Source organism: Streptomyces sp. NPDC001858 (assembly GCF_053594615.1).
The window spans coordinates 56,642-105,081 of the sequence record NZ_JBSFEV010000035.1 but is presented as its reverse complement, the minus strand read 5'-3'; the positions used below and the strand labels follow the sequence as shown (position 1 = coordinate 105,081).

Below are 48,440 nucleotides of genomic sequence, written 5' to 3'. Positions count from 1 at the left end.
GACTGCCTTCGACACCGAGGGGCGAGCGGTCGAGGTCTGCGACACGGTCATGGCGGCGGACGCGTACGTCCTGTCGTACCAGCTCCCGGCCACGTGACCTCATGAACGGCGGCGGCGATACAGCGCTATACGGTCGGTTCGCCCTCCACCTCTCCAGCAGGAGGTGTGAACATGTGGCCGATGTTGTTCCACATGAAGCCTTCTCGCCAGTCAGGCTTGTTGGCGGCCCAACCGAGAAGCGCTTGCAGGACCTTGTCTTGCGAGACAGTCTGCGTCTGGAAGTGCTCGGCCGCGACACCTTCGCGGTATTCCAGCTGGTAGGTGTTGTTGTCGCGGAACAGGACCTGGATGTACCAGTCTCCGACGCGGTCCTCGTCCTGCCGCTCAAGCACCATGTGCTCGTTGCCGCGTCGCAGGTTGGCGAGCATCGTCCCGATGGCCGGCTTCGAGGGGCGCTTCACCACGTGGCCCCGGCCGCTAGTCGCGATCAGCATGGGCAGATTCTGACGGACGGGTCTGACAGTGCGTGTGGACGCTTCTACGAACTCGTACACCCCAACACGCTTACTCGTATAGACGAGTGGGCAAGTTGTGTGGCAGGGTGATCGTCGTGAGCCCGGGAGATCGGGTTCGCAGGTCACATCTTGTATAGACGAGTAGATAGGAACGTCACTGTGCGCACCATCCGTGTTGAGACCTCCGCCGCAACCGTCCTCCTGACGGAAGCTCCCGAGCCGAAGGTCCGCGACCGTCAGACCGGCGAGATCGCCAAGGACGCCGTCAGCGGTGAGGCGCTGATGACCATCGGAGTCGTCTACATCGAGGACGGGGAGTCCTCGCTGATCAAGGTCACCGTTCCGGAAGGCGGTGTCTCCGAGGGGCTGAACCTCGGGGCTCCGGTCTCGCTGCCGGGGCTCATCGCCCGGCCGTGGGAGTCCGTATTCAACGGGCAGCAGCGCCACGGCATCGCCTACCGCGCCGCCGCCGTCACTCCGGCCGCCTTCCCTGCCTCCATGGGGGCCTCGGCCTGATGTCCGACCTGACAACGCTCCTGGAAGTGGGTGGTCCTGTCGCCGCGCTCGGTGGCGGGGCTGCCTACACCCGGGCCAACCACCCGGGCCTCTACTGGTCGGCGGTCGGCGGGCCGATATCCACCGTCCGGCTCCTCAGCTCGTACGCCTCGGTCATGGAAGCCTGCGGCCTGACCGTCGCCCCCTCCCGACTGCGAGTCCTCGCCGTCAAGGCCACCACCCGCCTTGAAGTCCGGCCGGTGCCTCCCCGTCGGGGCATCATCCGGCCCACGTCCACCGGCTTACGGCTCCGGCTCCGCCTCGCTCCGGGGCAGGAACCTGCCGACGTCGCCGCCTCGGCCGAACGGCTGCGGCACGCCTGGGGCGTTCACGCCGTGTACGTCACCACCGTCAAGCCCGGTGTCGTCGAACTACGGCTCGTCGGATTCGACGTCCTGCGCAAGGTGCGAATGCCTCGCAAGGTCGAGTGCGGCTTCCTCAAAGTGCCGGTCGCGCTGCGGGAGGACGCCATGCCCTTCGTACGCGACTACCGGGCTGTTCCCCACCAACTCACCCTCGGCGCGACGCTGTCGGGCAAGTCCATGTACCTCCGGCACCTGGTCGCCGGACTCGCCCGTCAGGACGTCGCTCTCGTCGGCGTCGACTGCAAGCGCGGGGTCGAGCTGGCCCCATTCGCCTCGCGACTCTCCGCGCTCGCCACCGACCCAGACGAAGCCGCCGAACTGCTACCCGTCCTGATCAAGGAGATGGAGGACCGATACGACCTGATCAAGGCCAGGCAAGGCATCGCCCCCGATCTCCCCGACGAAGAGATCACCTCCGACATCTGGGGTCTGCCTGAGAGCGAACGGCCCGTGCCCATCGTCCTGTTCGTCGACGAGGTGGCCGAGCTCTTCCTGACCGCCACCCGCAAGGACGAGGAACGGCGCGACGAGATGGTCACTCAGCTCATCCGGCTCGCCCAGCTCGGCCGAGCGGCCGGTATCTACCTGGAGGTGTGCGGGCAGCGCTTCGGTGCTGAGTTGGGCAAGGGCGCGACCATGCTCCGTGCCCAGTTGACCGGCCGTGTCTGCCATCGCGTCAATGACGAAGCCTCCGCGAAGATGGCCCTCGGCGACATCGCGCCGGAAGCCGTTCTCGCTGCCTGCGCCATCGCCCCTGAGCGTCCCGGCCTCGCCGTCGCGGGGGACACCTCCGGCGGCTGGTCCCGCATCCGCACCCCGTATCTCTCCCTCGGCGACGCCGCCGACGTCTGCCGGGAGACGGCCCACCTGGTACCCGAGCTGCCCGCGCTGAAGCCCTTCCGGCCCGACGTCCCCGTACGGCCCGTCGAGACCTCGGCCCCCGCAGTCCAGCCGCACCCCGTCACGGACTGACACCCCTCACCTCAACGGTCGGCGTGACCGCCTCGCGCCACGTCCCTACCTCTCCCATGCCTGATCCCGGAAGGAGCCACCATGCGCGCCCAACTGGCCCGCGTCGACGCGGTGCTCGTACAGGCGCTCATCGCCGCCGCGCTGTCCTTCGCCCACATTCACGACGTCGCCGTGGCGGCCGGACAGGACGGCTGGAAGGCCTGGGCCTATCCCGTCTCCGTCGACCTGCTGCTCGTCGCCGCCTGGCGTCGATTGCGCTCCGGCTCGGCCAAGGGCGCGGCTTGGTGCTGGTTCATGATCGCGCTCGCCGCGTCCCTCGGCGCGAACGTCGCCACGGCCGGCCTGCTCGACCTCGGCGACGTCCCGGCCTGGCTGCGCATCCTCGTCGCGGGCTGGCCCGCCGTCGCCTTCCTCGGCGGCACCCTCCTCGCCCACTCCGCCCCCAAGTTGACCGACGACGTCGAGCTAATCGAGGACCAGGAGGACGAACTCGAAACGGCCCCCGAGCCGCCTCCCCTGGCACCACCCGCCATCGAGGCCCCGCCGGACCGCCCGGCCGTCCCGGTCCCGGCCGCTCTCATCGACCACGCCCGCAAGGTCGCTGCCGAACACCACACCCGGACCGGCTCCCCCATGGACGTCACCACCCTGCGCGCCCGCCTCGGCGTCCCGGCGCCCATGGCCGAAGCCATCGCCGCACACCTCTGAGGGAGCTCTGATGACCGCCAACCGCCGCTTCCGCAACGTCACCCGTATCGGCCCGGTGCAGGTCGGCACCGCCTACGACCACCGCGGCCGAGAGAAGCACACCGCCGCCTGCACCGCCCCGCGCTGCAACTTCTCCGCCGACTACGACAGCCGCGCCGCCGCCGAGCTGGCCGCCCGCACCCACCGCTGCCCTGTCCGCTGAAAGGACCCTGTACCCCGTGACCGTCAGCCTTCCGCTCGTCGTCGTCCTCGGCTTCTTCGCCTGGGCGGCCGTCAAGTACCTCGGCGTCCGCATCTGGATCGTCGTCCTGATCACTCTCTTCGGCTTCTGGCTCTCGCGCACCTTCCTCGCCCCCGCCATCGAGTCCGGCACGCGCTCCGGCGTGACCGTCATAAACGGCCAACACATCTAGACGAGTAGACAGGAGATCACTGCCGTGTTCCTGCCCAAGTACCCGGACAACCCCACGCCGCCGCCCGCACACACCCACGCCCCGACCCACCCGGCCCCCGCCCCGGTCCGGCGCTCGCTCCCGTCGGTGTCCATCGATCAGAAGACCGTCGCGGCCGTCCTCGTCGGCGGAGTCGTCCTCACCGCGCTCCTGGCCGCCGTCGCCGTCACTGCCATCTCGGTCGCCGTCGCCGCCGTAGTCCTGCGCTCTCTGCTCCGCGACCACCACCGCCGCTGACCCTGCGGCCAGACCTCCGGGGCGGCGTGACACAGCCACGTACCCGCCGCCCCGGCGGCCCACCCCTCCCGAAGTGCCCGTCAGAAGGAGAACCGTCATCTTCGCCCGCGCCACCCCGCCCCCTCTCCCGGAACTCAGCAACCTCGCCGCAGGCGGCACCCTGCCCGGTATCCTCCGCCAGCTCTCCGGCCTCGGCGGCTGCACCCACCCGATCCGCCTCGACGGCCACCGCACCGAATACGACGTCGACACCGCCACCGGTGAAATCGGCCGCGTCCTCCACCACCTCGACTCGGGCGACCTCCCGGCCGGCGCACTCCTCGTCCGCTGCAACAACCGCCGCACGACCCGCTGCCCGGCCTGCTCCGAGGTCTACCGGCGCGACACCTTCCAACTGATCACCGCCGGACTGCGCGGCGGCAAGGGCACCCCCGAACACGTCGCCACCCACCCCCGCGTCTTCGCCACCTTCACCGCCCCCGGCTTCGGCCCGGTCCACAACCGCCGCACCGACGGACGCCCCTGCCGCTGCGGCACCCACCACGACCAGGAGGACGAAGCGCTCGGCACCCCGCTCAACCCGGACACCTACGACTACGAGGCCGCCGTCCTCTGGAACGCGCATGCCGGGCCCCTCTGGCGACGCTTCTCCATCTACCTGCGCCGAGAGGTCAGCAAGCGTGCGGGCCTGTCACAGCGTGAGCTCCGCGACCATGCACGCGTCTCGTTCGCCAAGGTCGCCGAATACCAGAAGCGCGGTGCGGTCCACTTTCACGCCGTCATCCGCATCGACGGCCCGACCGGCGGGGACACCCCGCCCCCGGCCTGGGCAACCGCCGAGCTGCTGACCGACGCCATCGGCGCTGCCGCGTCCAAGGTCCAGGTCGACGGCCCGACCATCGACGACCGCGCCCATGAGTTCGTCTTCGGCCGCCAACTCGACGTCCGCACTATCCGATCCGCCGACTTCAACGACGGCCAGGAGCTCACCGAACGCGCCGTCGCCGCCTACATCGCCAAGTACGCCACCAAGGGCGCGGAAACCGCCACAGGGGCTCTCGACCGGCCGCTGAAGTTCGTCGCCGAACTCGCCCAGCTCGACATCAGCGAGCACGCCCGCCGCCTGATCCGGACCGCCTGGACCCTCGGCGCACGCAAGGACCTCGAACACCTCCGCCTGCGCGCCTGGGCCCACATGCTCGGCTTCCGCGGCCACTTCTCCACCAAGTCCCGCCGCTACTCCACCACCCTCGGCGCACTCCGCGACGCGCGCGCCGAATGGCGACGAGCACAGGCAGCAGCGGTTACCGACGGCATCACCACCTCCGGAAATCCGGAGGTGACCACGACCCTCGTCCTCGCCCACTGGGTCTTTGCCGGAACCGGCCTCTCCGACGCCGAAGCCTGGCTCGCCGCGTCCATCGAACCCGCCCCTGGAACCGAAGGAGAACCCACCCGTGGCTAGCCGACGCCTCGCCCTGGCCGACGTGGCCACCGAACCGCGCACCCTGCCCTCGCGGTACCTGACCCCTGACGACCTGGTGGAGATGTTCGAGTTGCCCAGCGTCGAGACGGTCTACCAGTGGCGACGTAAGCGCACCGGGCCCCGTGGATTCCGCGTCGGCCGGCACCTGCGCTTCGACCCGGCCGACGTGCGGGCCTGGGTGGACTCCCGGCGTGAGGGAGCGGCTGCCTGATGGCCGGACACATCCAAGACCGCTGGTACAAGTCCGAGGTCGGCCCGGACGGCAAGGCCCGCAGAGTGAAGAGCGAACGCTATGGCTCGGGTGCGCGCTACCGCGCGCGGTACGTCGGTCCGGACGGTACGGAGAAGTCCAAGAGCTTCCCCGACAGACAGAAGCGGCTTGCTGATCAGTGGCTCGCGCACACCGAAGCGGACATGGCACGCGGGCAGTACATCGACCCGCGTGCCGCTCGGGTCACGTTCCAGCAGTACGCCGAGACGTGGGTATCCACCCAGGGAGCCGACCCGAACACCCAGGCTTCGATGGAGTCACAGCTTCGGCTGCACGCCTTCCCGTACTTGGGATCGCGCCCGCTCGGCTCCTTCCAGCCTGCGCACGTCCGTGACTGGGTGCGGCAGCTGAGCGAGAACGGCATCCGGGGCTCGTACGCCCGCACCATCTACTCCAACGTGCGTGCCGCCCTCAGTGCGGCCGTGGATGACGGGCACCTTCCCCGGAATCCGTGTGCGGCTCGATCGGTCCGGCCGCCGACCGTCGATGACAGGCGCGTCGCTCCCTGGACACCGGAACGGGTCTTCGCCGTCCGGGCCGGCATGCCCGAGCGGTTCCGGGCCATGGTCGACCTGGGTGGCGGCTGCGGCCTGCGGCAGGGCGAAATCCTCGGTGTGGCCGTCGACGCGATCGACTTCGAGTCGGACACGCTCCACGTGGTCCAGCAGCTCAAGCTGAGCCGAAGCAAGGCCGTCTTTGCCCCGCCCAAGGGTGGCAAGCTCCGGGACGTGCCGCTTCCCGGGCCGGTCGCTGATGCCCTGCGGGCCCACATGAAGCGGTTCCCACCGGTCGACATCACCTTGCCGTGGAAGGTGGCGGACGGGCCTCCGGTGACCAAGCGGCTGATCTTCACCGGGCCGCGCGGTGGTCACGTCTGGCGGACGTCCCTCAACGAGGAGGCGTGGAAGCGGGCGCTGGCCTCGGCTGGAGTGATCCCCGAGCGGAATCAGGGCCAGCCGTACGCCGAGTCCCGCGAGAACGGCATGCACGCGCTCCGCCACTTCTACGCCTCGGTGCTCCTGGACGCCGGAGAGAACATCAAAGCCCTGGCCGAGTACCTCGGCCACTCTGATCCCGGTCTAACGCTCCGGGTGTACGCGCACCTCATGCCGTCCAGCCAGGAACGGACACGGAAGGCAATTGAAAGTACCTACGGGAAGGGCGATCCACTCACGGATCAAAAGGAGAAAGCAGAACGCGTAACCAGGAAAGCGTAACCGAAAACCAAATCCCCTTCCCTTGCAAGGAAGGGGATTTTCTAACTGACGGAAAACAACATTCCGAATAGCAACGCGGCGCAGAGCCGCAGAATGCGGCACAGGACCGCAGGATGCGGCACAGGACCGCAGGATGCGGCACAGGACCGCAGGATGCGGCACAGGAGACTCCTGGAAAGATTGGAGAGACTTGAAAGTCTCCAAGAAATATTGGAGCGCTCTTGCTGTCCACGGCCGTGGACGCTTCGTCCATGCGAACGAACAACGCGGCATTTAGCTGCACGTTTGTCTGCCGCGCGATGACTGTGGGAAAGTTCCAGCGGCATGCGAATACCGCCCGGGCATGGGCGGCATTCGCCTCCTTTGCCACGCCCAAGAAATCACGTTGCGAAGTGAACCGAGCACAGCTGGAGGGCTTCATGGTCCCACGCGTCGGCGTGACCGTCGACATCCACCCCCGTGACTTGCCGCTCGCGCTCATCGGCACGGCCGGCGGTGCACTCGCCCTCTGGGCCGAGGCTCCCGCCGAGGTCGCCGTCCCCGTCGCGCTGCTGATCGTCCTCGACATCCGGGTCCGCCGCTGGCGTCGTCACACCTGACGGCCCAGGGACGGCCCAGCCCCACCAAAAAGCCCCCGGCCTGCCAAGAAACCGCAGGTCGGGGGCTTATCAGCGTCGCGTTACTTCTTCTTGCCCTGGTTCTTGACTGCCTCGATTGCGGCCGCTGCTGCGTCCGGGTCGAGGTAGGTGCCGCCTGGGGTGAGGGGGTTGAAGTCTGCGTCGAGTTCGTAGGACAGGGGGATGCCCGTCGGGATGTTCAGGCCCGCGATGTCGGCGTCGGAGATGCCGTCGAGGTGCTTGACCAGAGCGCGGAGCGAGTTGCCGTGGGCGGCGACCAGGACCGTGCGGCCGGACAGGAGGTCCGGGACGATGCCGTCGTACCAGTACGGGAGCATGCGGACGACGACGTCCTTCAGGCACTCCGTGCGGGGGCGGAGTTCCGGCGGGATGGTCGCGTAGCGGGGGTCGGCGGACTGGGAGAACTCCGAGTCGTCGGCCAGCGGCGGGGGCGGGGTGTCGTAGGAGCGGCGCCAGAGCATGAACTGCTCCTCGCCGAACTCCGCCAGGGTCTGGGCCTTGTCCTTGCCCTGGAGGGCGCCGTAGTGGCGCTCGTTCAGGCGCCAGGAGCGGTGGACCGGGATCCAGTGGCGGTCAGCGGCCTCCAGGGACAGCTGGGCCGTGCGGATCGCTCGCTTCTGGAGCGAGGTGTGGACCACGTCGGGCAGGAGGTCGGCATCCTTCAGGAGTTCGCCACCGCGGACCGCCTCCTTCTCGCCCTTCTCGTTGAGGTTGACGTCCACCCAGCCGGTGAACAGGTTCTTCGCGTTCCATTCGCTCTCGCCGTGGCGGAGGAGGATCAGCTTGTACGGTGCGTCGGCCATGAGTATGAGCGTAATCCACCGCTCCGATCCGTTGTGCGCCCCCTCGTACTGCGGACGCGCCCCCTCCCGATTGACCGGATCTGTTAATTGAGTGGCCCGGCTCTCCTCCCTCCTCGTAAGTTCTGGCTGCCGTCTGCGCCACTTACATTCTCGGGGGATCCGCCATGCCTGCCGCTGTCGCCGTCCTCAGACGTGCCGTCCGTGAGAGCGTCTCCGGGCTGCCCCGGGAGTTCTGGTGGCTGTGGACCAGCACGCTCGTCAACCGGCTCGGCGGGTTCGTCGCCACCTTCATGGCGCTGTACCTGACCCTCGACCGCGGGTACTCCGCCTCCTACGCCGGGCTCGTCGCCTCGCTGCACGGGCTGGGCGGGGTCGTCTCGTCGCTGGGCGGCGGGGTCATGGCGGACCGGCTGGGGCGGCGGCCGACGCTGCTCGTCGCGCAGACCTCCACCGCCGCGGCCGTCGCGCTGCTCGGGTTCGTGGAGCATCCGGTCGCCATCGCCGGCGTCGCCTTCCTGGTCGGGATGGCCTCCAACGCGTCCCGGCCGGCCGTGCAGGCGATGATGGCCGACATCGTGCGGCCCGAGGACCGGGTCCGCGCCTTCTCGCTCAACTACTGGGCCATCAACCTCGGGTTCGCCGTCTCCTCCATGGCCGCCGGGTTCATCGCCGAGGTCAGCTACCGGGCCGGGTTCCTCCTCGAGGCCGGGATGACGTTCGCGTGCGCGGTCGTCGTCTTCCTCAAGCTGCCCGAGTCCCGGCCCGTGCGGGCGGACAAGGCCGTGGCGGAGGACTCCGTGGGGCTCGGGACCGTGCTGCGCGACAGGCGGTTCATGGGCGTCGTCGGACTGTCCTTCCTCGTCGCGCTCGTCTTCCAGCAGGGTTCCGTGGGGCTGCCCGTGGCGATGGGCGCGGCCGGGTTCACGCCGGCCGACTACGGCGTGGCTATCGCCGTCAACGGTGTGCTGATCGTCGCGTTGCAGATCCCCGTCACCCGGTTCATCGAGCATCGGGATCCGCGACGGCTGCTGGTCGTCTCGTCGGTCCTCGCGGGGTACGGGTTCGGGCTCACCGCGTTCGCCGGGTCGGTCGGGGTCTTCGCGCTGACCGTCTGCGTGTGGACGCTCGCCGAGATCGTCAACGCGCCGACCCAGACCGGGCTCGTCGTCCGCCTCTCCCCCGCGCACGGCCGCGGCCGCTACCAGGGCATGTACACGCTCTCCTGGGCGGCCGCCGCTCTCATCGCCCCGGTGATGTCCGGCTTCGTCATCGACCACTTCGGCGCGGAGTGGCTGTGGGCGCTGTGCGCGGTCGTCGGGACGGCGGCGGGGATCGGGTACGGGGTGCTGATGCGGCGCCTGCCGGGCGAGGAGTCCGGCGAGGACGGTGGCTTCCGCGGCGAGGACGATGACTTCCGCGGCGGCGACGGTCGTTCGGCCGGGGTCAAGTCCTCGGTAGGGGCCGGCTGACCCCCTGCCGCTCCCTCACGGGTGCATCCGTGCGCCCTTCAGCACCTTGTCCACCGCGTTCCTCGGGCCGTACACCGCCAGGCCGACCAGGTCCAGTTCCGGCGTGCGCACCGCCCGTACCGCCGCGCGGTTGTCGCGGTCGTTGCCGGTGGCGAAGAGGTCGCCGGTGAACACCGCGCGCGGGAGGGAACGGGAGAGCACGCGCGCGTGGGCCGCGGTCAGCGTCTCCTTGGTGCCCTCGAAGACGAGTACCGGCTGGCGGAACATCGGGAGGTAGCCGACGGCGTCCGCGTCCTCGTAGGGCTCCCCGATCACCTCGGGGACGGTCGTGCCGAGGCCGCTGACCAGGAACGCGGTGACGTTCAGGCGCTGCCAGGTCTCCAGGTCCTCGCGCAGCAGGACGGCGATCTTCGTGTCGAAGCGCAAGGGGTCGGTGCTTGTGCTCGTGCTCGTGCTCGTGCTCATGACGTGAGACTGCCGTTCGTTCCGCGGTCCCGTCTTGTACGTTCTTTGCATGGCAGTCCGGCAGGAAGTCTCCGCCTGGCGTCCGGCCGTCCGGGGCGTCGCCGAGGTCTTCCACGCCTACTTCACCGGGTACGCGTACCCGATGCACGTCCATGAGGCGTGGACGCTGCTCATCGTCGACGACGGCGCCGTACGGTACGACCTCGACCGGCACGAGCACGGGACGCCGCACGACACGGTGACCCTGTTGCCGCCGCATGTACCGCACAACGGCTCGCCGGCCACCGCGCAGGGCTTCCGCAAGCGGGTCCTGTACCTCGACTCCGGGGTGCTCGACGAGGAACTGATCGGGGCCGCCGTCGACGCGCCCGACCTGCGCGATCCCGTGCTGCGGCGGCGGGTCGGGCAGTTGCACTCCGCGCTCGCCCGGCCCGGCGACGAGTTGGAGGCCGGCAGCCGGCTGACGCTGATCGGCGAGCGGCTGCGGGATCACTTGTCCTCCCCTGCGCGCTCCCCTCTGCGGGCCCGGCGGCGCCCCGATCCCGCGCTCGCGCGCCGGCTGCGTGAGCTGCTGGACGAACGCGTCGTCCAGGGCCTCGCGTTGGAGGAGGCGGCCGCACTGGTGCAGGCCCATCCGGCCCATCTCGTACGGGCGTTCAGCGCCGCGTACGGGATCGCGCCGCACCAGTACCTCACCGCCCGCCGCGTCGATCGCGCCCGTCGGCTGCTGCTCGACGGAACGCCGCCGGGCGCCGTCGCGGTGGCGGCCGGGTTCTACGACCAGGCTCATCTCACCCGGCATTTCCGGAAGTTGGTGGGGGTCACGCCGGGACGGTACGGAGATCGACGGAAGGCCTCCGTCCGGTGATCGACGGCCGCTAGCGTCGTTGCCATGGACATGAACCCAGAGATGAAACCGCTTCGCGTCCGGCGGATCTCGGTCGCCGTCGCGGGGGCGGCGACCCTGGTCGCGCTGAGCGTCGGAGTCGCCCTCGCGGCCGACTCGGCGGACGACGATCCCGTCCCCGTGCCGAGCGCGTCCGTGAGCGCGACGGGCACCGAGGTGACGAGCGACCCCGGGGGCACCGACGGCGGGGGCAGCGGAGGCACCGACGGCGGGGGCAGCGTGGGCGTCACCGACGGCTCCACCGGCGGCGAGGACCCGGACGCGTCCGAGAGCCCGTCCACGCCCACCACACCGCCGATCGACCTGGCCGAGATCAACCGGCGCATCACCGAGCTCGACGCGAAGGTGGACGAGCTGCCCACCAAGGAGGATCTGGCCGACGCCCTGCGGGCCTTCGCCGACCAGCTCGACCCGTCCACCCCGCCTTCCACCGCCCCCACGACCCCCACCGATCCGGACGACCCGTCCTGACCGGTCTCGACCGGTCCTGACCGGCCCTGACCGGTCCGCCATGAGGATCAGTCCGTCGGGCGCTGTGTCAGGTGGGCGAACGCGTCCAGGTTGCGGGTCGGCTCGCCCCGGGAGACGCGCCACTCGTACTCCCGGCGGATGGCGCTCGCGAAACCGAGCTCCAGGAGGGTGTTGAACGCGCCGTCGGCGGCCTCCAGTACCTGGCCCATGAGCCGGTCGATCTCGTCGGCGGTGATCGCGGCGAGGGGCAGGCGGGCGGTGACGTAGACGTCGCCGAGCCGGTCGACGGCGTAACTCACGCCGTACAGCTTGAGGTTGCGCTCCAGGAGCCAGCGGTGGACGCCGGACTCGTTCTCGTCCGGATGGCGGACGACGAAGGCGTTCAGGGAGAGGGAGTGGCGGCCGACGATGAGCGAGACGGTCGTCCTGAGCTTGCGGGTGCCGGGCAGCTGGACCACGTAGTTGCCGGGCGCGGGGCTCTCCCACCCCAGCTCCGCGTCCTTCAGGAAACCCTCGACGACCTGCGCGGTCGACCGCTGCGCCTCACCCATGCTCGGAGCGTACGCGACGGCGGTGGGACTGGGTCGCGGCGGCGTAGACGTCGGCGGTGGCGGCGGCCGCGGTGTCCCAGCCGAAGGACTGGGCGTGCGCGGTGGCCGCCGCGCCCATGCGGTCGGGGAGTTCGGGTCCGTCGGCGAAACGCTCGAGCACGCGCGCGTAGCCGGCCGGTTCGTGGCCCTGCACCAGGAAGCCCGTCTCGCCGTCCCGGACGGCCACCGGGAGTCCGCCGACCGCGGCGGCGAGCACCGGGGTGCCGGCCGCCTGCGCCTCTATGGCGACCAGGCCGAAGGACTCGCTGTAGGAGGGGACGACGAGCACGGAGGCGGCCCGGAACCAGTCCGCGAGCTGGTCCTGGCCGACCGGCGGGCGGAACCGTACGACGTCCGCGATGCCGAGCCGCGCGGCGAGCTTCTGCAGCCCTTCGGGCTTGGCGAGGCCGCTGCCGCTGGGTCCGCCGACGATCGGCACGACGAGGCGGGAGCGGAGCTCGGGGCGCTCGTCGAGCAGGACGGCGACCGCGCGCAGCAGGACGTCCGGAGCCTTCAGGGGCTGGATGCGGCCCGCGAAGAGGGGGATCAGGGCGTCCTGGGGGAGGCCGAGCCGGGCGCGGGCGGCGGCCCGGCCGTCCGCGGGGCGGAAGCGTTCGAGGTTGACGCCGGGGTGCACGACGGCGACCTTGCCGGGGTCGGCGTGGTAGTGCCGGACGAGTTCGTCGGCCTCCTCCGCCGTGTTGGCGATGAGCCGGTCGGCGGCGACGACGATCTGGGTCTCGCCGATGACGCGGGCGGCGGGCTCGGGCGTGTCGCCCTCGGCGAGCGCCGCGTTCTTGACCTTGGCCATCGTGTGCATGGCGTGCACCAGGGGGGCGCCCCAGCGCTGGGCGGCCAGCCAGCCGACGTGGCCGGAGAGCCAGTAGTGCGAGTGGACGAGGTCGTAGTAGCCGGGGCGGTGGCCGGCCCACGCCTGCATCACGCCGTGCGTGAAGGCGCACAGCTGGGCGGGGAGGTCCTCCTTGGCGAGGCCCTCGTAGGGGCCCGCGTCGACGTGCCGGACGAGGACTCCGGGGGCCAGCTCGACGGTCGGCGGGAGGCCGCCGGTGGTCGCGCGCGTGAAGATCTCGACCTCGATGTTGATCGCGGCAAGGCGCTGCGCGAGCTCGACGATGTAGACGTTCATGCCGCCGGCGTCGCCGGTGCCGGGCTGGTGGAGCGGAGAGGTGTGCACGGAGAGCATCGCGACGCGGCGCGGGCGGCGGTGGAGCCTCAGCCGCGAGGGTGCCGCCGTAGAGCGACGCCCGAGCCTGCTGACGTACTGGCTCACGTGGCGTTCCTCCTTGCTGCGGGCATGCCGGAGGAGGGGGTGTGGCCCTCCAGGGGGGTGCAACGCCGGAGCAAGGCGTTCCCATTCCGTCCGGTTTCGAAAATGGGCGGTTTTTGCCTAGCCGTTACCCATTTTCGCTCAACCGTTCGATGCTTTTCCGCGTTGCGGTGCGCTTCTGGGTGCTTCTCTAGGGGCGTCTCCGGGTGCTTCTCTGGGCTGCAACGCGTTGCGAGACGGGTTTGAGTCATGGCTGTGGGCACCGCATACCCTCGCAGGTATGACATCCCGCGCCCCCAACCGCCCCGTGGGCACGGTCACGCGCGGGACGACCAACCCCAACCGGCTGCGCCGCATGGACCGCTGGATCGCCGCCGTCCACGGCGGTGAGCTGCGACGGGCCGCCGAGCCCGTCGCCGTCGACCTCGGCTACGGGGCCGCGCCCTGGACGGCCGTCGAGCTGCTGCAGCGGCTGCGGTCCGTCGCGCCACGCGCGTGTGTCGTGGGCGTCGAGATCGAACCGGCCAGGGTCGCCGCCGCCGAGCCGTACGCGCGCGAGGGGCTGGTCTTCCGGCACGGCGGGTTCGAGATCCCGCTCCCCGCCCCGCTCCCCCAGCGGCCGCACCTCGTCCGCGCCGCCAACGTGCTGCGGCAGTACGACGAGGACGAGGTTGCCGCGGTCTGGGAGCGGCTGTGCGCGCGGCTCGCGCCGGCCGATCCGGCGACCGGGTCGCGCGGCGGACTGCTCGTCGAGGGGACCTGCGACGAGATCGGGCGCCGGCACGTGTGGGTCGCGCTCGGGCCGGAGGGCCCGCGCACGGTCACCTTCGCGACCCGGCTGGGCTCCCTGGACCGCCCCTCGGACCTGGCGGAGCGGCTGCCCAAGGCGCTGATCCACCGCAATGTCCCGGGCGAGCCGGTGCACGCCTTCCTGCGCGACTTCGACCGCGCCTGGGCGGCCGCCGCGCCCTACGCGTCGTACGGCGCGCGGCAGCGGTGGATCCGCGCGGTCCGGGACCTGACGGCGGACTGGCCGGTGGCGGACGGCCCGCGGCGCTGGCGGCAGGGGGAAGTGACGGTGCGGTGGGGGGCGTTGGCGCCCAGGAACTGAGTCACGGTTTCGCCGCGGCCGCCGGGAACGATCCCCATGAGTCGTTCGTCACAATGACGGGGAGATCGTCATCTCGGGGCGGGAGAGAGGGAAGAGCAGAACTGTTCCTGTCGTTCTGTTGTCACCTCTATCGGCACCTCTGTCGTTTTCAGCCGTGACATGACACGATCGCCCGTGCACCGTAAGTTACTGACGGTAAATCAGGGTGGGGGGACGGGGTATGGGAACGGGCAAGCGCGGCCTGCTCGTGGTGGCGGTGACCGTGGTCTGCGCGGTCACCGTGCTGGGGATGCCGGGCACGGCGTTCGCCAGTCCGAGCCCCAGCCCCGCACCGTCGTCGGCGGCGGGGGGCACCGGATCGACGCTCCCCTCGACTGCGACCAACAAGGACCTCGAGGCCGTGCGCACCCAGCTCGAAGCGCTCTACCACGACGCCGCGGTCGCCACCGACGCCTACAACGCGGCCGAGGAGGCGGCGAAGACGCAGTCCGCGCAGCTCGTCGAGCTGGCCACGAAGATCGTCGAGGGCCGGGAGAAGCTGGACGACCTCAAGGACCGCGCGGGCGCCGCGGCCCGCTCCCAGTACCGCACCGGGGGCCTGCCGGACGAAGCGCAGCTGATGCTGAGCGACAGCCCGACCGAGTTCCTGAACGGCGCCGGCCGGGTGCTCCAGGGCGAGCGCGCGACCAAGGGCCTGCTCAGCGAACTGACCCGCACCCAGGAGGACTTGGAGCAGTACTCCAAGGACGCCTCGGCGCAGTGGCAGCAGCTGGAGGCGGGCCGCAAGACGAAGGCGGCGGCCCAGAAGAAGATCGAGACGCAGATCGCGGCGGCCGAGAAGCTCGAGTCCCGGCTGGAGAAAGAGGACAAGAAGCGCCTCGAACAACTGGAGGCGCAGGCCGCGCAGCAGGCGCAGACCGCCTGGCTGAGCACCGGCGTCCTCACCGAGATCAACAGCTCGGCGACCGCGCAGGGCACGAAGGCCGTGCAGTACGCCACCGCGCAGATAGGCAAGCCGTATGTGTGGGGCGCCGAGGGCCCGGACTCCTTCGACTGCTCCGGGCTCACCTCCGAGGCCTGGAGGAGCGCCGGGCAGGCGATACCGCGCACCTCGCAGGAGCAGTGGAATCAGCTGCCGCACATCGCCGTCGCGGACATGCGCCCCGGCGACCTGATCGTCTACTTCGACGACGCCAGTCATGTCGCGATGTACGTGGGCGACGGCCTGATCGTCCACGCCCCGCGCCCGGGCCGGACGGTCACGCTCGCGGGCGCGGGCTCGATGCCGATACTCGGAGTGGTACGACCGGACGCGTGACCTCGCCCACGTGACCGAACGCACCCCGCCCGGCCTCCCAAACGCCGGGCGGACGTGACGTTCGTCATCCTCACTCCGCTTCCGCCCTGCCCAACTGCGGTACAAAACGCGGCATATGACAGTGGCGAGAGATCAAGCCGCGCGCTTCACGCCATTCCGTTGCGACGCCTTCTGCCGCTATGGTCCCGGTCGGTGGGTCGAGGTCCCTCGTCCCCGCCATGCCCTCGGGGGGAGGGAAGGAACCCAAGACGATGCCCGTACCCGTGCCGCGGCAGAGAGCGATCCCGGCCGTGGAGTGTGGTCAGGCGCAGGCCTCGCCCGCAGTCGACGGCCCCTCCAAGGACGAGACCGGCCGCAAGGCAGCAGTAAGTGACAAGGAAGAGACCCGCAGCAAGGACGGGGCCCTCAGCGAGGAAGAGGTCGACAGCAAGGGAGAGGCCGGTGGCGACGAGGTGACAGCGGCGACGACGGCGACGGCGACAGCGGCGGCGACGACCACGGCCGAGAACGACGCCGGGCTCGGCTCTACGCTCGGTCCTGCACTTGACCCTGCGCTCGACCCCACGCATGACGCCCCGCTCAACGGCGTGGGCCATGCGCACATCACCCTCACCCTGCTGCTGATCGAGGACGACCCCACGGCCGCGCCGATCGTGCGTGACCTGCTCGACGCCGACGGCAAGCCGATCCGGGTGCGCACCGCGCGCAACCTCACCGAGGCCGAGCGGCTGCTCACCGACGACGTCCACTGCATCCTGCTGGACCTCGCGCTGCCCGCGCCGGGACGGTCGTCGGCCGCGGCCACCTCCGGTGACGAGCTGGCCGTCCTGCGGCATGTGCTCCGCCTCGCGCCCCGGCACGCCGTGCTCGCGCTCACCGCGTCCGGCGACGCCGAGCGCGGCGCCGAAGCGGTGCGCGTCGGCGCCCAGGACTACCTCTACAAGGACGAGCTGGACAGCCGGCTGCTGAACCGCGCGATCCGTTACGCGGTGGAGCGGAAACGTTCCGACACGGCCGAGCGGCGGCTCGCCGAGGGCAAGCTGCGCGCACAGGAGAACGCCCGTCTGGAGCGCGGGCTGCTGCCCACGCCCCTCCTGGAGGGCTCCCCGCTGCGCTTCGCCGCCCGCTACCGCCCGGGCCGCTCGCGTGCGCTGCTCGGCGGCGACTTCTACGACACCGTCCGCACGCCGGACGGCACCGTGCACGCCATGATCGGCGACGTCTGCGGGCACGGCCCGGACGAGGCGGCGCTCGGCGTGGAGCTGCGCATCGCCTGGCGGGCGCTGACCCTGGCGGGGCTGTGCGGGGACGAACTGCTGAACACGCTTCAGCAGGTGCTGGAGCATGAGCGCGACGACGACGAGATCTTCGCGACGCTGTGCACGGTGGACATCGCGCCCGACGGCCGCCGGGCCGGCCTGTGCCTGGCCGGTCACCCGGCGCCGCTGATCGCCCGCCCGGACCGGCCCGCGAGCCTGCTGCCGTACGACAACAACGGCCCCGCTCTCGGCCTGCTGCCGGGAGCCCGCTGGCCGCGGACGCAGGTCGAGCTGGGCGCGGAGTGGAGCCTGATGCTGTACACCGACGGCCTGATCGAGGGGCGGATCGGCGAGGGCCGGGAACGGCTGGGCCAGGACGGCATGCTGGAGATGATCCGCCGCCAGCTCTCCGAGGGGTTGGGCGGCGAGGCGTTGCTGCGGGCCGCGGTGAACGAGGTGCGGCAGCTGAACGGGGGCGAGCTGACGGACGACGTCGCGGTGGTGTTGCTGGACCGGGTTCCGTAGCGGCGGGTGCCTTCGGCGATCGGCGGTGCGGTAGCCGCCGTGCGGCGGTGCACCGTTGCCGAGTGCGGCGCCGTTGGGGCGGGTCGCGCCGTTCCCCGCGCCCCCAAGATACGGAAACCCGCCGTGGGACCGTCCGTCGTCGGCCGGCTGCCGCGCCGTTGGGGCTGATCGCGCCGTTCCCGCGCCCCCCAAGATGCGGAAACCCGCCGTGGGACCATCCGTCGTCGGCCGGCTGCCGCGCCGTTGGGGCTGATCGCGCCGTTCCCCGCGCCCCCGAAATACCCGCCGTGGGTCGGCTAGCGGCCGCCGTTGTAGGGGCCGTAGGGGCCGTCGCTGCTGCTGCCGCCGCCTCGGCGGCCGGGCCAGCCTCCGCCGCCGCCGCCCGAGACCTGCCTCAGGGCGGGGCGTACGTCCACGAAGAAGACGATCGTGGCGACGAGGCCCGCGAGCTGCAGGAAGAGCATCGGCACCAGCAGGTTCACCGCGACCGTGATGCCGAGGATGATCAGCCAGAAGCCCTTGGTCTTCTTGTCGGCGGCCCGGTACGCGTCGTCACGGAACAGAGCGGCCATCACCAGTGCCGCCACAGCGAGAACCAGCATGGCTAGGTAGAGCAGCCACACCAGGCCCGCGAAGCCTTCCATCAGCACAACGTCCACCACCCGACTCGACGTGTCTCGACTCGCTCTTGCTTACGCGCTTGCTTACGCGGTCACCGTACCCGCAACCGCGCTCCCCCTACCCGAACAACGGGCCGGGCACCCGATCAGTGCCCGGCCCGTGACTTTATGTCGCTGTCTGCCGTGTCCGTCCCGGCGGTCGATATCACTTGGTGGGCGGCGTCGTCTTCTTCGCGGTCGCGGTGCCGGAGCCCGTACCGGTGCTCGTGCCGGTGCTCGTGCCGGTGCCGGATGCGGTGCTCTTGCGGGCGGCCGGCGCCTTCTTCACGACGGGCTTCTTCGCCGGGGCGGGCTCGGACTTGGCCTCGGCCGCGGCGGGCTTCGGCGTCTCGGTCGCCTTGACCTCGACCGGCTCGGTCTTGGGCTCGACGGCGATCGCCAGCTCCTCGATCTCCTCGGCGGCCTCGCCACGCCAGGTCTTCACGGCCTGCTCGCCGTGCTCGGCGACCTTCTCGTAGGTCTCACGGGCCTTGACGGCGTACTCGGCGGCGACGCCGACACCGCGCAGCGCGAGGTCCTGGGCGGACTCGCCGAGCTTCTTCAGATCGGCGTCGAGGGTGCTGCCGAGCTTCTTGATGTCCCCGTCGAGGGTGCCGATGAAGTCGGTGACCTTGGTCTGGAGGGCTTCCTGCGCCTCCTTGGCCTTGGCGCTCGCCTCCTTGGCACGGGCGCCGGCCTTTTCCTGCACGGCCTTGGGGTCGGTGTTGCGGACGGCCTCGAAGCGGGCCGGAGCCTCGGTGCGCAGCTGCTCCACCAGACCCGGCACCTTCTTCGCCTGCTGGAGGGCCAGATCGGCGGTGCCTGCGGCGAAGTAGAAAGGAGTCGGGTCGCTGAAGGTCTTGCGCAGGTCGTCGGTGATGGCCATGGTGAAGGTCCTCCCGGATTCACGTTCGTCGTATGTGTCGCTGTGCGCCGAGTACGTCGAGTACATCGTCTTCGGCTGAGGGTCCTGCGGGTCCGCAGCGGGGCGGCCGGTCCCCTGGTCCGGTCAATCGGCCGTCTGCTGCGGATCGGCGTCGCTCTCCTGAGCCGTCTGCCGCTGATCGGCGTCACTCCCGATCTCGAACCCGTTCTCCTTGCGGAAGGACTCGTAGATCTGGAGCAGCGCCTGCTTCTGCGCCTCGGTCAGCGTGGGATCGGCGAGGATGACCGCTCGGGTCTCGACCTCGTCCCGGTCCCGCTCCGCGTCGAGAATGCCGGCCCGCACGTACAGCGTCTCGGCGGAGATCCGCAGCGCCTTGGCGACCTGCTGCAGCACCTCCGCGCTCGGCTTGCGCAGCCCGCGCTCGATCTGACTGAGGTACGGATTGGACACGCCGGCGGCATCGGCGAGCTGCCGCAGCGACAGCTGCGCGTTGCGCCGCTGCTCGCGCAGATACTCACCGAGATTGCCGACGTTGAGCGATGCCATGCCTTCACCATGCACCACCCGCGCTAACTATTGCAAGCACCTGCTTGCAAAAGTGTGTCGCGCCCCGCACGACCGGAGGTGTAGCCGAGCATGGCCTGCATCGTGGCGAGGGTGGCCAGTTCGGCGTCGCTCAGGCGGGGCGTAATGCCGACCGGCGGGCGCCATGGCGCCAGGTGGGGATACTCCTTCAGCGTGTCGTCGGTCGTTGCATAGTTCTCGTCTCCGCAGGCACCCCTTGGACCGCACCACCAGGAGGAACCAGTGTCATACCGGCAACTGCTCACCCCCGAGGAGAAGCTCGCCGACGCGAAGAAGCTGTTGAGCCTCCCGCGTATCGTCGTGATCTGCGGCTCCACCCGCTTCATGGCCGAGATGAACGAGGCCGATCTGCGGGAGACCAAAGCCGGAAAGATTGTCGTCAAACCGGGCTGTGACATGAAGTCGCCGCATGAACTGTGGTCCGATCCTGTCGAGGCCGAGGCGCTGAAGGTTCGACTCGACGATCTGCACCGGGCGAAGATCCGGCTCGCTGATGAGGTGCTCGTAGTCGGCGACTACATCGGCGACAGCACCCGGGCCGAAATCGCCTACGCCCGGTCGCTGGGCAAGCCCGTGCGGTTCACGCACCCCGAAGTCGACCCTGACGCCTGACCGCCCGCTGCCACCTCGACAGCCAGGGCCGGCAGCCCGCCGCCTGGCCGTCTCGCGGTGGCTTCGGCCGCCGCCCACCCCACACCCTCCGCAGGCACCCCTTGGAATCGATCATCTAGCGTTCCGCCCATGACCTCCCTGGGCGCCGGCACCGACGTCAAGGCCGGCATGACCATCCGCTGCCAGGCCAACGCCTTCGTCGACGTCCGGCACTTCCTCGCCGAGGAGTACCGGTGACATCCGGCATGCGCATCACTTGGGTGCTGGGGGCACACGGATGGGCTGACTGCACCCTTGAGGATCACCACGCGAAGGCCGAGCTCACCGCGTCCTGCATCACCAGTGCGCCCGAGGAGTTCCTGACCGCGGTGGCCCGGCTCGTCACGGGGGAGACGGAGACCCGCGTCCAGTTCGAGGCCGAACCGACCGCCTACCGGTGGATCTTCCATCGCGGAGGCGACGACATCTGGATCCGCGTGCTGGAACTGGGCCGGCATCCCCAAGCGCATGGTCCGGACAGCACAAACTGCGAGACGGGACACGGTTTTCCGCTGGGCCCGTCCCCGTGGTCCCGGTGGGGCTAGCGTCGGGGGTGTGATCGTGTGGCTGAATGGCACCCATGGTGCGGGGAAGACGACGACCAGTGGGCTGGTGCAGGAGTTGGTGCCGGATTCTCGGGTGTTCGATGCCGAGAAGGTCGGCGAGACGCTCATGGACATCACTCCGGGGCTGCCCGCGACGGACAACTTCCAGCACTGGCCGCCGTGGCGGCCGCTCGTCGTGGAGACCGCGCGGCACGTACTCGACTACACCGGCGGCACTCTGGTGATCCCGATGACCGTCCTGGTCGAGCAGTACTGGCGTGAGATCAGCTCGGGCCTGGCCGAACATGGCGTGCCGGTACGGCACTTCGTCCTGCACGCCGATCAGGAGACGCTTCGCGGGCGCATCGCGGGCGACACCGTCGTCGGGCCCGACTCCACGTTCCGGCTGAGATATCTGGAGCCCTATGCCGAAGCGGCCCGCACCTGGCTGCACGGTGAGGCCGAGGTCGTCGACACCACGCAGCTCACGCCCGCCCAGGCCGCGCAGCGGATCGCGGAGGCCGTCAGGCTCGGGCCAGTGCGCCGCTGAGTTTGTTGCGGGAGTTGACGTCCAGCTTGGTGAACACCTTGTGCAGGTGCCATTCGACCGTGCGGGGGCTGATGAACAGCTCGGCGCCGATCTCGGAGTTCGTCTTTCCGTCGGCGGCCAGCCGGGCGATCTGCGCTTCCTGCGCCGTGAGGACCTCGCGTACGTCGACCGTGCGCTGCCGCACCGACTCGCCGGTGGCCAGGAGCTCGCGGCGGGCGCGCTCGGCGAAGGCGGTCGCGCCGAAACCGCGCAGCCGCTCGTAGGCGGTGCGCAGGTGCTCGCGCGCCTCGACGCGACGGTTCTCCCGGCGGAGCCACTCGCCGTACACGAGGTGGGTGCGGGCGAGGTAGACGGCGACCCGGCTGCGCCCGAGGTGCTCGATGGCCTCGCGGTACAGCCGGTCGGCGGCCGGACCTTCGCTGAGCAGTGCTCGGGACCGGGCCACGACGCCCAGGCTCCAGTCGGTGCCGCTGGCTTCGGCCTGTTCCTCGAGCCGGTGCAGGGCCGCCGTGGCCGCCTCGGGGGCGTCGCTGCGGGCGCCCGCCTCGACCAGCTCGAAGAGGGCGAAGCCGAAACCCGCCAGTTCCTCGTGCTCCCATGCCCGTTCGGCCCTGGCCAGGGCGTCCTGGTAGTGGCCCAGGCCGTTGTACAGCACCGCGATCAGGTAGTTACCCATCCCGACCGCTCGCCCCTCGCCCCAGGACGTCGCGTCCCGGACCCGGCCGTCGATCCACTCCGCCACCCGGACGTCGTCGCCGCGCCAGACCAGGAGGAACGCCTTGGCGTACCCGAGGGGCGAGTTGCCGGTCACCTCCGTCATGGTGTCGGACTCGTCGATCAACGCCGAGGCGAGGTCGAACTCCCCTGCATGCACATGCTGGACGGCGCGGTAGGAGAGGGCCAGGGGAAGGAAATTGAGCGCGCCGGTCTCGCGGGCCGCCCGGACCGCGCGGGTGGTCAGTTCCTGGCAGGTCTCGTCGTCCCACATGTCGCTGGCGACCAGCCACGTCAGCCAGAGCCAGCGCATGACGTCGTCCTCGCCTCGTTCCGCGGCCTGCCGGAACGCCCGCAGCGCGCGCTTCAACGGCGGCGCGCCCTGGACGTAGTCCTCGGTGAACCGCGTGGCCAGGCCGTCGAGGAGGAGGTCGGTCAGCAGCGGAGGCTGCGGGGCGGGCGGGGCGGCTCGGGCGGCCTCGGCGACCTCCCGCAGTCTGGCGTTGCCGCTGAGCCGGCCGGCGATGACCGCTGCTCCGATCGCTTCGAGATACGCCTCGCGCGACTGGCCCTCGTCGACGCGTTCCAGTCGGCCGGCCGCTTCGAGCAGCAGCGGCAGGGCCTGGCCGCCGCGTCTGCGGGCGAAGACGATCTGGCCGCGGAGCCGGATCAGTCGGGCCTGCTGGACCTCGCTCAGCGGGCCCATCTCCGCGGCGGCGAGGAGTTCGAGCGCCGTGTCGGGCGCGCCCGCCTCGAAGGACGCCTGCGCGGCGGCCGCCGCCCGGGTGCCGCGGGTGACCGGATCGGGCGTCAGCTCGGTCGCGCGTCTGAGGAACGCGGCCGCCGCGGCGAGACCGCCGCGGGCCTGGGCCCGGCCGGCCGAGCGCTCCAGTTCGCCCGCCACGGCCTCGTCCGGCTCGACCGCCGCGTGGGCGCGATGCCAGGCGCGGCGGTCCGAGTCGAACTCGGGGTCGGTCGCCTCGGCCAGCGCACGATGCACGTCCCGGCGGTCTCCGGGGTCGGCGGCGCGGTAGGCCGCCGACCGGACCAGCGGATGGCGGAAGCGCACCTGCGCGCCGAACTCGATCAGCCCGGCGGCCTCGGCCGAGGCGGCCGCGTCCGGTGCGATGTCGAGCTGCTCGGCGACCCGCCGCAGCAGCGGCACGTCCCCTACCGGCTCGGCGGCCGCGGCGAGCAGCAGCCGTTGGGCCGCGTCCGGTAGCGAAACGATTCTCCGCAGGAAGCTCTGCTCGATCTGACTCGCCAGCGGACGGGCGTCCGGACGCCCGAACCCGCCGGCCAGCTCCGCGGCGGTGGATCCGCGCGTCAGTTCCAGCAGGGCCAGCGGGTTGCCTCGGGTCTCGGCGACGATCCGGTCCCGGACCCGCTCGTCCAGCCGCCCGGGGACCACCGAGTCCAGCAGTTCACGCGCGTCGTCCTCGCGCAGTCCCCGGATCACGAGCTGCCGCAGGGCCACCCAGTGGTCGTCGACCGGAGCAGGCGTCGACGTGCGCACGGCGAACAGCAGCACGACCCGCTCCGCGAGCAGCCGGCGGGCCACGAAGGCCAGCGTCTGCGCGGAGACCCGGTCGAGCCACTGGGCGTCGTCCACGACACAGACGAGCGGCTGCCCTTCCGCCGCCTCGGCCAGCAGGCTGAGCACGGCCAGGCCGACCATGAAGCGGTCCGGGGCGCTGCCCGCGCTCAGTCCGAACGCGATGGCCAGGGCATCACGCTGGGGGCCGGGCAGGCGCTCCAGCTGTCCCATCATCGGCATGCACAGCTGGTGCAGCCCGGCGAACGGCAGTTCCATCTCGGACTCGACACCGGCGACCCGCAGGATCTGACAGCCGGCCGCTCGCTCCACCAGGTACTCGACCAGCGCGGACTTGCCGACGCCGGGCTCGCCGCGCAGCAACAGCACCTGGCTCCGGCCGGCCCTGGCGCCGGACAGCATCCGATCGAGCGCCCCGCACTCGTCGATTCGGCCGCGTAGCCCGCGTTGAGGAGCGCCGCTCGACATCCATCACCACCGCGCAGGTCAACGGGCAGAACCAGACCCTGATCAACTCGGTCGCCCCCATCATGCCCCGCACAAGCGACCCGGACAATCACCAGCCGACCAGCGGAACGCCTCCGGCGACTTGCCGGACGGCCGACCGCGGGGCCCGGCGAGCCCGGCAACCCTGGCGGCCTCGGCGGCCCTCGGTGGAGCCAAGCGAGCCCGGCACCCCCGGCGAGCCCGGCGCCCTGGGCAGATCCCGGCGGAGCCTAGCGACCCCGGCGGAGCCCCACCGAACACCGCCTCGGCCCCACCCCGCACCGCAGTGACCCAGCCCGGCGCAGCCGTAACCTCACCGGGCACCTCCGTGGCCTGGACGGGCACCCCCGTGCCCCGCCAGGCACCCCCGTGACCTTGCCAGACCGCCGTCACCGTTGTGGCCTCGCCAGGCGCCCCGTGGTCTCGCCGGACCACCGTCACCCCGTAATCCCGCCGCGTCACCGGTGTGATCTCGTCGGCCGCCGTCACCGGTCTGGGCTCGCCGGGGGACCGTTGGTGGGGGGGGGTGCCGAGGGTGGGGGTGGGGGGCTTCAGGTTTGGGGCTGGGGGTGGCGGGGCTGGAGGTGGGCGATCAAGGGGGGCATGTCGCCGGCCTGGGAGGCGTCGAGGAAGGCTTCCAGCAGGCCGTCGCGCTGGGTGCGGTCGACCGGGTTGCGGCGTTGGCCGGTGAGATGCCTGCGCGCCCGGAACGCCAGTTGCCGGGCGTTGACCTCGCTGAGTTCCAGCAGCTCGGCGATCTCGCGGAACGGATACTCGAACGCCTCGCGAAGGACGTAGACGGCGCGTTCGACGGGCGTCAGCCGTTCCATGAGCAGTCCGACCGCGAGCTCGAGGGCCTCCCCGCGTTCGGCCTCCCCCTCCGGATCGACGGACGCGAGATCGTGTTCCCGGCTCCATCCCCCGGCGCAGATCTCGCGACGGGCGTGCGCCGAGGTCGCCGCGTTGAGCGCGACCCGGGTGGTGACGGTCACGAGGAACGCGACCCGGTTGCGCACCTGGGCCCGGTCCGCGCCCTGCCAGCGGATCCAGACGTCCTGGACGACGTCCTCGGCGTCGACGGCGCGACCCAGCGTCTGATAGGCGATCTTGAAGAGCAGGCAACGGAGGCTCTCGAACTCCGCTGCCGCCTCGGGCCCGAAGCGAACGGCGGTCGCCGTCGCGCTCCCGGTCGTACCCACTCTCGACGAGCCTCGTTCCGACCCGACGTCGATGCTGGACAAACGCATGACGATCTTCCCCGATCCCGGTGGTCCGGACCGCCGGGACCGGCTCATCGTGCGCCAGAACCCGGCTCAGTGACCTAGCCACCGTCGTCCGGCCCGGGGCCCGGGCGCACCCGTGGAAACCCGGGTGTACCCCCGGGGTCCACCGGGGCCCCACCGTGGACCCCGGGGGCACCTCAAGATCGTTTGCGGGCGGGCGTGCGACCATACCGGCCCAGCCGGTCCGTAGAGGGAGCCCATCAGTGTCGTCGTCCCCGCAGTCGCCTGCCGTGGGCCTGGTCCTGTCCAGCGGGGCGGCCCTCGGCGCGGCGCACGCCGGTGTGCTGCGGGCCCTGGAGGAGGCCGGGGTCGAGATCTCCGTGGTCACCGGGGCCAGTGCGGGAGCGCTGATCGGCGGAGCCTGGGCCGCCGGGGCCGACAGCGAGCGGATCACCGCGCGGCTGCTGCGGGCGCAGTGGGCCGACTTCGGGTCGGCCGCGATCACCCCGCGCCTCGGACTGCTGGACACCACGCCCATGGTCCGCGGCATCGAGCAGATGCTCGGCGACCTGCTGATAGAGGAGCTGCCGACGCGGTTCGGCGCGGTGGTCACGGAGTTGCGGTCCACGACCCCCCGGCTGGTCTCCTCCGGCTCGCTGACCGCCGCCGTGCGGGCCAGCACCGCCGTGCCCGGCCTGTTCCCGCCGGTCCGGCTGGAGGAGGGCGGCTCGCTCTGCGTGGACGGCGCCGTGCTGTCGCCGTCCCCGGTCTGGGCCGCGCACCGGCTCGGCGCCGAACGGGTCATCGCCGTCGGCTTCGGACGCGGCAACACCCGCTGGCGCCGCTGGTTCGAGTCCCGGCCCGATCACCCGGCCCACGGACGACACGCCGACCTGGTCGTCACGATCGACACCGCCGGACACTCCTCCTGGTCGGCCGCCGGGGTCCCGGACCTGATCGACCGGGGGTACCTCGCCGCCCGGGAGGCGCTGGAGAGCTGGACCTGAGCGCTCCGCCAGGCGCTCCGCTAAGCGCTCCGCTGGATGTGCCGCGATGTGCCGTCGTTCCGCTGCGGCGCCGTCGTGGCTGGTCGCACAGTTCCCCGCGCCCCTTCACGGCGCAGTTCCCCGCGCCCCTTCACGGCGCAGTTCCCCGCGCTCCTTCAGGGCGCTGCCAGCCAGTCCGTCACCGCCGCGAAGTCCTCGTCCGTCAGCCCGCGCCGCTGGTCGACGCGGTGCAGGAGGGCACGGCCGGGGTGGTGGGCGGTGACCCAGGCGTGGTCGGCGCGGGTGATCTCGTCGTCGAGCCAGACGAACGGGCGGCCCGCGGCCCACGCGACCAGGAGCGGCGTCTTCCAGTGCACGCCACCACCCGGCGGCTCCGCCTCAGCCCCCTCCCCCTCCTCCGGCCACTCCACCACCGGCAGCGCCGGCAGGCCGAGCCAGGGGGCCAGGACCGTGTTCGCGTCGTCCAGCCAGGTCGTCGCCCACACCAACTCGCAGCCCAGGGCGACCAGTCGGGGGCCGAACGCCGGGTCGAGGCGGGGCAGCAGGGGGTGGGGCGGCGAGTGCGGGGGCGACGGTGGTCCGTAGCGCGGGTAGGGGTCCGTGCCTCCGAACGGGATCAGCGTCCCGTCGACGTCGAGGAAGAGCAGCATCGCCGTACAGGATCACTCACGTTCGTGTTCCGGGCCACCGAAATCGGGGCTGGTGAAGTCCGGGCTGGCATACCTGGGGCGGCCTGGTTCGCCGGGCGAACTCTCGGCGTCCGGGAAGGTGCGGACGACGTGCTGCAGAGAGCCCGGGCCGGGGGACTGCGGGATCCGGGACGCCGACATCCCGGGAGCCGCGAGGGCCTCGCGCAGGAACGGCAGGATGCCGCGCTCCAGCAGGGCCTCGTGCCAAACCTCCCGGGCCCGGGCGACCTCGTCGTCCGCCGGGTCGTGCTGCGTGGTCGGTGCGCGGGCCTCGCGCAGCGCGGTGAGCAGCAGGGCCGTCCCGCCGACGAGGATCGAGGCGGCCGTGATCGCCGCGAAGACCCACCCCGTGGTCAACAGGGGCACGGCGATGGAGGCAGTGGGCACCAACACGTTCAGCAGGTAGCCCACGAGCAGGAAGATCACTGCGGCGGTCCCCGCGAGCACGGGCGTGAGCACCGCCAGCACCGCGCCGAGGCCGGCTCCGTCCGACTCGTCCCGCGCCCCGAGCCGCGCGTGCGCCGCCGGCAATCGGGACGGCACCCGTGCGGTCGGCGCCGCCGGGCGCCCGCGGACGCCCAGCAGCGCGGCCAGCAGCCGTCGTCCCAGGGGCAGGTCCGCCCACCGCTGCCGGTCGGCCGGGCCCGGGCGCACGCCTCCCGCCCGTCCGGCGCCCAGGACTGCCGCGACCGTCCGCCGGCCGAGTCCCGGGTCGGTCTCCGGCGCTTCGTCGCCCACCACCCACCACACCTCGTCGTCCGACGACGGCTGCGCGGAGCGCCGTTCCTCGCGGACCCTCACGTAGTGCTGGTACTCGCTCGCCGCGGCCACCGTGACGAGCGCGGTGGCGTTGAGCGCCATGGTGCGCAGTTGGGCGGGGTTGAGGCGCTGTCCGATGGCGGCCAGTTCGGGGCGGTGCGGCGCTGAGCGCAGGGCCTCGTCGACGAGGCGCTCGTAGTCCGCGCGGTCCTCGGTGAGCAGGTGCTGCGGGACTCTGTTCACGGCCCTGCCCCCCTGCTTCCCGCCGGGGAGGCGCCGGAGAGGCGTGCGGTCATGGCATGCCCTCCTCGCCGATCGCCGGTCCCTGCCGCCATCGTGGCGCGCCCGGGCCGTCGAGGCCAGTGCCCGCCGCGTCGGGGGGATGCGCGGACCGGGGCGGTCCGACGACGTCCCCGCCCGACTCGGGGTGCCGGCCCGGCGCCGGCTCCCCCGGGTGGGCGTCCGCCGCGAGGCCGAAGGCCTGGAGCTCCGCTCCCCGGGCGGGCCGCTCGATCCGGGGCGCCGCCGACGGCTGCCCGAGCGCCGGGCCCGGCACAACCGCGCCAGCGGTCCCGACTGCCCCGGCGGTCCCGACCGTTCCCACCGTTCCGACGACGCCGGCGGGCTCGGTCGGCTCGGCCGGCTGCCGTTCGCCCGTGACCGCCTCGTTCACCGACTGGATGCGGCCGAGTTGGGTGAGCAGCATGGGCGCGGAGATGCCCACGACGAGGGCGGCGTACGCGCCGCTGATCTGGCCCGTGGTGCCGAACAGGACCGCCGCGCCCGCGCCCATCAGACTGTGCACGACGGCCGCGACAGGATCGGCGATCGGGTCGAAGTACCCCTGGAACCGGGGGAGTTCGCCTTCCGTGGCCGCACCGGCGGCCATCGACTGCCGGTGCAGCCTGCGGTCGGCCTGCCAGTCGATGAACCGGGTGTAGACGTCCAGTGCCCCGCGCAGCAGACCGCCGGCCGCTCCCAACACGATCAACGTCGGGACGTCCACGGTCTCCCCCGGGTGGCGCTGACGCCTGGCTTCCAACTTCCGGACACCGCACGAGCGTAGAGCCGAGCGCGGCCCACGGGGAAGGGGTCCTCGGGCTCACCCCTCCCAGGGCAGCTCCCGCTCGTGCACCACGTCCAGCCGCGACACCGCACGGGTCAGCACCACGTAGAGGCGGTTCAGGCCGCGCTGTTCCGCTTCCGCGACGGCCGCGGGTTCGACGGCGACGACGTGGTCGTACTCCAGGCCTTTGGCGAGGGTCGCGGGGACCAGCGTCACGCGGGCGGCCGGGTCGTCCGGGCCGGAGGTCGGGACGCCGGCCGTGGTCAGCGCCTCGCGGACGCCGTCGAGCTGCGCGTCCGCGGCGATGACGCCGATCGAGCCCTCGCGGGCGAGGGCGTCGAGGACGGCGGCGACGACCGCGGCAGGGAGGTCGCCGTCCGCCCGCCGGATGCGCAGTTCGCCGTCCCGGCGCAGCGAGTCCGCGCGGGGGACGTCGGCGTCGAGACGGTCGAGGAGGCGGCCCGCGAGGGCGAGCACGGCGGCCGGGACACGGAAGCCCATGGTCAGGGGGACGATCGTGGCCTCCGGCTTGCCCAGGTGGGCCAGCTGGACCGGCCAGGAGGCGGCCGCCCACGGGGTGGTGCCCTGGGCCAGGTCGCCGAGGACCGTGAGCGAGCCGAAGGGGACCCGGCGGGCGACGGCCCGGCACTCCATCGGGGAGAGGTCCTGGGCCTCGTCGACGACGACATGACCGTAGCCGCGCGGATGGCCGAGGAGGCCGGCGAGCTCGTCGAGGAGGACGAGGTCGGCGGCCGACCAGCGGGCCGACTTCGGGGAGCGGGGCGGGCGCGGCCAGTGCAGGGCGCGCTGCTCGTCGGGGTCCAGGAGGCCGTCCGCCGCGCGGGCCAGCTCCTGCGGGTCCGTGAGGAGGCGGGCCAGCACCTCCTCCGGGCCGGTCTTCGGCCAGAGGGCCTCCACGCACGCGCTCACCGGCCGCGCGCGTTCGAGACGGCGGGTCCAGGCGGCGGGACGCGGCCCGCTCCGGCGTTCGGCCTGCTCCTGGATCCGGCGCACGATCCGGCTGCGCACCCGCTCCCGCCCGGTCTCGTACGGCAGCTGGTCGGCGAGCACTCCGGCGACGATCCGTGCCAGCTCCTGGCCGGTGACCCGCCAGCGGTAGGAGCCCTCCGGGACGGCGAGCGCCTCGACGCCGTCGGCCGTCACCCGGCGGTACAGCGCGCGGCGCAGCACCTCGGCCATCCGGGCGTCGTGTTTGAGGGCGGCGGTGCGGTCGGGGTCCGTTCCGGTGACCGGGTGGCGGCCGATCTCGTCGTGGAGGGTCGACTGCCGTACGCCGGTCTCGCCGAGGGAGGGCAGCACCTCGGCGATGTACGAGAGGAAGGCGCGGTTGGGGCCGAGGATCAGCAGTCCGCCGCGTTGGATGCGCCGGGGATGGGTGTAGAGGAGGTAGGCGGCCCGGTGCAGGCCGACGGCCGTCTTGCCGGTGCCGGGGGCGCCCTGCACGCACACGGACTCGGCGAGGCCCCCGCGTACGAGGTCGTCCTGTTCGGGCTGGATGGTGGCCGCGATGTCCCGCATGGGGCCGACGCGGGGGCGTTCCAGCTCGCGGACGAGGAAGCCGCCGCGGTCCCCACCGTCCCCGTCGCCTCCGACGTCGCCGCCCTGGGACCGGCCGTCCGCCAGGGGTTCGTCCTCCAGGCCGGTGAGGTCGGCGGAGTCGCCCCGGCTGCCGGGCGCCCAGCCGAACCGTCGCCGCACGGCCACGCCCTGGGGGTCGCGGGCGCTCGCCTGGTAGAAGGCGCGGGAGACGGGGGCGCGCCAGTCGACGACGAGGGGCGGGGCGGCCGGGTGCTCGCTGATGCGGAGCCGGCCGATGTGGTGGCCGGGTTCTCCGGTCAGGAATTCCAGCCGGCCGAAGAACAGCGGGCCCTCGGGCAGTTCGTGCAGCGCCTTGGCGTGGCTGCGGAACCGGTAGCCGAGGACTTCGGCGTCGGCGCCGGAGGCGGAGACGTCCTCGCCGGTGACGACCTGGAGGTCGGCGCCCTCGACCATCGCGGCGAAGGCGGCGCGGCAGGCGTCGTGATGGGCGCGCTCTCGGCGCAGGACGGTGGCGAGGTCATCGCCGGCGGCAGGATCGGCGTTGGCGGCGCTTGTGGCGCTGGTGGTGGGGTCGGCGGGCGGCATGCGCCAAGAGTAACGAATAACGTTACCGAGTCACATCTTTTACCGAACATCAGAATTGCTCAGGTGAGCCGCGGCAGCCCCGCGCCCAGCACCGCGAAGGCCCGCTCCGCCGCCGCCACCGCGTCCGCCCGTACGTCCTCCAGCCGCTCCCCCGCCGCGATCCGCCGCCAGTTCTCCTCGGCGAGGATCCGCCGGACGGCGATGATCTGGCCGGCCGCCAGCCGGGCGTCGAGCCCGCCGCCGAGGACTTCGGCGAGGACTTCGGCGAGGGCCTCCTCGGAGCGTTCCAGGTAGCCGTACAGCCGGGCGACCAGGGAGGGCGTGCCGTAGAGGAGGTCGTAGAAGGCGCGGACCGCCGGGTGGTCGTTGAGGCCGGTGACGGGATCGGCGGCGGCCAGTCCGTCGAGGAAGTGCCGGCGCAGCGCGGGCAGCGGCGCGAGCCCCTCGGCCCGCCCGGCGGCGACGACCCGCGCCGCCTCCCCCTCGTGATCGGCGATCCGGTGCAGGACCAGGTCCTCCTTGGCCGGGAAGTACCGGAAGAGGGTCGGCTTGGAGATCTCGGCCGCGGCGGCCACCTCGGCGACGGACACCGCGTCGAAGCCGCGCTCCAGGAAGAGCCGGATGGCGACCTCCGACACGGCCCTGTACATCCGCTGCCGCTTGCGCTCCCGCAGCCCCATCTCACTCATCCCCCGAGCCTACGGCGACCCCTCTGCTGCGCGTGGCGATGTGCGGGGCCCGTCCGGTCCTAGCCCAGCGCGAGGGCCAGGAACGGGTTGGCCGTTCTCGAGACCGGGAGGCCCAGTGAGGCGGTGGCGGCCGCGAGGGTGTCCGCGTAGGAGTCCACGGCGCGGCGGACGTTGGGGGCGTCCAGGCTCGCCCGGGTCGCCAGCCGGTCGAGGTCGATGTACGCGGAGCGGACGATCTCGATCCAGCGGTAGACGGTCCAGTCCTTGTCCCAGTTCGCCGTGTGCTCCTTGGGCAGCTTCGCCTCCCACCGCCCGAACATACGGGTGCGGATCTCCGGCCGGGTCGGCGTCAGATGCATGTGCCGGACCAGGTCGTAGAGCGGATCGCCGACCAGGGCCATCTCCCAGTCGATGACGGTCAGGGCATGGCGGTCGTTGCGGCGCACCAGGTTCCACGGGTTGAGGTCGCCGTGCAGCAGGGCCGGGGCCCGCTCGCTCAGCCGGTGCCGGGAGAGGATCTCGCGCAGCCGCCACTCGTCGGGCAGCCCGAGCGTGCGGGCCAGTTGCAGCGACTCCTTGGGCAGGTCCCGCACCAGGCCGACGAGCTGCTCCTTCAGCCACTCGTAGAAGACGACGTCCCCGGCCTGCGGATCGAGCAGCCGGTGGTCCACGCGGGTCAGTTCGCACAGCTGGTCGACGAGCGCGTCCGCCTCGTGCGGGCGCAGACCGTTCACCGGGTGGCTCGGCGGCTGGTCGACGCGGGTGCCGACATAGGTCTGGATGCTGAACCCGTCGTCCGGGTAGCTCTCGCCCAGCGCCAGCACCCTGGGCGCCGCCACCCGGACGCCCGACTCCTCGATCGCCCGCAGAACGGCGTGCTCGCTCAGGTAACTCGGCTCGCGCCGGGAGACGTTGGGGAGTTTGCGGCGCACGACCACCGGGGTCGGCATGGCCCCCACCCAGACCACCGAGTTGAGATGGGCGGTGCCCTTGAACACCCGGTGCGCCGGGGCGGCCCCCTCCGCGAGCAGCGCCTCCCGCACGGCGGAGGCCGGGAACAGCGGGTTCTCGGGGAACCGCCGGTCCGGCTGCCAGGCGGAGGCCTTCGCCATCCAGTGCCGGCCGCTGACGCCGCCGTCGCCGCGCGAGGCCAGCCACCGGAAGAGGGCCCGCTGGATCTCGTCGTCGGCCGGCACGTCCCGCAGCCGCAGCGGGACCGCCGCCGCGCCGAGCGCCCGGCTCACCTTCACCGTCGCCTCGTCGAGGCTCTTCTGCGTGAACGACTCCTGCAGTGTCCTGGCGGCCCGCACCACGTCCGGGTAGACGGACTGCGCCCGCTCGAAGTCGACGTAGTGGCGCAGGTCCTTGTACAGGCCCTTGACCGCGCCGGGCCGGAACTCCCGCATGGCCCGCGCCCATGCCTCGATCACCTCGGCCCACTGGTGATCCGGGTACTGCATGCGCACCAGATGGGTGGCGAGGTCGTGCAGCGGGTCGCCGTAGGTCGCCAGCTCCCAGTCGACGCAGACCAGCGGCGGGTCGCCGTCGTAGGACAGGATCAGGTTGTCCCGGTGCAGATCCGCGTGCAGCAGGCTGTACGGCCGCCGGGTCAGTGCGGGCACCCGCTCGGCCAGCCTGAGCAGGGCGTCGTCGGAGATGCCCAGCGCCTTGAACAGACCGCCGAACTCGGCCCAGTTGGGTTTGCGGATCTGTTCGTCGGCGCAAAGGGCGAGGGTCTTGAGGAAGCCCTGGCTGTCGCTGTGGTTGGCGGGCCAGGAGCTCGGCAGCGGCGGCAGGGCCTGCCGGCGGACCTGGGTCATCTGGGCGAGCAGTCCGGCCAGCGCCTTCATCAGCAGGGTGTCGACAGGCTTACCGTTTCCGCAGATCGTGGAGAGCGGTACGCCTTCCACATGGCTGTGGATGGCATGGCCCGGCGTCTTGAACAGGCATTTCGGCGCGTGCGGCAGGGCGGCGTGGACGGCGTCGAGGATGGCCGCCTCGTCCTGCCAGGTCCGGATCACCACGGGCAGCGCGTCGGAGCGTCGAATGCGCACGATCACCGAGGCGCCGGCCTCGCCGCCGACCAGTTCGGCCACTCCCTCGGTCAGCGGTAGCACATAGTTGCGATTGTGATGGCCGCTGGACTCCTGCATCGACTCCGCGGTCCTGACGAAGGCGCGGAGAACCCCGGGCACATCCTCGGCGGCTCGTTCCCCGTGGTGACGAGGGGGAACAAGGTGGTCGACCACTGGCCGCTCCGGATACTCGCGCTGGGCTGGTTGGGGCAAACGGTGAGGGCGAAAGGTGAGGGCAGACGGCAAAGGCAACGGTAAAGGCGCCGCACGACCGAAGCGATGATCAAGTGAGCCAATGGGTGGTGAGCCACTCATCCACGTCGGGCCGTCCGAGACCGGCTTTGTTCGCCGTCTCATACGTACGGACGGGAGCGATTGCTCGCGGGATTGAGGAATGTTAGCGCACACCTCGCCGCCCGCTTTTCCGCGAGCCTATTCGGCGAGCAGGTTCCAGACGGAGTCGAACCACGACTGCCAGGTGTCGACGAAGACGGTGCCCGGCGAGTTCGGATCCCCGTCCTTGACGAGATGGCTGAGGGTGGCGCCGAGACCGAGCACGTCGAGCGCGGTGACCTCCTCGACGTCGTCGCCCGAGCCCAGCTCGATCTGCCGCACGATCACCTCGTACGGGCCGTGCAGCGCCTCCGCGCCGTTGAGGAGGTACAGCTTGAACGCCGGCGTCAGCGGCGCGTGCCGGATCTGGACGTCGACGGACGGCACGAGCTTCTCGGTCTTCAGATCCTTCAGCACCCCGCGCAGCGACTCCGTGTGCCGGTTGGTGATGTCGCGCAGCCGGCTGCGCAGCCGGCCGTCCCCCGCGTCGTCCTTGTTGCTCGGGTAGGGCAGGGCCATCGCCTCGGAGGGCAGGAGCATCCGCAGCCCGATGCGCTCGGGGGCGATGGAGCGGCTGTGGATCCGCTCGGCCTGGAGCCTGATGTGCGCGTCCAGCGCCTCGGACGTCAACGTGTAGACGTCCAAGGTGACTTCGGGCTGCTCGAAGGCCTCGCTGAGCAGCGGCCCCAGCGTCGCCCCGTGCCGCTGCCGGGTGGCCCTGGGGGTGGACGACTGTATCCGCTGGGTCTTGACCACGCGGGAGCCGCTGCCCTGCCGGGACTCGACCCAGCCCTCGTTGACCAGTTCCCGCAGCACGCGCTGGACGGTGTCCCGGGAGACCTCGAACTCGTCGGCCAGGTCGCGCTGGGACGGCAGGAACGAGCGCAGCGGGTAGGTGCCGTCCGTCATACGGGCCCGCAGTTCGTCGGCGACCCGATGGAACTCCCGGCCGCCGACATCGCCGCTGCCGCTGCCACTACCGCCGCCGCTGCCGCTGTGCTGTGCGTCCACACCGCGACCGTACCGCCATCCGTCCAATGCCAAACCAATGCCAAACCAATGTCAGGCCGATTAAGGATCAACTCGCCCGGGGAGACCCAATTCAAGTCAACCAGTCCAATTGGACCGAGAGTTGAAAGCTTCACAGAGACTGGCAGGGAGGTGGAAGGGCATGCTCCTGTTGTCGGCGGTCTGGGAACTCCTCGCGTTCTGCGCGGGGTTGACAGTGCAGGCCAAGCTGGGGGCGGTGGGCGTGATGCTGCTGCTCACCGTCGCCGTGGGGATCCGGGCCCGGCACCATGTGCTCGCCGTCGGGGCGGTCGTCGTCCTGGTGGCGCTGATGCTCAGGACGACTTGATCGCCTGCAGCACCGGCTCCAGCGAGTGCACCACGTGCGTGGCGCCCGCACCCCGCAGCAGCTTCGCCTTGCGCTCGTTACGCGCGTAGCCGAGGAACGGGACGCCCGCGTCCCGGGCGGCCAGGTAGTCCGAGGGGGTGTCGCCGATCATCAGGGCGGTCTCGGGGGCCGAGCCCATGGCGCGCAGGGCGAGGTTCAGACAGTGCGGGTGGGGCTTGAGGTGGTGCAGTTGCCGGGTGCGGCCGTAGACATGGGGGGCGAAGCACGAGGTGAGACCGCGGCTCGCCAGGTAGGAGGCGACCACCCGGGGAGAGTTGTTCGTGGTGATGGCCAGCCGCTTGCGCAGAGCGGTGAGCGTGCGGATCAGGGGGTCGGCGTACGCGGTGGGCATCGCCGAGGACGTGGCCTTCAGCTCCTCCTGGGTGAGACGCTCCTCCAGCTCCGCGACCAGGTCGCTGCCGGGGCGCCGGCGGTCCACGGCGCGCAGCACGACGTGCGGGTCCAGCGACGCCCGCTCGGACTCCGTCAGCAGATGGTGCAGGCCCCGCCCTTCGAGCCACTCCACCAGGCCGTCGGCCACCCCCTCCGCCGAGTGGCCGGCGAAGAGACGACAGATCGGCCCGTCGAAGTCCCACAGGACGACCCGCGCGCGCGTGATCGTCTCCCGTAGATCGGCGGTCCCGTTTCCCGTGTCGTTCTCGGTGTTGGCTGCCACCTGTTCAGTCTGCGTCGTATCAGAGGTCACTAGGAGAGTGTCAGGTCCGTCGTGATGGTTTCCCAGAGGGCGTCGAACCACTTCTGGGATTCCTCCACGAACGCGGCGTCGCGCTGACCGGCCGTCTTCTCGAAGGAGAAGAGCAGCGACTCGGTGCCCAGCACGTCGTACATGTCGAGGATTCCGGTGTCGGTCGACTCCTCCCGGCGGGTCACCATGTAGTACGCGATCAGCGCCTCCTGCTCGTTGAGGAGGTACAGCTTCACCGGCGGGGTGAACGGCAGCGCGCGGAACGTGATGCTGACGTCGATGCCGTGCGAGCGCAGCGTCTGCAGGTTGTGCCGCAGCACATGCCCCTGCGCGTTGCGCATCGCCAGCCAGCGCTCGTGGACGGGGTCGTCCTCGCCGCGCCCGTCGACCGGGACCGGGAAGGCAAGGCTGATGTCCCGGGAGGGCAGCAGGATGCGGACGTCGATCTTCTCGGGCCGCAGCCGGCCGCCGTAGATCAGCCGCAAGGGCTCGGCCAGCGCCGGGATGAGGCTCTCGGCGGTCAGACAGGCCGCGTCGATGCGCACGTGCCGGGCGGCGAAGGCCGCGGTCAGCCGTGGGGCGAGGCCGACCATCGTGGGCTGCGGCTCGTCGCGGCCCGGCGCGGGCGGCTGGGCGATCCGGGGCGGGCTGCCCTTGCTCACGTTGGTGAGCAGGCCGTCCTCCTGCAGTATCCGCAGGGCCTGGCGTACGGTGCCGCGCTCCACGCCGAACTCGTCGGCGAGCTCGGCCTGGGTGGGCAGCCGGTCGCCCGCCTTGAGATCCCCGGCGCGGATGCGCTCGCGCAGGGCGTCGGCGATCTCCTGGGGCGAGGCCCTTCTGCTGCCGTTCACTACCACGTTCTCCGCCACGCTCTCCTGGGTCACGACCAAAACGCTACAACTTCCATCCATCCGACGGCAGTTGTTTGAAAGTTGTTTAGCGGTTGCTGCCAACTGGGGACAACATAATCATAGTTGGTTGCCAACTTCAGCGAGTTGGCGGAAGGTTTGCTTCCCACTACCAGCCTCCGAAGGGGGGAACCGCCATGCCCGTCCTCGTCGTTCTCAGCGCCGTCTTCGTCGTCGGTGTAGAGCAGACCATCCAGTGGAAGTACGGCCCCGCCGGCGCCGTCGGTCTGCTGCTGCTCAGCATCGGCATCAAGGCCAAGAGCCCCGCCATCAGCTCCGTCGGCGCCGTGATCCTCGCCCTTCTCGCGACCGGGCCCGCCGTCAACTCGTGAGCACCAACTCCGAGCTGATGGTCTCCCACAGCGCGTTGAACCACAGGTGGGACTGTTCCACGAACGTCGTGTCACGCGGTCCGGCGCCCTGTTCGAAGGCGAACAGCACCGACCGCGTGCCCTCGGCGTCGTACATCTCCAGCAGCTCCTGGTCGATCGTCTGCTCGCGCCGCCGGACCGTGTAGTACGCGAACAGGGCTTCCGTCCCGTTGAGCAGATACAGCTTGACCGGCGGGGTGAACGGCAGCGCGCGGAAGGTCACGTGCACATCGATGCCGTGCGTGGAGCGCAGGGTGAGCAGGTTGTGCCGCAGCACCTGGCCCTGGGCGTTGCGATGGGCCAGCCAGCGGCGCTGCAGTCGCCCGGTGGCCGAGGCGTCCACCGGTGCCGGGAAGGCGAGGTCGATGTCCCGGGACGGCAACAGGACACGGACGTCGATCTTGGCCGGTTTCAGCTGCCCCGCGTGAATCTGCCGCAGGGGTTCTCCGATCGCGACCGTCAGCGAGACCGCGGTGAGACAGAGCGCGTCGACCTCCACATGCTCGGCCGCGAAGGCTTCGGTGACACGTGGCGGCAGCGCGACCATGGACGCCTGCGGCGTCGCGGCCGGCCCGGTCGGGGGGCCGCCGGCGCCCGGCTGCGCGGCGACCGTCGCCGGACTTCCCTTGGAGACGTTGGTGAGGAGCCGTTCCGACTGCAGAATGCGAAGCGCCTGGCGCACCGCACCCCGCTCGACGCCGAACTCGTCCGCCAGCCGGGCCTGCGTGGGCATGCGCTCCCCCGGCCGCAGCACCCCGGTTCTGATCCTGGTGCGCAGCTCGTCCGCCACCTCGCGGTGTGACCGCTGCGGCCGCTCCGCCCTCCTCCGCCCATTGACGGAGGCATGTTCCGGCTCCACGTTCGCACAGTACAACTTCCCGCCATCTTGCGTCAGTTCAAAGAGAGATGGTTATAGGACGCTTCCAAGCGGACATAAGTACAGTGAAGTTGGCTGCCAACTTCAACAACATGGTCAAACTTCCATACGGTTGGCCGGTCGGGCTCCCTTCCGGAGGGGAGCCGGGAGCCCGAGCAGTCGGCACCGACGTACAGCCACAACTGAACAGCTTCCGCACAGCCACAACTTCAGAGCGACAAGAGCACAGCCACAACTGAACAGCTACGGATAGACGGAGAACAGAACGCCTGAATGTCAGCAGGACACAAGGGCAGCCGCACGGCGAAGGGAGCTCTCAGAACATGTCCGGGCACCAAGGACGCCCGGACGTACGCAGCAGGGCGTCGACCCCACGGGCGGCGCCCGCTCGTTCTTCCCGGAGCCGGCCCAGCGCCGCCAGCCGCCCCGCGGACCCGTCGCCCAGCCACAGCGTCGCCAGCTCGGACACGTCCAGGGTGAGGTCGGCGCTGCGGGTGGTCGGCACACAGGTGGCGCCGTCGGGGGTCGCGTCCAGCAGGAAGCGGCCTCCGGCCAGGCCGGCCCGGTCCACGACCTCCAGGACCACCGTGCCCGCCGTGTCGTACGTACGCGCCTCCAGGGCTGCCACGACGTCCAGGATCCGCACCCACAGCCAGTCCGCCTGTGTGGTGATGCTCGCCGCGCGCGGGTCCGGCAGATACTGCGGGAGCAGGTCGTCCGGGGAGCGCCAGCCCGACTTCACCCGCGTGATCCAGTCGATGGAGCAGAGGTAGTGCCACAGGGCGCGCTCCGCGGCCGGGGTCGCCGCGATCAGCCAGCTCACCGAGGCCGTGTTCAGCGGCTGCTTGGCGTCGTTCCAGTTGTCGTCCGCCCGGTACGAGACCAGCCCGTCGACGACGCCGTCCGCCGAGCGGTACACCGCGTAGAAGGGCTCGGTCCAGGGGTTGCCGTACAGGTGCAGCTGCCCGGTGTTCGACGCCCACCAGTGCTCGTCCCGGCTGACCGCGCCGGGCTGGACGAGCCGCAGCCGCTCGTGCAGCCAGGGGCCGATCCGGCGGACCTCCGCGCCGTCGACGAGGTCGACCCGGCCGCCGTCCTCCGGCACGGTCCGGCGCGGGTCGAAGCCGGCCCGCGGCACGTCGATCGACCATTCGGTCATGGTGGTGGCCGGGCCGAAGCCGTAGCGGCCGTAGATCCGGTACTCGGCGGCGATGAGGGTGGCGACGACGTCCCCGCGTTCCTTCGCGGCCGTCAGGTCGTCCGTCATCAGCCGGGTGAGCAGCCCGCGGCGGCGATGGGTGGCGACGACGGCGACGTTGGAGATGGCGTCGGCCGGCACCTGGGCGCCGCCGACCGCGGTGAGCTCCTGGGGGAACGAGCGGAACGTCGCCACGCACTTTCCCGCGTCGAACGCGGCGGAGACGCGGGAGCCGGCGAGCGCCGTCCGGCGGTCGGCGACCCCCTGCTCGGTGACGACGGGCGGGCGCAGGAAGCCCGTCTGCAGGGCGCGTATCCAGTCGGGGAGCTCGGCGTCGGTGATCGGCCGAACGTCGGGGTCGAACGGGCGGCCGAACGAGCGGCCGCCGGCCCGGTCGGCAGGCTGATCGCCGGCCCGGTCGGCAGGCTGATCGGCGGGCCGGTCGGCGGCCCGGTCGGTGGAGTGGTCGACGGGCCGGTCGGTGGAGTGGTCAAGCGGCTGGTCGGTGGAGTGGTGGTCGGTGGCTCGGCTGGTCATGGAGTCACCGTAGGCAGGCCGGGGCGGGCGCCGCGGGGAATTTTCACCCGCCTCCGGGGGCCCGCCTCCGGGGGCCCGCCTCCGGGGCGCCCGCCCCGGGACACCCGCCCGCCTCGCGCATGACCGTTACACCAGCAGGTCCTCCACCTGCGCCTCCCCCTCCCGGTACCTCCTGCTGATCTCCGCGCCCGAGCCGTCGGCCGTGCGCTGGAGGTGCTGGCGGCGGCTCGAGACCTGCTGTTCGTAGCGGACCAGGCGGGCCATCGCCTCATGGAGCTCGGGGTCGGTGCGGGCGTCGAGGTCGGAGAGTTCGACGTCGGCGAGCATGTCGGCGGCCAGCCGGCGGTACTCCTCGCTGTGCGGGGTGCCCAGCGTGACGTGCCGGGCCGAGGAACGGTGGCGGGCCGGGGCGTCGGTGAGGATCTCCGACAGCCGCTCGACCACGGAGGCCGCGCCCGTCGGGGAACGCCGGGCCAGTTCCGCGCGCAGGATGTCGATACGGCCCTGGAGCAGCCGTCGTACGTAGCTGAGATCGGCCTCGTCGCGCTGGGCGTCCCGGCGCAGGGTGCGCAGTTCGGGCAGGCTCAGCCCGGCCAGGTCGGGCTCCGGAGGCGGCGCGGACAGCACGGGGCTGTCGCCTCGCTGTGTCGGCGGCCGGTGTGTCGCAGGCCGCCCGGTACTCGGTGTGCTCATGTCCTTCGACCGTCCCCTCGACCGGCGTGTGGAAAGCATCGTGCCACCCCAAGTGGCCGCTTTGTGACCGAGTCCCCCCGAACGGCCCCAGATAGGGGCTTAAGGATCAAAAATGGGCCCCTCGCGGGTTCGCGCGGGGCACCCGTCATCATGGTCCGCATGCGAGCGGTGGTGCAGAGGGTGGACGGCGCGAGCGTCGTCGTGGACGGCGAGACGGTCGGGGAGATCAGCGGCGAGGGACTGTGCGTCCTGGTCGGCGTGACCCATGAGGACACCAAGGAGAAGGCGGCCCAGCTCGCCCGCAAACTCTGGTCGGTGCGCATGCTGCACGACGAGCGGTCCTGCAGCGACGTCGACGCTCCCCTGCTGGTGATCAGCCAGTTCACGCTCTACGGGGACGCCCGCAAAGGCCGCCGCCCCACCTGGAACGCGGCGGCCCCCGGCCCGGTCGCCGAGCCGCTCGTCGACGAGGTCGTCGCCCGGCTGCGCGACCTGGGCGCGACGGTGGCGACGGGCCGGTTCGGCGCGCAGATGCGCGTGTCGCTGACGAACGACGGCCCGTTCACGGTCCTGCTGGAGATCTAGCCGGGACCCGAAAGGGAACTAGGGTTCGACGACGACTTCCTGGGCCGCCGCCGTCGTCCCGGCCACCAGCGGGGCGTCCACCGGCACATTGCGCTTCACCAGGGCCAGGGCCACCGGGCCGAGTTCGTGGTGGCGCGCGGACGTGGTGATGAAACCGATCTTGCGGCCGTCGGGGTCCTCGTCGGCGACGCGGAGTTCGGTGCCGGCCGCCGGGAGGTACACCTCGCTGCCGTCCAGGTGCAGAAAGACCAGGCGCCGGGGCGGCTTGCCGAGGTTCTGGACCCGGGCGACCGTCTCCTGGCCGCGGTAGCAGCCCTTCTGGAGGTGCACGGCGGTGCCGATCCAGCCGAGCTCGTGCGGGATCGTGCGGTGGTCGGTCTCGAAGCCGACGCGCGGCCGGTGCTGCTCGACCCGGAGAGCCTCCAGGGCGAGGATCCCGACCGGCCGGCCCGCCTGCCCGGCGAACGCCTCCAGATCGGCGCGGGGCAGGAAGAGATCACGGCCGTGGGCGGTCTCCCGGACGACGACGCCGGACGGGACGGGCGCGATCGACCCCGCCGGGAGATGGACGACCGCGGTGTCCGCCGTCCGGTCGGCGACCTCGACCCGGTAGAAGAACTTCATCGACTCCAGGTAGGCGATCAGCGCTTCCTGGGTGTCGGGTTCGACGTGCGCCCAGACCGTCTCACCGTCGTCCACCAGGTAGAGCGCGTGCTCGATGTGGCCGTGCGCGGAGAGGATCAGCGCCTCGGTGGCCTCGCCGACGGGGAGGTCCGTGAGGTGTTGGGTGAGCAGCAGGTGCAGCCAGCTCAGCCGGTCCTCGCCGGTGACGGTGACCACTCCGCGGTGCGAGAGGTCGACGAAACCGGTGCCGTCGGCGAGGGCGCGCTGCTCGCGGAACAGGTCGCCGTAGTGACCGGCGACGCCTTCGTCCACGCCCTCGGCGGGGACGGCGCCGGGCAGGGACAGCAGAGGGCTCTTCATACGCCTAAGCCTACGACTCAGTAGTTGAACTCTTGGCAGTCGAGCTCTTGGCACCGGCTGAGCTCTCGGCGGCCGAGCCCTTGAGCTTGAGTGTGCAGTCCTTGCAGCGGCCGAAGATCGCGAAGTGCTTCATGTCGGTCTCGAAGCCGAAGGTCTCGCGCAGCTTGGCCGTGAACTCGGCGGCGACCTTCACATCCGTCTCGATGACGTTCTCGCAGTCCCGGCAGACCAGGTGGATGTGATGGTGCCGGTCGGCGAGGTGGTACGTGGGCGCGCCGTGCCCCAGATGGGCATGGCTGACCAGCTCGAGTTCCTCCAGGAGCTCCAGCGTCCGGTAGACCGTCGAAATGTTGACCCCCGACGCCGTCTTCCGCACTTCCACGAGAATGTCGTCGGGGGTCGCATGCTCCAGGGTGTCCACTGCTTCGAGGACAAGCTGTCGCTGCGGCGTCAGTCGATAGCCGCGCTGCCTGAGGTCGCTCTTCCAGTCGGTGCTCACCACACCAAGAGTCTAGGTCTACGTCAGCTACTCAGGACTGGCGTCCCAGGTTTGCGGCTCAGGTCGTCGATGGCCTCGACGAAGCCCGGCCACGTCCAGTCCTCATGCTGCGGGCGTGAGGACAGGGGCCACTGACCTGGCCCCGCAAACCCACACCTACCAGCCGCGAGCGGCGATGTTGTGGGAAGCATTCAGGTCTGCATGCTCAACGAAGCCGCAAGACCTGCACTCGAACACGGCCTGTGACGGCCGGTTGCGCTTGTCGACGTGATGACAGCGAGAGCATTCCTGGCTGGTGTAGCGCGGATCAACGTACACCACTGGCACGCCCGCCCGCCGTGCCTTGTAAACGATGAACTGACCGAGCTGGTGGAACGCCCACGAGTGCAGCGCGACGCGTTGGGGCTTCTTGAGCCGTACCCGCTCGCGGATGCCGCTCAGGTCTTCCAGAGCGACCCCACGACCAGTGCGTTGAGCCTCCGCCACGATGCACTTACTAATCTTGTGATTGATGTCGCGGGCCCTGCGAGCTTCCCTGCCCGCGAGCCGCTTCGCCCGGCGCTTGGCGGACTTGGTCCCCCTCTGTTGAAGCCTGCCGCGCAATCTCCGGTCCAGTTCGCGCCTACGGTTCAAACGCCGCCCGCTGTGCCGCTGCCCTGTAGAAGTGGTGGCGATATTCACGATCCCGAGATCCACCCCAACGAACCCGTCCGGCCTGCTGTTCTCTTCGGCCTCTGGAACGTCGCAGGTCGCGATCAGGTACCACTCACCGTTCTGGTACAACAGATCCGACTCGCCGCGTCGGTAGCGGACCAGCAAATCCAGCTGCTCCGGGTACCCGGCAAAAGCGATCCTCTTCAGTCGCCCGTTGACGCTCCAGATCGACACAGTAGAGGCGCTCACCTGCCAGGACAGGCAGCGGTCATCGAAAGGCTGGGCTGCCCCCGCGCGAAACGTGATCGGCTTGGTAGTGGCCCGCACGTACCGCTGAGAGCCCGGCTCACCCAGATTCCCCACCCGCGCGTGCGCCTTCAGTACGGCGTAAGCGTCGGAGACCTTCCGCACGACGTGCAACGCAGGCTGCGCAGACAACCCCCGCGCCCGTAGATCCCCGTATGCGCGGGCCTGAAGCCCCGCTCGAGAGGTCACTTGATGGTTGAACGCTTCGGAAGAAAGCCAGTTCGCCGCCTCGTTGCAGGCTCGCAGGGTCGCGGCAAGTGCCGACGCCTGTTCAGGCGTCGGCAGCAGCTTGACCCGCACCGCCAATTTCACAATGCAGAACGCTAGGCGGCAGCCCGAGCCGCGTCCGGCCGATCCGCATCCTTCACTCGAACAGGTGACCAAGGGCAGGCATCATTTGAAGAAGGCGATCCCGTCGTCCGGCATGTCGTCGGGGAGGGCCTTCGCCCAGCGCTCGACGTCCTCCGGGGTGACGACCTTCTTCAGGTGGGCCGACATGTAGGGGCGCAGCTCGACCTCGGGGGTCTGCTTCTCGCCGACCCACATCAGGTCGCTCTTGACGTAGCCGTACAGCCGCTTGCCGCCGGTGTAGGGGCCGGAGGCCGCCGTGCGGGCCACCGCGTCCGTGACCAGGTCGATCTGCGGCTTCTTGTCGGCGAGCTCGCCGTACCAGATCTCGACCACGCCGTCGTCGCGGACCATGGTCACCTCGACCTTGCGGTCGGCGTCGATCCGCCAGAAGCCGGACTCGGACTCGAGCGGCCGGACCTTGTTGCCCTCGCCGTCGAGAACCCAGGTGTGGGAGTGGTACTCCAGGAAGTCGCGGCCGTCGTGGCCGAAAGTGACCTCCTGTCCGAAGTTGCACTTCTCCGAACCGGGGAAGTCGTGCACGCCCGCGCCCGCCCAGCTGCCCAGCAGGAAAGCGAGGGGGACGAGGTTCTTGTGGAGGTCGGACGGAATCTCGATCATGAGTGGCAGTTCCTGAACGTGGTGGTCAGCGCTGGCCCTGGTACAGCTTCTTGACGGCCAGAGCGGCGAAGGCGAAAACAGCGACGCAGATCAGGGCCAGCAGGGCTTCGAACAAGATCTCCACGGGTTGCTCCTCCGATGAGCGTGCATCTGGGACGTGCGAAAGGGCCGGGCCCCAGCTTACGCGGCCGGGGCCCGCCCCTTCCCGGTGAGGTGCTCCCGCCCGGGGGTCAGCCCAGCAGCTGACTCTGCAGGGTGACGGTCTGCTGGAACGGCACGGCCGCGGCGGCGCCCTTACGGGACTGGAGGACCACGGCGATGACGTCACCCGCCCGCAGATAGGCCTGCCGCAGCTGCTCAGCACCGTACGGCTTGGCCTCGTCGTAGGAGTACCGCATGACGCTCATGCTGTCGAAGTCGGCGGCGGTGGGGTACTGCTCGTCGTACTGCGCCACGGGGGCGCCCCGCACGGCGTGCAGCGGAGCGCCGTAGGTGGTGAGCTCGCCGTAGAGATCGTCGGCCACCGTCCCCGTGTCGAACTGGAGCAGGTAGACGCGGGTGCTGGTGCCGTCCTGGGTGGTCCAGCCGCGGGCAGCGATGTGCCGCAGACCGTAGTCGGTGAGCAGCTGGCCGACCGTCTCCCGGTCCGCCTTCGCCTCGAACACCGCCAGGAAGTCCTTGGTCGGCAGCCAGCCGTCGGCGCCGCGCAGCGTCTTTTCGTCCGTCGCCCCCTCGGGCGCCGGCAGCAGCAGCGCGCGCAGGTCCGCGTAGTGGGACCGCGCCCAGTTCTTGGTGTCGAACGGCCCCGGGCTGCCCGAGGGCAGTGGCGGCCTGGTGATCTCCGGGTACGCCCAGCGGCCGTCCGACTCGGTGGCGAGACCGGGTACGTCCGTGCGCTCCATGCGCGTGATCCCGTACGCCGTCCCGGCCCCGAGCGCGGCGAACACCGTGACGACGGCGGTCCACCGCAGCACGGCCCGCAGAACCCGACGGTCCTTCACGACGCCGGCGCCTTCCGCCTCGGCGGTCGGGGTCGGCTCGGGGAGCGCCTCGGGGGTCGGCTCGGAGGTCGGCTCGGAGGTCGGGGTCGGCTCGGGGAGCGCCTCGGCAGTCGAGTCGGGGGTCGGGGTCGGCTCGGGAGCCGTCTCGTCGGTCGGGTCGGCGGGCGGCGTGCCGGGGTTCGGCTGGGGTGACTGGGCGGTGGTCATACGGCCTGTCCCGGGTCGTCGATGCGGTCGAGTTGTGCGGTGAAGAACTTGGCGACGAACTTCGCGTCGAGCGTGCCGGGGGCGTCCGCGGTGACGCTGACCAGCACGTCTCCCACGTAGGCGGTGCAGAGCGCGAGGCCGAGCTCCTTGTCCTTGTCCTTTCTCTTGGGCGTCAGGAAGCACTGGGCGTCCTTGTGTCCCGCGATCTTCGGACCCTTGCGGAAGATGTCCATGGCGGCGAGGAAGCCGTTGTAGGACGTCGCCGACTGACGCACGGCGGTGCGGTTCTCCAGCCGCGACAACGTGACGTCGAAAGCGATCGCGTCCGTGTTGTTGTAGTCCAGCTTGCTGACGACATAGCTGCGCATCGCCATGCCCTTGATGCGCTCCTTCTCGAGCACCTTCTCCAACTGCCGGCGCGACTTGGCGGGCAGGTCCTTGATGGCCTCCTTGCGCAGGGCGGTGGCCTGCGCGCCGCTGAACTCGGCGTCCGCGCCGAACTCGGCGAGGTCGGGGCCGGGGTCGAAGCCGTCGGTGCCGTAGGGCACCAGCAGGGCGCTCAGCCCCGCCTGCTTGGTCTGCTCGGTGCCCTGGGCGGCCAGCGACGGGAACTTCCACGTCGGCGCGCCGGGATCGCGGTCCGCGTCCTGGACGGTCACGACGGTGTAGCCGACCCCGCCGACGAGCGCGCAGGCCAGCAGCACGGCTCCCGCCACGGCGACGATCCGGCCGGGCCGAAGGCCCTTGCGGACGAGGTCCGCCGCGCTCTCGGGGCTCGCAGCGGGCTCGGGGCTCTCGACCCTGTCGGGGTTCGCAGCGTCCTCGGGGTTCTCGGGGTTCTCGGGGTTCTCGGGGTTCTCGGGGTTCTCGGGGTTCTCGGGGTTCTCGGGGTTCTCGCTCACAGGTTTCCCACCTGCCGCTGGGCCAGGTCCATGATCTTCGTCTTGGAGATCGGCTTCGTGTCGCTGATGTAGATCTCCACGTAGATGTCGCCCCGCCAGGCATGCGCCTCGGCCGAGTAGACCGGCAGGTAACCCGGCTCCCGTTCAGGTGTGTCGTGCACGTAGGCCGTCCCGTTGCCGTCCCCCGTGCCGGGGACGGGCCAACTGCGGGTGTCGTCCTCCTCCTCGGCCCAGTAGTGGCCGTTGTCCGCCCACTCCGACGCGGCCGGCTTGCTCAGCTGGCGGAACTGCACGAGCCGGACCCGGACGAGGTACGTCTTGCCCACCTGCCACGAGGTCTCGGCCGCTCGGCGGAACTCGTCGTCGACGAGGTTGTTGAACGTGACGCCCGGCTTTTCGTACCGGTCCGCGTAGCCGGCCAGATCGACCCAGCCGTCGCCGCCCGCCGCGAACAGGCTGTCCTTCGCGCCCTTGGGGCGCGTGATCAGCAGCTTGCGCAGATCGCCGTCCGTCTTCACCCGTCGGTCCTGCGCCGCCGACAGCGGCTCGACCTCGCCCTTGCCCTGTCCGAGCACTGGCTGGGAGAGCGGCGGCAGCGCGGTGGGCTCGCGCTCGGCCTGGACGAGGTAGCCGGTGCATGCGCCCGCGACGATCCCGAGCACTGCGGCTCCGGCGATCATCAGCGTCGTCCGGCCACGTCGGCGCGGCCTGCGCGGCCGGGGCGGATCGCCCTCGGCCGCGTCCTTCACTTCTTCTTCGGCCCTTTCCGGACCTTCCACGACATCCCCCTCGGAAGCTTGGAACGCGTGATCGACAACGCGCTCCACAGGAGACTCATGGTCTGAGCATGGAGTTGCAAGCGAGTTGATTACGATTCAGGTATGGCGAAGAAGCTCGTGATCAAGGTGACGGCGGGGGCCGATGCCCCCGAGCGGTGTTCTCAGGCGTTCACCGTCGCGGCGGTGGCGGTGGCCAGCGGGGTCGAGGTGTCGCTGTGGCTGACCGGGGAGTCCGCCTGGTTCGCGCTGCCGGGCCGGGCCGCCGAGTTCGAGCTGCCGCACGCGGCTCCGCTGCCCGATCTGATCGACTCGATCGTCGCCGCGGGCCGCCTCACCCTGTGCACCCAGTGCGCGGCCCGCCGGGACATCACGGAGAAGGACGTCATCGAGGGCGTCCGGATCGCAGGCGCACAGGTGTTCGTACAGGAGGCGCTGGCGGACGACACCCAAGCCCTCGTCTACTAGCACCGGCCCCTACTGGGACCGGCGTTTCTTGCCGTCCAGTTCGTCCCACCACTCGTCGGACTTCGGGTCGCCCGAGGGGTCGTCCCACCAGCGGTCCTCGGGGCCGCGCCGGTTGGCGACCATCGCGGCCAGCGGCGGGATGACCATGGCCACCACACACATCC

At 71.0% G+C, this 48,440-nt stretch carries 54 protein-coding genes and 2 pseudogenes (1 of these 56 cut by a window edge); 25 read left to right on the top strand and 31 right to left on the bottom strand.

The window, feature by feature from the left end:
* Positions 1-97 (top strand): annotated as a pseudogene (locus tag ACWCPF_RS35530) (GntR family transcriptional regulator); the annotation flags it as partial.
* Positions 98-125: 28 nt separating this feature from the next.
* Here ACWCPF_RS35530 and ACWCPF_RS35525 read toward each other — a convergent pair.
* A complete protein-coding gene (locus tag ACWCPF_RS35525; RefSeq protein ID WP_451049227.1) occupies positions 126-494 on the bottom strand; it encodes a hypothetical protein in 369 nt (122 codons plus the stop codon).
* Between the two features lie 180 nt (positions 495-674).
* Here ACWCPF_RS35525 and ACWCPF_RS35520 point away from each other — a divergent pair, with 180 nt between their 5' ends.
* The 10 genes from ACWCPF_RS35520 to ACWCPF_RS35475 all read left to right on the top strand — a co-directional run bounded on the left by ACWCPF_RS35520 (position 675) and on the right by ACWCPF_RS35475 (position 7,377).
* On the top strand, positions 675-1,031 hold the full coding sequence (locus ACWCPF_RS35520; RefSeq protein WP_189917847.1) for an SCO3933 family regulatory protein: 357 nt from the start codon (positions 675-677) through the stop codon (positions 1,029-1,031).
* A complete protein-coding gene (locus tag ACWCPF_RS35515; RefSeq protein WP_451049226.1) occupies positions 1,031-2,407 on the top strand; it encodes an FtsK/SpoIIIE domain-containing protein in 1,377 nt (458 codons plus the stop codon). Before ACWCPF_RS35520 ends, ACWCPF_RS35515 begins: the two co-directional genes overlap by 1 nt.
* A gap of 81 nt (positions 2,408-2,488) precedes the next feature.
* Positions 2,489-3,115: a DUF2637 domain-containing protein gene (locus tag ACWCPF_RS35510; protein WP_451049225.1), complete on the top strand. Its 627-nt coding sequence runs from the start codon at positions 2,489-2,491 to the stop codon at positions 3,113-3,115.
* Between the two features lie 10 nt (positions 3,116-3,125).
* Complete coding sequence (locus ACWCPF_RS35505) at positions 3,126-3,317, top strand: mobile element transfer protein (protein ID WP_010985414.1); 192 nt, start codon at positions 3,126-3,128, stop codon at positions 3,315-3,317.
* A 16-nt stretch (positions 3,318-3,333) separates the two neighbouring features.
* Positions 3,334-3,528 carry a hypothetical protein gene (locus ACWCPF_RS35500; protein WP_359071371.1) on the top strand — a complete coding sequence of 65 codons (195 nt, stop codon included), beginning with the start codon at positions 3,334-3,336 and terminating at the stop codon, positions 3,526-3,528.
* 24 nt (positions 3,529-3,552) lie between these two features.
* Entirely contained in the window at positions 3,553-3,804 is a 252-nt protein-coding gene (locus tag ACWCPF_RS35495) for a SpdD protein (protein ID WP_451049224.1), read from the top strand.
* Between the two features lie 160 nt (positions 3,805-3,964).
* Positions 3,965-5,269, top strand: coding sequence for a replication initiator (locus tag ACWCPF_RS35490; protein ID WP_451049231.1), 1,305 nt, complete (start codon positions 3,965-3,967; stop codon positions 5,267-5,269).
* The gene (locus ACWCPF_RS35485) at positions 5,262-5,501 is read left to right on the top strand and encodes a helix-turn-helix transcriptional regulator (RefSeq protein ID WP_010985410.1); all 240 of its coding nucleotides are present in this window, start codon (positions 5,262-5,264) and stop codon (positions 5,499-5,501) included. Before ACWCPF_RS35490 ends, ACWCPF_RS35485 begins: the two co-directional genes overlap by 8 nt.
* On the top strand, positions 5,501-6,778 hold the full coding sequence (locus ACWCPF_RS35480) for a tyrosine-type recombinase/integrase (protein ID WP_451049223.1): 1,278 nt from the start codon (positions 5,501-5,503) through the stop codon (positions 6,776-6,778). The genes ACWCPF_RS35485 and ACWCPF_RS35480 overlap by 1 nt, the downstream gene beginning before the upstream one ends.
* A 392-nt stretch (positions 6,779-7,170) precedes the next feature.
* Positions 7,171-7,377 carry a hypothetical protein gene (locus tag ACWCPF_RS35475; protein WP_451049222.1) on the top strand — a complete coding sequence of 69 codons (207 nt, stop codon included), beginning with the start codon at positions 7,171-7,173 and terminating at the stop codon, positions 7,375-7,377.
* Between the two features lie 80 nt (positions 7,378-7,457).
* Here ACWCPF_RS35475 and ACWCPF_RS35470 read toward each other — a convergent pair whose 3' ends face one another.
* Entirely contained in the window at positions 7,458-8,219 is a 762-nt protein-coding gene (locus ACWCPF_RS35470; RefSeq protein WP_451049221.1) for a phosphoglyceromutase, read from the bottom strand.
* A gap of 164 nt (positions 8,220-8,383) precedes the next feature.
* Here ACWCPF_RS35470 and ACWCPF_RS35465 point away from each other — a divergent pair, with 164 nt between their 5' ends.
* Positions 8,384-9,688 (top strand): MDR family MFS transporter, encoded by a 1,305-nt coding sequence (locus ACWCPF_RS35465; RefSeq protein WP_451049220.1) that lies wholly within the window; start codon positions 8,384-8,386, stop codon positions 9,686-9,688.
* Positions 9,689-9,703: 15 nt separating this feature from the next.
* Here ACWCPF_RS35465 and ACWCPF_RS35460 read toward each other — a convergent pair whose 3' ends face one another.
* On the bottom strand, positions 9,704-10,153 hold the full coding sequence (locus ACWCPF_RS35460) for a DUF2000 family protein (RefSeq protein ID WP_451049219.1): 450 nt from the start codon (positions 10,151-10,153) through the stop codon (positions 9,704-9,706).
* 49 nt (positions 10,154-10,202) lie between these two features.
* Between ACWCPF_RS35460 and ACWCPF_RS35455 the strand changes: the two genes are divergently transcribed.
* Entirely contained in the window at positions 10,203-11,021 is an 819-nt protein-coding gene (locus tag ACWCPF_RS35455; RefSeq protein ID WP_451049218.1) for an AraC family transcriptional regulator, read from the top strand.
* 24 nt (positions 11,022-11,045) lie between these two features.
* Positions 11,046-11,531 (top strand): hypothetical protein, encoded by a 486-nt coding sequence (locus ACWCPF_RS35450; protein WP_451049217.1) that lies wholly within the window; start codon positions 11,046-11,048, stop codon positions 11,529-11,531.
* A 47-nt stretch (positions 11,532-11,578) separates the two neighbouring features.
* Here ACWCPF_RS35450 and ACWCPF_RS35445 read toward each other — a convergent pair whose 3' ends face one another.
* Positions 11,579-12,082 (bottom strand): YbjN domain-containing protein, encoded by a 504-nt coding sequence (locus ACWCPF_RS35445; protein ID WP_451049216.1) that lies wholly within the window; start codon positions 12,080-12,082, stop codon positions 11,579-11,581.
* A complete protein-coding gene (gene mshA / locus ACWCPF_RS35440; protein WP_451049215.1) occupies positions 12,075-13,412 on the bottom strand; it encodes a D-inositol-3-phosphate glycosyltransferase in 1,338 nt (445 codons plus the stop codon). The genes ACWCPF_RS35445 and mshA overlap by 8 nt, the downstream gene beginning before the upstream one ends.
* A 277-nt stretch (positions 13,413-13,689) precedes the next feature.
* On the opposite strand from mshA, the gene ACWCPF_RS35435 reads away from it, so the two are divergent.
* The 3 genes from ACWCPF_RS35435 to ACWCPF_RS35425 all read left to right on the top strand — a co-directional run bounded on the left by ACWCPF_RS35435 (position 13,690) and on the right by ACWCPF_RS35425 (position 17,622).
* Positions 13,690-14,520 (top strand): class I SAM-dependent methyltransferase, encoded by an 831-nt coding sequence (locus ACWCPF_RS35435; protein ID WP_451049214.1) that lies wholly within the window; start codon positions 13,690-13,692, stop codon positions 14,518-14,520.
* Positions 14,521-14,740: 220 nt separating this feature from the next.
* Positions 14,741-15,838: an NlpC/P60 family protein gene (locus ACWCPF_RS35430; RefSeq protein ID WP_451049213.1), complete on the top strand. Its 1,098-nt coding sequence runs from the start codon at positions 14,741-14,743 to the stop codon at positions 15,836-15,838.
* A gap of 251 nt (positions 15,839-16,089) precedes the next feature.
* The gene (locus ACWCPF_RS35425; RefSeq protein ID WP_451049212.1) at positions 16,090-17,622 is read left to right on the top strand and encodes a PP2C family protein-serine/threonine phosphatase; all 1,533 of its coding nucleotides are present in this window, start codon (positions 16,090-16,092) and stop codon (positions 17,620-17,622) included.
* 296 nt (positions 17,623-17,918) lie between these two features.
* On the opposite strand, the gene ACWCPF_RS35420 is transcribed toward ACWCPF_RS35425, so the two are convergent.
* The 4 genes and pseudogenes from ACWCPF_RS35420 to ACWCPF_RS35405 all read right to left on the bottom strand — a co-directional run.
* A complete protein-coding gene (locus tag ACWCPF_RS35420) occupies positions 17,919-18,272 on the bottom strand; it encodes a DUF2516 family protein (protein ID WP_451049230.1) in 354 nt (117 codons plus the stop codon).
* 175 nt (positions 18,273-18,447) lie between these two features.
* Entirely contained in the window at positions 18,448-19,167 is a 720-nt protein-coding gene (locus tag ACWCPF_RS35415; protein WP_451049211.1) for a hypothetical protein, read from the bottom strand.
* Positions 19,168-19,290: 123 nt separating this feature from the next.
* Positions 19,291-19,713: a helix-turn-helix domain-containing protein gene (locus ACWCPF_RS35410; protein WP_451049210.1), complete on the bottom strand. Its 423-nt coding sequence runs from the start codon at positions 19,711-19,713 to the stop codon at positions 19,291-19,293.
* 74 nt (positions 19,714-19,787) lie between these two features.
* Positions 19,788-19,904 (bottom strand): annotated as a pseudogene (locus tag ACWCPF_RS35405) (IS982 family transposase); the annotation flags it as partial.
* 70 nt (positions 19,905-19,974) lie between these two features.
* On the opposite strand from ACWCPF_RS35405, the gene ACWCPF_RS35400 reads away from it, so the two are divergent.
* The 3 genes from ACWCPF_RS35400 to ACWCPF_RS35390 all read left to right on the top strand — a co-directional run bounded on the left by ACWCPF_RS35400 (position 19,975) and on the right by ACWCPF_RS35390 (position 21,498).
* Positions 19,975-20,364, top strand: a complete 390-nt coding sequence (locus tag ACWCPF_RS35400; RefSeq protein ID WP_451049209.1) for a hypothetical protein — start codon at positions 19,975-19,977, stop codon at positions 20,362-20,364.
* 233 nt (positions 20,365-20,597) lie between these two features.
* Entirely contained in the window at positions 20,598-20,948 is a 351-nt protein-coding gene (locus ACWCPF_RS35395; RefSeq protein ID WP_451049208.1) for a hypothetical protein, read from the top strand.
* A 10-nt stretch (positions 20,949-20,958) separates the two neighbouring features.
* Positions 20,959-21,498, top strand: a complete 540-nt coding sequence (locus ACWCPF_RS35390) for an AAA family ATPase (protein WP_451049207.1) — start codon at positions 20,959-20,961, stop codon at positions 21,496-21,498.
* On the opposite strand, the gene ACWCPF_RS35385 is transcribed toward ACWCPF_RS35390, so the two are convergent.
* Together ACWCPF_RS35385 and ACWCPF_RS35380 are read right to left on the bottom strand one after the other, a co-directional pair.
* The gene (locus ACWCPF_RS35385; protein ID WP_451049206.1) at positions 21,473-24,235 is read right to left on the bottom strand and encodes a helix-turn-helix transcriptional regulator; all 2,763 of its coding nucleotides are present in this window, start codon (positions 24,233-24,235) and stop codon (positions 21,473-21,475) included. The two genes, ACWCPF_RS35390 and ACWCPF_RS35385, sit on opposite strands and share 26 nt — an antisense overlap.
* Before the next feature lie 569 nt (positions 24,236-24,804).
* The gene (locus tag ACWCPF_RS35380; protein WP_451049205.1) at positions 24,805-25,500 is read right to left on the bottom strand and encodes a sigma-70 family RNA polymerase sigma factor; all 696 of its coding nucleotides are present in this window, start codon (positions 25,498-25,500) and stop codon (positions 24,805-24,807) included.
* A gap of 239 nt (positions 25,501-25,739) precedes the next feature.
* Between ACWCPF_RS35380 and ACWCPF_RS35375 the strand changes: the two genes are divergently transcribed.
* A complete protein-coding gene (locus ACWCPF_RS35375; protein ID WP_451049204.1) occupies positions 25,740-26,483 on the top strand; it encodes a patatin-like phospholipase family protein in 744 nt (247 codons plus the stop codon).
* 155 nt (positions 26,484-26,638) lie between these two features.
* Here ACWCPF_RS35375 and ACWCPF_RS35370 read toward each other — a convergent pair whose 3' ends face one another.
* The 7 genes from ACWCPF_RS35370 to ACWCPF_RS35340 all read right to left on the bottom strand — a co-directional run bounded on the left by ACWCPF_RS35370 (position 26,639) and on the right by ACWCPF_RS35340 (position 35,250).
* Positions 26,639-27,133, bottom strand: coding sequence for an HAD domain-containing protein (locus ACWCPF_RS35370; protein WP_451049203.1), 495 nt, complete (start codon positions 27,131-27,133; stop codon positions 26,639-26,641).
* Between the two features lie 12 nt (positions 27,134-27,145).
* The gene (locus ACWCPF_RS35365; RefSeq protein ID WP_451049202.1) at positions 27,146-28,174 is read right to left on the bottom strand and encodes a hypothetical protein; all 1,029 of its coding nucleotides are present in this window, start codon (positions 28,172-28,174) and stop codon (positions 27,146-27,148) included.
* A 49-nt stretch (positions 28,175-28,223) separates the two neighbouring features.
* Complete coding sequence (locus ACWCPF_RS35360) at positions 28,224-28,937, bottom strand: hypothetical protein (protein WP_451049201.1); 714 nt, start codon at positions 28,935-28,937, stop codon at positions 28,224-28,226.
* A gap of 96 nt (positions 28,938-29,033) precedes the next feature.
* Positions 29,034-31,142: a HelD family protein gene (locus ACWCPF_RS35355; RefSeq protein WP_451049200.1), complete on the bottom strand. Its 2,109-nt coding sequence runs from the start codon at positions 31,140-31,142 to the stop codon at positions 29,034-29,036.
* Positions 31,143-31,201: 59 nt separating this feature from the next.
* On the bottom strand, positions 31,202-31,831 hold the full coding sequence (locus tag ACWCPF_RS35350) for a TetR/AcrR family transcriptional regulator (protein ID WP_451049199.1): 630 nt from the start codon (positions 31,829-31,831) through the stop codon (positions 31,202-31,204).
* 59 nt (positions 31,832-31,890) lie between these two features.
* A complete protein-coding gene (locus ACWCPF_RS35345; protein WP_451049198.1) occupies positions 31,891-33,984 on the bottom strand; it encodes a phosphotransferase in 2,094 nt (697 codons plus the stop codon).
* A gap of 354 nt (positions 33,985-34,338) precedes the next feature.
* Entirely contained in the window at positions 34,339-35,250 is a 912-nt protein-coding gene (locus tag ACWCPF_RS35340; protein WP_451049197.1) for a winged helix-turn-helix domain-containing protein, read from the bottom strand.
* A 160-nt stretch (positions 35,251-35,410) separates the two neighbouring features.
* Between ACWCPF_RS35340 and ACWCPF_RS35335 the strand changes: the two genes are divergently transcribed.
* Positions 35,411-35,596 carry a hypothetical protein gene (locus ACWCPF_RS35335; protein ID WP_451049196.1) on the top strand — a complete coding sequence of 62 codons (186 nt, stop codon included), beginning with the start codon at positions 35,411-35,413 and terminating at the stop codon, positions 35,594-35,596.
* Here the strand turns inward: ACWCPF_RS35335 and ACWCPF_RS35330 are convergent.
* Positions 35,583-36,392: an HAD family hydrolase gene (locus ACWCPF_RS35330; protein WP_451049195.1), complete on the bottom strand. Its 810-nt coding sequence runs from the start codon at positions 36,390-36,392 to the stop codon at positions 35,583-35,585. The genes ACWCPF_RS35335 and ACWCPF_RS35330 overlap by 14 nt on opposite strands.
* Positions 36,341-37,231, bottom strand: coding sequence for a GntR family transcriptional regulator (locus ACWCPF_RS35325; RefSeq protein WP_451049194.1), 891 nt, complete (start codon positions 37,229-37,231; stop codon positions 36,341-36,343). Before ACWCPF_RS35325 ends, ACWCPF_RS35330 begins: the two co-directional genes overlap by 52 nt.
* Before the next feature lie 155 nt (positions 37,232-37,386).
* On the opposite strand from ACWCPF_RS35325, the gene ACWCPF_RS35320 reads away from it, so the two are divergent.
* On the top strand, positions 37,387-37,581 hold the full coding sequence (locus ACWCPF_RS35320) for a hypothetical protein (RefSeq protein WP_451049193.1): 195 nt from the start codon (positions 37,387-37,389) through the stop codon (positions 37,579-37,581).
* On the opposite strand, the gene ACWCPF_RS35315 is transcribed toward ACWCPF_RS35320, so the two are convergent.
* The 3 genes from ACWCPF_RS35315 to ACWCPF_RS35305 form a co-directional block, all read right to left on the bottom strand.
* Positions 37,571-38,479: a winged helix-turn-helix domain-containing protein gene (locus tag ACWCPF_RS35315; protein WP_451049192.1), complete on the bottom strand. Its 909-nt coding sequence runs from the start codon at positions 38,477-38,479 to the stop codon at positions 37,571-37,573. The genes ACWCPF_RS35320 and ACWCPF_RS35315 overlap by 11 nt on opposite strands.
* 334 nt (positions 38,480-38,813) lie before the next feature.
* On the bottom strand, positions 38,814-40,232 hold the full coding sequence (locus ACWCPF_RS35310; protein ID WP_451049191.1) for a GNAT family N-acetyltransferase: 1,419 nt from the start codon (positions 40,230-40,232) through the stop codon (positions 38,814-38,816).
* A gap of 126 nt (positions 40,233-40,358) precedes the next feature.
* A complete protein-coding gene (locus ACWCPF_RS35305; protein WP_451049190.1) occupies positions 40,359-40,925 on the bottom strand; it encodes an RsiG family protein in 567 nt (188 codons plus the stop codon).
* 159 nt (positions 40,926-41,084) lie between these two features.
* Between ACWCPF_RS35305 and dtd the strand changes: the two genes are divergently transcribed.
* Entirely contained in the window at positions 41,085-41,510 is a 426-nt protein-coding gene (gene dtd / locus ACWCPF_RS35300; RefSeq protein ID WP_451049189.1) for a D-aminoacyl-tRNA deacylase, read from the top strand.
* Between the two features lie 18 nt (positions 41,511-41,528).
* On the opposite strand, the gene ygfZ is transcribed toward dtd, so the two are convergent.
* From ygfZ to ACWCPF_RS35265, 7 genes are all read right to left on the bottom strand, one after another.
* On the bottom strand, positions 41,529-42,494 hold the full coding sequence (ygfZ, locus tag ACWCPF_RS35295; protein ID WP_451049188.1) for a CAF17-like 4Fe-4S cluster assembly/insertion protein YgfZ: 966 nt from the start codon (positions 42,492-42,494) through the stop codon (positions 41,529-41,531).
* A 10-nt stretch (positions 42,495-42,504) separates the two neighbouring features.
* Positions 42,505-42,996: a Fur family transcriptional regulator gene (locus tag ACWCPF_RS35290; protein WP_451049187.1), complete on the bottom strand. Its 492-nt coding sequence runs from the start codon at positions 42,994-42,996 to the stop codon at positions 42,505-42,507.
* A 153-nt stretch (positions 42,997-43,149) separates the two neighbouring features.
* Complete coding sequence (locus tag ACWCPF_RS35285) at positions 43,150-44,265, bottom strand: RNA-guided endonuclease InsQ/TnpB family protein (RefSeq protein WP_451049186.1); 1,116 nt, start codon at positions 44,263-44,265, stop codon at positions 43,150-43,152.
* Positions 44,266-44,346: 81 nt separating this feature from the next.
* Positions 44,347-44,922 carry an FABP family protein gene (locus tag ACWCPF_RS35280; protein ID WP_451049185.1) on the bottom strand — a complete coding sequence of 192 codons (576 nt, stop codon included), beginning with the start codon at positions 44,920-44,922 and terminating at the stop codon, positions 44,347-44,349.
* A 230-nt stretch (positions 44,923-45,152) separates the two neighbouring features.
* Positions 45,153-46,130, bottom strand: a complete 978-nt coding sequence (locus ACWCPF_RS35275) for a hypothetical protein (protein ID WP_451049184.1) — start codon at positions 46,128-46,130, stop codon at positions 45,153-45,155.
* The gene (locus ACWCPF_RS35270) at positions 46,127-47,032 is read right to left on the bottom strand and encodes a hypothetical protein (RefSeq protein ID WP_451049183.1); all 906 of its coding nucleotides are present in this window, start codon (positions 47,030-47,032) and stop codon (positions 46,127-46,129) included. Before ACWCPF_RS35270 ends, ACWCPF_RS35275 begins: the two co-directional genes overlap by 4 nt.
* The gene (locus ACWCPF_RS35265) at positions 47,029-47,811 is read right to left on the bottom strand and encodes a hypothetical protein (protein WP_451049182.1); all 783 of its coding nucleotides are present in this window, start codon (positions 47,809-47,811) and stop codon (positions 47,029-47,031) included. Before ACWCPF_RS35265 ends, ACWCPF_RS35270 begins: the two co-directional genes overlap by 4 nt.
* A 102-nt stretch (positions 47,812-47,913) precedes the next feature.
* On the opposite strand from ACWCPF_RS35265, the gene ACWCPF_RS35260 reads away from it, so the two are divergent.
* Positions 47,914-48,276 (top strand): DsrE family protein, encoded by a 363-nt coding sequence (locus ACWCPF_RS35260; protein WP_451049181.1) that lies wholly within the window; start codon positions 47,914-47,916, stop codon positions 48,274-48,276.
* Positions 48,277-48,285: 9 nt separating this feature from the next.
* Here the strand turns inward: ACWCPF_RS35260 and ACWCPF_RS35255 are convergent, their stop codons facing one another.
* Positions 48,286-48,440, bottom strand: the 3' portion of a protein-coding gene (locus ACWCPF_RS35255; protein WP_451049180.1) for a DUF3099 domain-containing protein. Its footprint extends 109 nt past the window's final position; 155 of the gene's 264 nt are visible here — the last part of the coding sequence; its start codon lies off the right edge, out of view; its stop codon occupies positions 48,286-48,288.

Coding starts and splice junctions, on each gene's coding strand:
- ACWCPF_RS35525 (WP_451049227.1), bottom strand. CDS start 494: ATGCTGATCGCGACTAGCGGCCGGGGCCACGTGGTGAAGCGCCCCTCG.
- ACWCPF_RS35415 (WP_451049211.1), bottom strand. CDS start 19,167: ATGGCCATCACCGACGACCTGCGCAAGACCTTCAGCGACCCGACTCCT.
- ACWCPF_RS35480 (WP_451049223.1), top strand. CDS start 5,501: ATGGCCGGACACATCCAAGACCGCTGGTACAAGTCCGAGGTCGGCCCG.
- ACWCPF_RS35320 (WP_451049193.1), top strand. CDS start 37,387: ATGCCCGTCCTCGTCGTTCTCAGCGCCGTCTTCGTCGTCGGTGTAGAG.
- ACWCPF_RS35280 (WP_451049185.1), bottom strand. CDS start 44,922: ATGATCGAGATTCCGTCCGACCTCCACAAGAACCTCGTCCCCCTCGCT.
- ACWCPF_RS35470 (WP_451049221.1), bottom strand. CDS start 8,219: ATGGCCGACGCACCGTACAAGCTGATCCTCCTCCGCCACGGCGAGAGC.
- ACWCPF_RS35345 (WP_451049198.1), bottom strand. CDS start 33,984: ATGCAGGAGTCCAGCGGCCATCACAATCGCAACTATGTGCTACCGCTG.
- ACWCPF_RS35450 (WP_451049217.1), top strand. CDS start 11,046: ATGGACATGAACCCAGAGATGAAACCGCTTCGCGTCCGGCGGATCTCG.
- ACWCPF_RS35425 (WP_451049212.1), top strand. CDS start 16,090: ATGCCCGTACCCGTGCCGCGGCAGAGAGCGATCCCGGCCGTGGAGTGT.
- ACWCPF_RS35455 (WP_451049218.1), top strand. CDS start 10,203: ATGGCAGTCCGGCAGGAAGTCTCCGCCTGGCGTCCGGCCGTCCGGGGC.
- ACWCPF_RS35460 (WP_451049219.1), bottom strand. CDS start 10,153: ATGAGCACGAGCACGAGCACGAGCACAAGCACCGACCCCTTGCGCTTC.
- ACWCPF_RS35445 (WP_451049216.1), bottom strand. CDS start 12,082: ATGGGTGAGGCGCAGCGGTCGACCGCGCAGGTCGTCGAGGGTTTCCTG.
- dtd (WP_451049189.1), top strand. CDS start 41,085: ATGCGAGCGGTGGTGCAGAGGGTGGACGGCGCGAGCGTCGTCGTGGAC.
- ACWCPF_RS35410 (WP_451049210.1), bottom strand. CDS start 19,713: ATGGCATCGCTCAACGTCGGCAATCTCGGTGAGTATCTGCGCGAGCAG.
- ACWCPF_RS35465 (WP_451049220.1), top strand. CDS start 8,384: ATGCCTGCCGCTGTCGCCGTCCTCAGACGTGCCGTCCGTGAGAGCGTC.
- ACWCPF_RS35515 (WP_451049226.1), top strand. CDS start 1,031: ATGTCCGACCTGACAACGCTCCTGGAAGTGGGTGGTCCTGTCGCCGCG.
- ACWCPF_RS35430 (WP_451049213.1), top strand. CDS start 14,741: ATGGGAACGGGCAAGCGCGGCCTGCTCGTGGTGGCGGTGACCGTGGTC.
- ACWCPF_RS35505 (WP_010985414.1), top strand. CDS start 3,126: ATGACCGCCAACCGCCGCTTCCGCAACGTCACCCGTATCGGCCCGGTG.
- ACWCPF_RS35385 (WP_451049206.1), bottom strand. CDS start 24,235: ATGTCGAGCGGCGCTCCTCAACGCGGGCTACGCGGCCGAATCGACGAG.
- ACWCPF_RS35510 (WP_451049225.1), top strand. CDS start 2,489: ATGCGCGCCCAACTGGCCCGCGTCGACGCGGTGCTCGTACAGGCGCTC.
- ACWCPF_RS35305 (WP_451049190.1), bottom strand. CDS start 40,925: ATGAGCACACCGAGTACCGGGCGGCCTGCGACACACCGGCCGCCGACA.
- ACWCPF_RS35335 (WP_451049196.1), top strand. CDS start 35,411: ATGCTCCTGTTGTCGGCGGTCTGGGAACTCCTCGCGTTCTGCGCGGGG.
- ACWCPF_RS35380 (WP_451049205.1), bottom strand. CDS start 25,500: ATGCGTTTGTCCAGCATCGACGTCGGGTCGGAACGAGGCTCGTCGAGA.
- ACWCPF_RS35355 (WP_451049200.1), bottom strand. CDS start 31,142: ATGCCGCCCGCCGACCCCACCACCAGCGCCACAAGCGCCGCCAACGCC.
- ygfZ (WP_451049188.1), bottom strand. CDS start 42,494: ATGAAGAGCCCTCTGCTGTCCCTGCCCGGCGCCGTCCCCGCCGAGGGC.
- ACWCPF_RS35370 (WP_451049203.1), bottom strand. CDS start 27,133: ATGCTGCTCTTCCTCGACGTCGACGGGACGCTGATCCCGTTCGGAGGC.
- ACWCPF_RS35350 (WP_451049199.1), bottom strand. CDS start 31,831: ATGAGTGAGATGGGGCTGCGGGAGCGCAAGCGGCAGCGGATGTACAGG.
- ACWCPF_RS35260 (WP_451049181.1), top strand. CDS start 47,914: ATGGCGAAGAAGCTCGTGATCAAGGTGACGGCGGGGGCCGATGCCCCC.
- ACWCPF_RS35275 (WP_451049184.1), bottom strand. CDS start 46,130: ATGACCACCGCCCAGTCACCCCAGCCGAACCCCGGCACGCCGCCCGCC.
- ACWCPF_RS35435 (WP_451049214.1), top strand. CDS start 13,690: ATGACATCCCGCGCCCCCAACCGCCCCGTGGGCACGGTCACGCGCGGG.
- ACWCPF_RS35310 (WP_451049191.1), bottom strand. CDS start 40,232: ATGACCAGCCGAGCCACCGACCACCACTCCACCGACCAGCCGCTTGAC.